This is a genomic window from Pseudomonas sp. P1.31, from assembly GCF_001269815.1.
GTDB lineage: Bacteria > Pseudomonadota > Gammaproteobacteria > Pseudomonadales > Pseudomonadaceae > Aquipseudomonas > Aquipseudomonas rustica.
Map to the genome: position 1 here is coordinate 1 of NZ_LHVN01000019.1, position 54,331 is coordinate 54,331.

Below are 54,331 nucleotides of genomic sequence, written 5' to 3' on the forward strand. Positions count from 1 at the left end.
CTTTTCAGGATTTCATCCAAGACTTCAACCACCACCGACCGCATACCGCGCTGGGCATGAAACCACCGGCATCTGTCTATAGCCCGTCGATACGCGCTTATCCGGGTTACTTGCCTGCGCTTGAATATGGTTCCGATGTTGAAGTGCGCAAGGTTCGGTCAAATGGGGAAATCAAATGGAAAGGACAGCTGATTTTTCTAGGAGAGGCTCTGATTGGAGAGGACATCGCGCTGAAGGAGGTGGCTGATGATGCTTGGGAACTGTATCTTTGCAGCCACTGTTTAGGCAGGCTTGAAAGGGGCGCCAAACGCGTTTCAAGCCTGTAAAGGTGTAAACGATGTCCCCGGTCTAATTTGTAAAGGATGTACCGGTCTCTACAGTGAGGGGCTTTTAAGCTGTGCCTCAATCGACCTGAAAAAACCGAGTCGATGCTGGATTCGCCAAAGCAAGTCCAGGTCGGCGTACCTCTCAAATATCCCCCAATCAGTTCCCTCTCCCTCAGGGAGAGGGCTAGGGTGAGGGGCTCTTAAAACGACACCTCCGCCGGCTGCGACAACCGCAGCACCGACAAATCCCCGGTAATACGCTTATACGCCAACCGAATCGCCTCGATATCGCTGCCACGTTTCGCACTGTTCTCATGCAAAATCACAATGACTTTAGTGCTCAAACGCTCCGGCTCCTTCGCGCCTTTATCGCTCCACTGCCCATAGGCATCAAGTACCGTGAAGCCATCGGGAAACCGCGGCGTCACTTCCTTGTCGAGAAACTCGCGCCAGCGCGCCGGGCTGACCGCGCCTTCCTTGCGATCGATCGATCCCACCGAGAAGTACAACTCAGTGCGCAACCACTGCGCCTGCGCCGGCCGTGAGGCATCGCCTTGCAGGGTTGAACTGGCGGGATCGTGGGTGTGAACGGAAGCAGGAGGAGGGCTGGCGCAACCGGCGACTGCGACGAGCAGTGCCGCCAGTAAAAGACGTTGAGGCATGGAACATCCTTATTGATGATTGAGCGAACCCGGCGAGTATAAGGTCGCCGTTTCACCGTCAATAAAGACCTAAAAAGCAGGCTGCTAGGCGCTTCCGGAATAACCCTTGGGTCGCTGCGCAACGAACGATCCGAAAGCCTGTAGGAGCTGTCGAGTGAAACGAGGCTGCGATCTTTTGATCGTGTTTTTTTTACAAGACAAGATCAAAAGATCGCAGCTTTCCGCAGCTCCTACAGGGGCATCATGGTGGGGGCGATGCCAACGCAATCCCGGCCGCTCCCAGCCGTTTGAGAATCTCGAACAAAAGATCACTCTTGGTCACCCCGACAATCCGCGGGCTGCCGACATAACCGGTCACCGTCAGCGTAATCCCGTCCGGCGACAACTTGCTGAAGCGCACGAACGACGCCGGTTTTTCGAGGATGGTTTCGTTTTCGTGGTAGGTGTTCAGCAGCAGATCCTTCACTGCCTCAGGATCGATATCCAGCGGAAACACCAACTCCAGCGACGCGACACCCTGAGCGCTGCCGCCCAGCGTGACGTTGCGCAGATTCTGCGAGATCAACTGCGAGTTCGGCACGATCACAATCGAGCGATCGCTGAGCTGAATTTCGGTGGCGCGCACGTTGATCCGGCGGATATCACCCTCGACGCCGCTGATGCTGATCAAATCGCCCACCTTCACCGGCCGCTCGGTCAGCAGAATCAGACCGGAAACAAAGTTCTTCACGATCTCCTGCAAACCAAAACCGATGCCCACCGACAACGCACTGACGATCCACGCCAGGTTCGTCCACTGCACGCCCAACGACGACAGCGTCAGCAGAATCACGAACGCGTAACCGATGTTGGAAAACAGCGTGCTCAGTGACGCGCACATCCCCGGATCCATGTCGGTCTTGGGCAGGAATTCATTGTCGAGCCACCGGCTCAGGGCGCGGATCAGCCAGATACCGATCAACAGCGCGAGTACCGCGTTAAGCAAATGCGAAGGGACGATGTTGAACTTGCGCAACCCGGCACCGCCGAGGATCGCCATGATGTTGGTCGCCAACTGCCCGAGCGTGGTGCCGATGCCACCGACAAACAACGCGATCACCGCCAGCAGCAACAGCGCCGCGCGGCTGAAACCGGACAATAGAATGGAGATCTGATCGAGGCGCCGATCGCCTATTCCCAGCAACTGTTTGAGCGCCTTGCCGCTCGCATGCTTGGGCGAGAACGCGTATTCGCAGCCGTCCTTGATCACCTGAATCAGCAAGTAAAAACCCGACAGCACAATGTAGGCCCAGACCACTTCATAGGTGATGAAACGGGCCAGCGATACGTAACCGGTGAGCAGCGCAATCGCCGAGACGAACATCGAAATACTGGCGATGGTGTACATCACCCCGGCGAACGTACTGTTCGCTTGCGTGTCATTGGCGGCGACCAACGCTTTGCGCACCTTGCCGACGCGCAGCAGCAGTGTCACCACAATCACCATGACCACAATCGATGTCACGCCGCGCCCGGTCAGAACGATCTGACTGCTCATGCCGGTGGCGTTGCACACCTGCACCAGCGTCACCAGCACCAGCAATGTGCCGGAAAGGATGCGTGGGAAGCGCTTCAGTGCTTGCGCGACCTGATCATGAATGGCCGGCAAGCGCCACGATGGATGATCGATCGACAACAGCGCACGGCTCAGCCCGGTAATCAGTACGCAGGCGTACACAGCCTTCTCGAATTCCTCGGAAAACGTCGACAGCACCGGCGTCAGCGGCGCGTGACGGGTGAGCGCGTAATACAGCACATGCAAGGCGAGGGCGGTGGTCGCAATCGTCGCCAGCGCCGAAGCAAAAGCCAGCGCACTGCGGCGCAAACGACCTTCCGGCATGCGGTGGATGCAAACCCAGGTCAAGCCGCGCTCGGCCAGACGACGGCCGAACGTCCACACCACTAGTGCCAGCGCGAGCAACACCAGCGTATAAAAATACCGCCCCGGCGCCCACACCGTCGCCCAGGTGTCAGAAACTTGATCAACGAAAAAACTGAAACGCTGCCGATCATCCCGCGAAGGATTGACCAGCGGTGCCCAGAAGTCCGGGTTCAACACACTCAGGGTGCCGAGCGTCAACTCGCTTTCAAGCAATGTGCGGCGGATGCCGGCGATCTGCGTGATCAGATCCGCCGCACTTTGCTTCAGCGCCGCCAGACTTTTCAGTGTGCCGTCGACTTTGTTTTTTTGCTCCGTCAGCGTCGCTCGCTGGGCGACTATATCCGCTTGCTCGGCGGCGATCTCGGTGTCCGGCGCTGCGCCCAAAACGCCCAGTTGCACGGTCAGTTGCGCCTGTTGCGGTAACAACGCCGCCGACAATTTATCGACGTCCAAAATGAACGCCTGCACCCGATCCTGTGGGCCTTCGAGCTGGTTGTAATTGTTCGCGGCGGAGATTTGCTGTTTCAGGCCATCGAGGCGTTGTTGCAGGGCTTGCAGGTCACTTTGCGAAATGACCGGGAGCGGCGCGGCGGCGGTCGCGGCAGGTGCTGGCAGATCGGCGGCCCACAGCGATGGACTGCCGGCGGTGAGCAGCATGAATGCGATGAGAAACAACGACTTCAACGTGTTGCGCATGGGACAGACCGACTCTCGATGAACACACAGTCTAAGAGGTTAGGTGATCAGGCCGGTCGAGGGGAAAAAGTTTCAGGGCGGCCCACTTGCCGACGAGGACGGGTGTGCCGTGTGAGGCCTTGCGGTGCAGCAGGTGATGGCCTGAATCGAGCTGACAGTGGCCGCTTCTGCAGCGACTCACTGTCAGCATGATAAGCGACTGCTAAGACATCTCAGGCCCTTCGAGATGGTAAACCGTGGGTTCTGCGGAAAAGTAATCTTCCAGACCCTGCATGAACAGCCGATGGTCTTCACTCGCTTCGAAGCCTGGCGTGTGATCCTCAAGTGATTGCCATTTCACGATCAGATTGAAAACGTCAGCGGTTTCGATCCCTTGCGCGAGCACGTGGCCCTTGTAGCCCTTGGCACGCATGAGCAACGGCGCGACCTCGGCAAACGCCGTTCTGAACCTTTCAATGTGTTGTTGGTGTATGGGAAGTACAGCGATCTCATAAATCATGCGATGTTCCTCGGGAAGGACTGAAACGATTTGAAGTTCACACTGGCGTGACGATCGAGGGCGTAACGTCGATCACGATCTTTCCTTGAACACCGTTGTTGGGCGTCTCAAGCAATTTGTGAGCGAGGGGCAGGTCGGCGAGTGAAAAGACCGCGCCAACGTGTGGGCGCAGCTGTCCGCGCGCGACCAGTGCGCTCAGCTCATCCAGCTTGCCGCGGTTCTGGCGGGTGAACACGAAGTGGATACTGGCGTTCTTGCCCCAGGCCTGAACGAGGTTTTGCGGTTGGGCGATGTCGACAATCGTCACGATACGACCCAGTTGCGCGAGTGCGTCCGGGCTGCGCGACAGCGTGTTGCCGCCGATGGTGTCGAACACCACATCGACCCCGTGGCCAGCCGTTTCGCGAAGGATGACGTCAACGTAGTCCTCTTTTTCGTAGTCGATGACGGTGTCGGCACCCAGGCTCAGAGCGAACTCGACATTGGTTTCACGCACGGTTGTGAACACTCTGGCGCCCATCGCTTTTGCCATTTGGATGGCCACATGCCCGACGCCGCCAGCGCCGCCGTGCACGAGGATACTTTCGCCGACTCGCAACGCCGCCCGGGTGACCAATGCCTCCCATGCCGTCCCGCCCACCAGCGTCAGACTTGCCGCCTCGAGATGGCTCAACGAAGGCGGTTTCTTGCCGATGATGGTTTCGGCGGCGACGTGGTACTCGGCGTAGCTGCCCGCACCGTCGAATATCTGCGGGGTGTACCAAACCTCGTCCCCTGGAGTGAACGCCGTTACTCCTGGCCCGACCGCTTCGACAACGCCCGACACGTCGTGGCCGGTAATGCTCGGCAGCGATACCAGATCGGGATAATCGCCACGGCGGATCTGGTAATCCAAAGGATTGATGGAAGTCGCGTGGACTCGAACCAGCACTTGGCCCGCCTGCGGCAAGGGTTTGGGCACGTCGTGCAGCTCGAACGCGTCAGGGCCTCCGAAGGCTTTTAGCAACATCGCTTTCATGGTGTTTCCTCATATCTACAAAAAGGGATATCGAGATATCTCGATATATTGCGGTAAAAAAATCTACAGCTCTTTTCCTATGATCTCGGCCAGAACACTGATGGTTGCTTCATTGCGTTTGTAGTACGTCCACTGACCGATGCGCCTGACTTCGACCAGGCCCACACGTTGCAGAGTCGCCAGATAACCCGACACCGTTGACTGAGACAGCCCGATGCCTTCTTGAATGCTGCTGACGCAGACTCCAACCGTGTGAACGTCGCCCTCGTCCTGCGCGGGGAAGTTCTTCACGGGATCCTTGAGCCCCTTCAGGATTTGAAGGCGGGTAGGGTTTGACAGCGCTTTGAATATTTCGAGTAAGTCCATGCGCCGAGGATATCGAGATTTATCGATATGTCAATGCGATGTTCGATGAGTTTTTTTGATGACGCGCCGGAACACAAAATCTTCAGGGCAGAAGGTGGAGGAGTTGTGGATCAAGCGCGTCAGCCCCTATTTCCAGCAGCGCGAGGGTGACCGGTAATTTGAAACGCCGCCGCCCGGCGCTGCCTGGATTCAAATACAGCCGATCGCCGCGCCATTCGATCAAGGGTTTGTGCGAGTGGCCGGTGATGATGATTCGGGTGTGGCCATCGAGAAGGGCGGGAACATCTGCGATGTCGTGGGTGAGCAGAGTTGGCCAGCCGTTGAGGTTGAGGGTGAGGTGGTCGGGGAGGTCGGTGGCCCAAGGCAGGTTCAGGTCGTTGTTGCCGCGCACGGCGTGAACCGGCGCGATTTGCGCCAGTTGGCTGAGGATGTCAGCGCTGCCGATGTCGCCACCGTGGAGGATCAGTTCGACGCCCTCGATCGCGGTTAACGCTTCGGGGCGCAGGAGGCCGTGAGTGTCGGAAATGATGGCGATTTTCATGGAGGAGAGATTAGCAGGGTTGGTCTGGATGGCGGTGTTCAGCCGAAAATGCCAGAGTGCGCCTACGCCCCTTTAATGATCTGCCAAGGAACTTGCAATGCCCGCAGGAAAACGTGAACTGGCGCGCATCGAGCGCCGGCTGATCACCACGCTGACCGAAGCGTGCGAAACAGCAAAAAGTGAAATCAAAGGCTTCACCTGGCTCACCCACACGGCTGACCTGAATGCACTGGCTGAAACACTGAAAGTGATTTGGGTGTTCGAAACCCTTGCCGACAGAAAGCTCGCCGAGGTTGGCGCAAAAGCACGGATCTTTGCACTGACGGCTATTGCGCTGGATGAAGCGGGTATCGAGCTGAAACTGACAGATCGCAATGTTCGCTTTGATTCTGAGCAGGAGTGCGAAAACGCTCAGGGTGGCGATTGGCAAAAGCGTCTGGCCAAAGGGTATTGAAGCTGGCTACAGAAATCGAAAACTCTTGTGGGCCTCGGAGCAGGATGTGATCGAGAGGATGTACCACGGCTTGCTGTTGATGCCGTAAAGAATTAGACATGCGGCAGCGCTTGCATCAACTGTTCAACGACCTTGGCCTCGACAGCACCTTCACTGGTACCCGGCTCAAAAACAGCGCAACACGCTGATGCATCGCCCTCACGAACACGATAGACAGCGATAACACTGCCCGGCCCGCAACCTGTGTGCCCGCAGAGGGAATACCCGCCATCAATCGTCCCCTGCATCACACCAAAGCCATAGCCCGCAGTGATCCATGGGCGTCCGGGTATTGAGCCGCCCAATGTTCGCGTAGTCTGCATTGCCTGGAGCAAATTCGAGGGGAGCAAGTCAGTGCTGAGGAGGCGATCCAGAAATAGCGCTGCTTGCGAAACCGGTCCAGTCAGCAGACCGTGATAAACCCAGGCAGGGTCGTAATTCAAGGTGCTTCCAAGGTGAGTCGTTTGTAAGTCTGCGCGCGTTTTAGCGAAGCGAACATTCGACAGACCCAATGGTGAAATCGCCCGCTGTAGCACCGCCTCTTCAAGCGTCAGATCAGTTAGCCGCTCAATTAGCCTGCCGATAAGCAAATAACCGACATTTGAATAACGCCAACCGGTTCCGGGACTGTATCGAAGTCGAGCAGCGTCAAGCCGTTGCATCATTTCATCTGGCGACCAGGCCGATTCGTCATTCCTGACGGCTGCGTGATATTCCGCAAGTTCGCCGTAATCGGCCAGACCTGCTTCATGCCGCAGAAGCTGACGCAGCGTGAAAGGCTGATCAGTCACTGGCTCGTCTAACGTAGTCAGCCCATCTCGTACCAGCGACAGGGCTGTCGCCGCCAAAACTGTTTTGGTGAAGCTCCACCAAGGCACCGTCAGTTCTAATTGTTCAGGCGTTTGTACCTGACTATTTGATATGAGCGAACTGAGCATTGACTTCCCTGGGCTATTGAGTGAATCAGCTGGCCGACAAGATAGCTCACTCTCATTCTTTGTGACCCGATATCAATCCCTGTTCGAATGGTGTTCGGGCTCCCATTTCGTCAAGCCTCGGGCTTTCGACTAAGCTCGTTCGATCACGCGCTCAGGGGATCGATATGAAAGCCGTACTCCACACGATCAAGCATGAAGTCATGAAGGCCATTCCGCCGACCGTATTTTTCTTCATCATTCTGCACATCGTCGCCCTCATCCGTACGCTGATGATGAAGGGCACAGGCGTTTCGCTGCCGGTCTCCACGTCAATCCTGATCGCGTCGCTGGTGCTCGGCAAATCCGTGCTGGTCGCAGACATGCTGCCGTTCATCAATCGCTTTCCGGAAAAGCCGCTGATCTGGAACGTCACCTGGAAAACGCTTATGTACGCGCTGGTGGCGCTGGTCGTTCATTATCTGGAGCGGCTGTATGAGTTCTGGAAAGAGGCACACAGCTTCATGGACGCGAACGCCACGTTGTGGACTTCGATGAACTGGCCACAATTCTGGGCAGTGCAGATTCTGCTGATTACTTTGATCTTCGTGTATTGCGTCTTTTCAGAACTGACGCGCGCATTGGGTCGTGATCGATTGAAGAGAATGTTCCTCGGCCCGCTGCCACCAGACATCAATAAAGATTTGTAAGAAGGGAAGAGGCTAGGGCGTAGCGCCCTAGCCGATAGCAGAGGTTACTTTTTCTTCTTCGCCGATTTGTCGGCCTTCTCTGATTTCTTGGCCTTTTCAGGCTTGCTATCAGCTTTCTTGGTGGCTTTCTTATCGGCCTTCTTATCGGCTTTTTTCGGTTCGGCGACTTTTTTCTTGTCTTTCTTATCGGAAGATTTCGAAAGCGCCGAGGCTGCCGCTGATTTCTTTTCCGGTGACGACTTCTTGTCTTTCAAGTCCTTGCTGGCCTTGGAAGCTTCACCTTTGCTTTTCTTCTCGTCTTTAGCCACGTTGATCACCTCTCGGAGCATGCCGGTATTGGCACATTGCCTGTGGGAATACTCACAAGCTGATCATTAGGCGAGTGCGTTCTGAAGCGGTTCAAATTTTATTGACGCGTCGCGACAGGCTGCCGGCAGGAGAAGATCAGGTTCTCAGTTTCAATGTTTGTGACCGTGTTTATTCTTGTGCTTGTGGTCATGACCGGAGTGATGGTCGTTATCGTCAGCCAGGTTATTGCCCACTGCACCGCCGGCAGCGCCGCCCAATCCCGCGCCGATCAGACCGCCTGTTGACCCGCCCAGACTGGCGCCAACGACCTGGCCACCAGCGGCGCCAATACCGCCGCCAATCGCCGCTTCAGTTTTCTTGCCGCTTTTTGCACTGATTGCACCCCCGGTCGCGCCGCCAACCCCAGCACCGATTAACGCGCCAGTGCTTCCCCCGACCGATTGACCGACAACACTTCCAAGCGCACCACCGAGACCTCCGCCCAGTGCTGTGTTGGTGGTTTCACCGGCGACGGCGTAATGAGAAACAAACAGGCTTAATGCAACAACCGATAGTGATTTGCGCATCGAACTCACCTCCCGCTATTCAAATAAGCAGGAAAGTCTGTTGGCCCGAGCGAGTCAGGTCAATGCGCATTCGGCCGTGCATTAATCTGGGTCAAGCAATTGCCGGGTAGGGATACCGTTTATCGCCCATTGTCGTTACGTAGTTGCGTACAAGTCGCAAGCCGTCGCTAACATCTGCGATTGACTGGGAACTATTGACGCCCTCCAATAGACTGAGGTGCTATTGCGACCATAATGCAATCGTCGCACGCAAACATATTCCTACAATAAATGGAGCACACAATGGGCCGGGCACGCGATGAGTTTGAATTTTGGTGGGGTACGTCCGGATCGTGGGTCGAACCACCGAATGTGCGCCGGAGCGGCACCAGTGGCGTCCAACTGATCGTTCACGAGAACAGGACGTTCTTCGTGAAGCGTCAGACCGGCCACCTGTTTCGTAGCCTCCGTTACCCCACTGGCCGGCCCACCGCACTGCGTGAAGGTATTGCCCTTTCCAGGCTCGAGAAACTGGGCGTGAACGCACCAAGACCGGTGTTTTACGGTGCGAGAAAAGTCCAAGGCACATGGCAAGGTGTTTTGGTGACCGAAGACCTCGGCGGCTTCATCGATCTGGATACCTGGTACAGCCAAGGCGCTGCAAGCATGTTGACGACAGAGCAGCATCAGCGACTTTTTGAACGTTTAGCGCAAATGCTGGCGCGGATGCACTCAGGCAAATGGCAGCACGGTTGCATGCGTTCCAAGCACATCTTTATCAAGGCATCGATTACCGACGCAGACTTCGACTTCGAACTGGCGTTGCTCGACCTGGAGAAGTCTCGCGGTCGTGTTACGGCAATGGGCGCCGCGCGTCACGATATTCCTCAACTCAGACGGCATTCTTTCTGGGATGAGTCGCAGTGGCAGCATTTCCTTTCCTACTACGAGCAAGCCATTGGCAGAGCCATTTGAGCAGGTGTGCCTAAGACGCTCGGCGGCCCCGACCAATTGTGGCGTCTGCAAGGGGCTGCCCATTCGTGCGGCACCGACTCTAGTATCGAATCTGCTGCAACAGGCGAGAAAAAAAGGCGCCAAATTGGCGCATTATCGTTGTTAAGCAACCTTGATCACAACCTTTCCAAATGCTCCCCTCGCGAGATGCTCGTAAGCTTCTCGTGCTTTCTCGAACGGATAAACCTGGTCGATCACGGGACGGATTTTGTGCTCGTTGAGGAACGTATTCATCCGGTCGAACGATGAGCGCGGCGCTACAGCGATACCGCGAATGGTCGTTTGGCGAAAGATAAGTGGCATCAGATCGAGCTCCACTGTCTGCCCTGTCAGAAAGCCGATCTGCGCAATACGCCCCGATGCCTTGGTCGCCGCGACCGATTGATTGATGCCGCTGCCACCGGCCACATCGAGTAGCAGATCCACACCCTTGCCGTCGGTCAGTTTCAGTACTTCTTCAGACCAGTTCGGCGTCGTTCTGTAGTTGATGCCCGCCACGGCCCCCAAATCCTTCACGGTTTGCAAGTTCTGGTCGCTGCTCGATGTTGCAATTACCTTCGCTCCAAGCGCAGTGGCGATCTGCACGGCGAATATCGATACGCCTCCAGTGCCTTGAACCAATACGGTCTGGCCCGGCTGGATTTGTCCAAAATCCACCAGCGAATACCAAGCCGTCAGCGCAGCAATCGGTAGCGTTGCCGCCTCTTCGTCGCTCATGTTGTCGGGTGCACCGACGGCGCTGTCTTCATGGATGATCATGTATTCGGCCAAACCGCCGGGCAACGGCGAACCGAAGCAGTAATCGGGTTCGTTCGGCCCTGGCTCGCCATCCAGCCAGCGTGAGTAAAGATGGGAGTTGACCCGATCACCGACTTTAAAGCGTGTGACGTTTTCACCAATAGCTATCACCGTGCCGGCGGCATCGCTCACGGGAATCAACGGTTTGGGCACCATGTGCGGTTCATAAATGCCGTCGACGATAGCCTTGTCGCGAAAGTTGAGCGAGACAGCACCGACCTTTACCAGCAACTCGCCAGCATTGGGTTGTGGGGTGGCTACTTCGCCCAATTGCAGGTTGTCGAGTCCGAAATCTTTCAATAACCAAGCTTTCATTGCCAATCTCCAAATACACGCCAATGGCCTCGAACCAGAGTCGGTTCTGCCTTGGGTGCATTTTTCGCTTTTGACTGTGCGCAATAAATGCGTGGAAAAAGACATGATTGTTCTATTCTTGGATAACAATCTTTTTGAATCAGTCGTTTTTGATAGGAATGCGTCATGGAATTGCTTCAATCGATGCGACTTTTCGCCAGGCTTGCCGAACTCGGCAGTTTTACCAAGGCCGCCGAATCGCTGGACATCGGCCGTCCTCAGGTGACTCGGTACATCCAGGAGCTGGAGACGTCATTGGGCGTGCGCCTGTTCCAGCGCACCACGAGAAAGGTGGCCCTAACCGCTGAGGGCGAGAGGTTCTATGAGCGGGTACAGGAGATTTTGGCGGATATTTCTGCGGCGACTTCAATGTTCGATCGATCTGGAGCAACACTCACGGGCCGACTTCGCGTCGATATTCCAACCGCTTTCGCGCAAATGGAATTCATCAAAAGCCTAAAAGAATTCACCACCGCCTACCCAGGTATCAACATGGTTCTGGGCGTGACTGACCGGGCCGTCGACTTGATCGGCGAAGGTATCGACTGTGCGTTGCGTATCGGCGATCTGCCGGATTCAACCTTGATCGCTCGCCCTATCGCGATGGCGACGATGGTGACGTGTGCCGCGCCTGATTATTTGAACGAGCATGGCGAACCCAAGACACTCGACGACCTGGCCAGCCATCGAGGCGTCAACTTCCTGTCCGGTCAGAGCAACAGAACTTTGCCCTGGCATTTTTCGGTGAAAGGTCAGGATCGATCCTTTGTGCCTGATGCCGGCATCACCGTCACCGAGTCGAATGCGTACGTTCAGTGCGGCGTGTCGGGTTTCGGCATAATCCAGGCGCCCGGGATCACCGTGGCCGAGCATTTGGCCAGTCGCAGCTTGGTGGAAATTCTAAAGCCCTATCGGCCAGCCCCTCGGCCGGTGTCGTTGCTATACCCGAGCCGGACTCATCTGGCCCCCCAGGTTCAAGCTTTCATTGAGTGGCTGCAAATGCGTTTTCCGCAGCTTCATTCTGACTTACTGGAAGCATAGCGATCGTTGAGCCGCTTAAACGGTGGCTATTGGATTTCACTACGCCTGCGAGAAAACGGAGAAGTACATTCTGGATCAGAAAAAAGGCCAGGGCACCTTGCGCATCGACCTGCCGGATGGCTGCGTCTATGTGGGCGCCAATGAGTACGGATGACAGAGTTGCATAGCACTAGCTGAATATGACGCCTGCCAAGACTTGTGGTTGAAGTACAAAGTGGTCTGATGAATAGCCTCTGAATCGAAGCAAACCGGCAGGGCGGCGAGTAATTCAGCATACTCACAAGTATCAAGACATCACGGAAGGAGTTGCTTGAATGGAGTGCCTGATTCGAATCGCTATGAATGCGGACGCTGCCGTCATCAGCCAGATCATCATTGGCACCCTTCGCGAGTCCAATGCTCAGGACTATTCAGCCGAAATCATCAACCAAGTGGAGCGAAGCTTTTCTCCACAAGCGATTCTCTGTTTGATGACGCAGCGTCAGGTGTTCGTTGCCCTACTCGGAAATCGTATTGTTGCAACGGCCAGTCTTGATCACGACGTTGTTCGAAGTGTGTATGTCGAGCCGGCTTATCAAGGGAAGGGCATCGGGAGACAGCTGATGAAAAGCATTCAATCAAGCGCCATTGCTGAAGGGCGCAACTTGCTGCGTGTGCCTTCTTCGATTACGGCTGAGGGCTTTTATGCTTCGCTTGGCTTTATAAAAATCCGAGACGCATTTCACGAGTCCGAGCGCACGATCATCATGTCGAAGACGTTGGATGTGTAGGTTGACTGTATGAACTCAAATGACGATCGGTATCACGGCTTAAAAGGCTTGAAGTGGCGACGGCAAGTCGCCACTGAACGGGTTACTCAGTCCGTAACTTCAACCCTGTCCAACGCCCGGTTAACCGCCAATTCTCCAAGCATCACCACCTGCGCAATGCCCAACAACGTCCTGCGAATCGGGCCATCTACCAACCCCGCGACATCGCCCAGCATGATGGAAGCCGAGGCCAGTGATTCGGATGCGTTAACCAGTAATGACTCGGTGTCCGTTTCCGGATTCACCAAAAACATCGTACTCGCCTGATACGGCGCAGCCATGATCGCCGCAGTCGGGTTGAGGTAATGATCGAGCGCGCGCTCAGCTGCGTCGTGCATTTTTCTGGAATCGAGCGATTCGTACGGAGAGGTCGGATCAGTGTCTGGAGGGTTCGGCGTTATCTTGAACATGTTCTTCATTTTCCATTTGTGTGGCCGCCACTCCGAGCTACTAAACAGGGGGTGGCAGCTGTGCGCAGGTTAGTAGACCGGGGAAAAGAAGAAAGCCGGCGCGCCCGAAGGCGCCCTACACACAGCCGCCATCAAGTGCAGGTACGCGAATACCTTTCTGACGACGTTTGTGCACTTTCATTTACCACGGGCTACTAAACCCGATCACTGCGAATCAGTGACGCGAATCAAGTTAACGGTGGCCCGCCAAGCGCACAAGCCGGCGGATTCTGGCGTAGTCGTAGGCAAAGGCGCAAGGTGTTGTAGCCTTTCGGGCGTAACGCCAAGTGTCCTTAAACACAACACGAAAAACGTTAAACACTCACGCACCTCACGCCGTTTTTCTACGCCATCGACCGCACGATTTAGCCGATCTAAACCATCCCGCTTTAGAAATCATCCATTGATAGGCGAACCGACAACCCGTGAGACAGGCACGGCAGAAATCACGCTGCCGTCCGCCGACAGCAAAAGCTGGCTCACCGCGCCGATGGTCACGTGCCACTCAAGCGCTGCCGCTGCCAGACTGCCTGGCCGAGCAACGCTCTCGAACACTTTGAAATTGTGTAAGGGGACAGACTTCATTTAGCCCCCCTTGAATTGATCACTGATCAGCTCCGCCAATATCCGCACCGGCTCGGTAAAGCTGCTGCGAGAACGATGTACCAGCCCGATATCGCGGTGGAAAGTATGTGGGCCGAGGTCTATTGCGCGAACGCCGGCGGGCCATTGTGGATCGGGTGTTGTTTGCGGCACTAGCGCAACCCCAACGCCGTTCTCCACAAGTTTGATGATCGCCTCCTGCTCATCCAGTTCGCAAACTTCGTGCAGGTTGAAATGCAGCTGTCGCAGAAAGCGGTCGACCTGTCTGCCGCCGAAGGATGATCGGTCGTAGCGAATGAAGGGCTGGCTGCAAAGCAGTTCCGACCAGTCTTCTCCCGGCACGTCGCGCGGCACGATCAGACGATAGGGTTCCAGCGCCAGCGTCGTCCAGCGCAGATCGCTTTGGAGAGAGAAGGGCGGGCGAATGATGGCGGCCATGTCGATCTCGCCGGCATCGACGAGGTTCACCAATTCCATCGACAACCCCGGAATGACACGCGTGCGGCACTGCGGGCATTGTTGATGAAATTTCGCCAGCGCATCGGGCAAACAGGAGCGCTGGACTGACGCGATCGCGCCAATGTTGACCAGTACGCTTGGCGGTTGTCCGACCGTCGTCGATCCCAGATTTTCGTAGAGCCTGAGCAGCTCTTGCGCCTGCAGAAGAATCTGCTGGCCCATTTTGTTGAGGTGGGCCGAGCGTCCTTTTCGGTCGAATATTTCGAAACCGAGCTCAGCCTCCAGGCGTTGGATTTGCGCGCTGACGGCCGCCTGGGTGAGGCCGATCTTGTTGCCAGCGGCAGCGAAGGTGCCTTCGCGCGCCACAGCGATGAGAGTCTTGAGTTCTTTGATCATTCACAAATATTAATTGTGTTTCTAAGAAATATATATTGATTTTTCTGTTAGGTATTCCGCCCTACGATGTTTCCCATCCCGGGCAACGGCTGAACCCAAAGCGCCAATGTCGTTGGGACTGTTCGCCAACCAACAACAAATATTTGGAGTTCTGATGAGCCTCTCGCCTTTTCACCTTGCAATCCCTGTTTACGACCTGGCTTCAGCGCGAACCTTTTACGGTGAGGTCTTTGGTCTTGAAGAAGGACGCTCCAGCACTCAGTGGGTCGACTTCAACTTTTACGGTCACCAACTGGTGATTCATGAACACCCGAAAACCGCCTCGCAAGAAAGCGTTCACAGCAACCCGGTCGATGGCCACGACGTTCCTGTTCCGCACTTCGGCATCATCCTGGAGTGGGAGCAGTGGGAAGCGTTGGCCGAGCGTCTGAAGTCGTTTGGTACTGAGTTTGTGATAGAGCCGTACATTCGCTTCAAAGGTCAGGTGGGCGAACAAGCCACGATGTTCCTGTTTGATCCTTGCGGCAATGCCCTTGAGTTCAAGGCTTTCAAGGATATGGGCCAGCTCTTCGCGAAATAAGAACACGCATGGCACAACCACGTTGTGCCATTTGATCTCAAGTGAGCTGGAAGCTCATGACTCTAGCAACTGCGATTAGACGCAGACCTTTCATTCCAACAAGAAGGCTAGACATGAAACGTATTCCCTTGGTGTGGCAAATCGTTGCCGGGCTGTTGCTTGGCGTGCTTGTCGGTTGGTACTTCAATACCCATCCGCATTATCAAACATGGGTCAGTGCGGAGATTCTCAAACCGCTCGGCGACATCTTCATCAAGATGATGAAAATGGTGGTTGTGCCGATTGTGTTCTGCTGCATGATTTTGGGCATCGCAGGCGGGGGAGACAGCAAGTCATTTGGTCGTATGGGGATCAAGTCGCTGGGCTACTTCTTCGCAATCACCGCACTGGCTATTGTCATAGGATTGTGTTTCGCCAACCTCTTCGAGCCTGGAACGGGCACCGATATTTCAGGTGCTTCTCATAGTTCGGCAGCGATAACCCTGGAGCCTTCCAAAGGCGCACTGGTGATATTGCAGAACATCGTTCCAGACAACGTCATCGTTGCGATGTCGGAGGCGAAGTTGCTGTCGGTGCTGTTCTTTGCAGTGCTGCTGGGCTTGGCATTGAACGCTTTACCCAAGGAGAAAAGCGCACCTTTCATCGCCGTTGTGCAGAGCATTTCCGATGCGATGTTCAAAGTGGTCTCGATTGTTATGGCTTACGCGCCAATCGGGGTGTTTGGCATGATCGGCGCGACCGTGGCGACGTTTGGTTTCGCCTCACTGTTGCCGTTACTCAAGTTGATTGGTGTGGTGTATCTGGCGCTGATTGTTTTCGCTTTGGTGGTACTCGGTGGGATTTGCTACTTGATTGGCGAGAACATTTTCAAGTTGATCCGTTACTTCCGTAACGAGCTGATTCTGGCATTTTCCAGTGCCGCCTCAGCCGCCGTCATGCCGCAGTTGATGACCAAACTTGAGAGCTACGGTGTACCGCGTCGGATCGTCAGTTTCGTGGTGCCGGTGGGGTATGCGTTCAATCTCGATGGCGCATCGATTTTTCTCGGGGTGGCGACGATTTTTGTGGCGCAGCTTTATGGCATCGACCTGTCGTTGTCTCAGCAGATTTTGTTGGTGGTGACGATGGTATTGACCTCAAAAGGAGCAGCGGGGGTGCCTGGCTTTGCCATCATCATCCTGTCGGCCACATTGGCGTCCGCCGGGTTACCACTAGAGGGTGTCGCATTGATCGCCGGCATTTTCAGGATTATCGACAGCGGCACCACCACGTTGAACGTCTTGGGCAACGCGATTGCACCGCTGGTGATCGCCAAATGGGAGCGGGTGGAACTCGAGCCTTCGCAGGCTCACTCCAGAGCAAGGGCGTAGTCGTTCGTCAGATGATGAGATTTGTTACTAGACGACCGGTCTAGTTTTGATTAGGCTTTTCCCACTATGAAAAAACCTAATCAAGACATGCGACAACACATCATCGATGTGGCGAAGTCACTGATGACCCACAAGGGCTACACCGCTGTCGGTCTTCTCGAAGTGCTGAAGACGGCGGGTGTTCCAAAAGGGTCGTTCTATCACTACTTCCGCTCCAAAGAGGAATTCGGCCAAGCGCTACTGGAAGAATATTTTCAGGAGTACATCGGCCGCGTAGACATCGTAATGGCAGCGCAAGGCAATGGCGCAGAGCGGCTCCTGGGCTATCTACGTTATTGGGCGAAGACGCAGGCTTTCGATCATCCCGAGGAGAAATGCCTGGTGGTGAAGCTCGGCGCCGAAGTGTGCGACCTGTCGCAAGACATGCGCAGCGTGTTGGAGGAGGGCACTGCGCTGATCATCCAGAGGATCACGCGGTGTGTTGAGCAAGGCAAGGCCGATGGCTCCATCACGACGACCCAGGATGCCGAAGCACTGGCTGAGTCGCTTTATCAGTTGTGGCTGGGGGCATCGTTGTTGGTGAAAGTCCGCAACACGACCGCTGCTTTTGAAACAGCACTGATCACGAGTGCACGCCTGCTGGCATAGGGGCGTTTTTTTTTACTCATTAACTAGACGACCGGTCTAATTGTTTGGAGATTTATGACTGATTACGCTTTTGATACCGACCTCTTTTCGCCTGTACACATGGGCGCGTTGCAACTGGCTAACCGAATTGTCATGGCGCCGGTGACACGCAGCCGTATGGCCGAGGACGGTGTACCGAATCAAATGCATGCGACGTATTACGCCCAGCGCGCCAGTGCCGGCCTGATCATCGCCGAGGCAACAAATATCTCTGCGCAAGGGCGTGGCTATGCGATGACGCCAGGGATCTGGTCGGAAGACCAGGTTGCTGGCTGGAAAAAAGTCACCGACGCCGTGCATGCGGCCGGCGGCAAAATCGTCAACCAGCTGTGGCATGTCGGGCGTTTTTCCAGTGTCGAGTTACAGCCCAATGGCGAGGCGCCCGTAGCACCTTCCGCCATCAAGGCTGAAGGCAGCACTTACACCGAAAAAGGTTTTGTCGAAGTATCGATGCCTCGCGCCCTCGAGACTTCGGAAATTCCCGGCATCATCGAACAGTACAAACTGGCCGCTGAGAATGCCAAGCGCGCAGGTTTCGATGGTGTGGAAGTGCATTCCGCCAACAGCTATCTGCTCGATCAGTTCCTGCGCGATTCCACCAATCAGCGCACTGACCAATACGGTGGTTCCATTGAGAACCGGGCTCGACTGACGCTGGAAGTGACCGAGGCCGTGGTGTCGATCTGGGGCAGCGAGCGGGTCGGGATTCGCCTTTCGCCGGTGACACCGGATGCCGGCAACACACCGCCCGACCGCAATGTCATGGCGACCTACGGGTATCTGATCCAGCAACTCAATCGTTTCAATCTGGCTTACCTGCATTTTGTCGAAGGCGCCACAGCCACGTCGCGCACGGTGCCTGAAGGTGTGGACCTGGACGCATTGAGTGCGCAGTTCACAGGGGCATTCATCGGCAATAACAACTACGACCTGGCGATGGCACTTGAGCGTCGGGCGCAGGGCCGGATTGACGCGGTGGCGTTTGGTCGCCTGTTCATTTCCAACCCTGACCTCGTGGAGCGTCTGCGTCGCGGTATCGAGCTGACTATCGCGCCACGAGAGAGTTACTACGGTGGCGGCGCCAAAGGCTACATCGATTGGCCGACTGCCAGCGCTTGATCAGCCACTTCCTGCGCCGAGCAAAGCGCAGGGATCGCACCGTATTCATAGCACAGAGGCACTGAACATGAATTATCTGCAAAACAAAGTCGCCATCGTCACGGGCGCATCCTCCGGTATCGGCGCAGCCACCACCCGCGCACTGGCCGCAGAGGGGGTACGTGTAGTGGCCGCCGCACTGGATCAAAAGGGCCTTGAATCCTTCGTTGCTGAACTGCGGGAAGCGGGCAATGAGGTGGTCGCGTTCACCACTGACGTGACCCAAGCGGAGCAAACCCAGGCACTCGCCGACTTTGCCCGGGATACCTACGGCAGCGTCGACATTCTGGTGAACAACGCCGGGCTGATGCTTTTCTCCAATTGGGTCGATCTGGCCGTACAGGATTGGGAAAAGATGATCGACGTCAATATCAAAGGCTATCTCAACGCCATTGCGGCGGTGCTGCCGTTGATGCTGGAGCAGAAGTCCGGGCAGATCCTCAACATGGACTCCGTCGCCGGTCACCAGGTCGGGCCGGCGGCAGGCGTTTACAGCGCCACCAAATTCTTCGTCCAGGCCATGACCGAGTCGATGCGCAAGGAACTCGGCGTGCAGCACGGTATTCGCGTCAACACGGTCAGTCCCGGCGTGATCAACACAGGCTGGGCGGACAAAGTCAGTGACCCCGAAGGGCGCAAGGCAGCACAGGCACTGAACCGTATCGCCATTGCTCCTGACGATATCGCCCGAGCAGTCATCTACGCGCTCAATCAACCAGAAAACGTCACCGTCAACGACTTGATTATCTCGCCGACCCGCCAGGATTGGTGACAACCGCGAGCCCGTCCTTTACCACCCAATCAATCGCTTTATCCCGAGAGCGCTGCTTGTCGCTCGCCATCATCGAGAGGAAACAACCATGTCCAAGAACATCAAAGCCGTACCGACCGCCGAGTACAACGCTGTCATCGCCACCGCCAATCAGTACGTTGAAGGTCTGCGGATCGGCAGTGCAGAAGGCGTTGCCCAAGCATTTCATAAAGACGCCGTGATGTACGGTTTCACGAATGGCGAACTACTCGGTGGCCCGATCAACAACCTGTTTGATTTCGTCGAGAAGAACGGTGGCGCTCCAGAAATCACCACGCGGCTCGACGTGCTGGCCATCACTCCGACCACCGCCGTGGTGCGTGTTGATATGGAAAACGATGCGATTGGCGCCGACTACAACGACTACCTGACCCTGATCAAAATGGACGGCGTCTGGAAGGTTATCGCCAAGGTTTATCACCAATTCGACGTGTAAACCTCGATCGATCCCGGCATGCGTAATGCCGGGATCAACGTCATTGATTTAAAGGATTTGTACGATGCCAATGGTTGAATATTCCGCTGTTCTGGAGGCTCAGGCAGAACAGGTGTGGGACGTTTTAAAGCAGTTTGGGGAGATCCAGAAATGGCATCCGTCTATCGCGATAAGTGTTATCGAAGACGAGATGCCGGATGGCCTGACGGGATGCGTTCGCCAACTGATCCTCGCCGATGGCGCAGTGGTAAGAGAGCGGTTGTTATCGGTCGATGATCGTCGGTTGACGCTGTCCTATCGTTTCGAAGAAGCCCCCTTGCCGCTGGATAACTACGTGGCAACGGTACGTTTGGTGGCTGTGTCTGATACGAATCAAACGCTCGTTACCTGGACTGCGAGTTTCGAGCTGCGAGAGCCGAGTACTGCCGAGCATTATCAGGCACTGATTCGAAGCCTGATTGTTGATGGACATAAGGGCTTGCAGGGTTTGCTTGCCCTTTCTAACAGGCTCGTCAAAGCGTCGTAATCTGCCCATTCCGATCCAGCTCATACACCTTGTTCCCCTGCAATTTCTCCTTCAGCCAACGCTCCGCTTTGCCCAGCGGACGTTGCCGCGCCCAGAGCAAATCCACGCCAATCTGCCAGTCCGTATGCGGATACGCCGTGAGCTGCAATTCGACCAACTCGCCCTTTGCCAACTCACGTTGAATCAGCTGGCGGGGCAGGGTGGCCCAGCCGAGCCCGGCGCGCACCATTTCCAGGAGTGCCAGATAACTTTCCGCTTGCCACAACTGCGTCGAGCGCAGGTATTCGCTGCTCGGCAGTTTGCTTGCGTGGGCGCTGAAGGCGAGGCGGCGGTGGACGTGCAGGTCGTCGAAGGTGACGTTGTCGAGTTGCGCCAGCGGGTGATCCGGGTGGCAGACGTGCAGCATGATCAGTTTGCCCAGTTGCTGGAACGCCAGTTCCTCGGGGTAGCCCGGTTGGGAAAAGGCGACGCCGAGCACGGCTTGGCCGCTGCTGACCAGTTCGCTGACGTCGCCGTGCACCGGGTGGCGGATGATCAGGTCGACGAAGGGGAAGGCCTGCTCGAAGGCTTTGAGTACCGGCATGATCGGGCCGTACGGCGTTTCGATTGCGAGTGTCAGGCTGGGTTCGACGTTGTCCGAGAGGCAGTCGGCGTGGGCTTCGAAGGTCATGCAACGTTCGAGCACGGCTTCAGCCTGGATCAGCAGTTTGTGGCCGCTGGCGGTGAGGGTGGGGCTGCGGTTGCTGCGGTCGAACAGGTCGACGCCAAGATCAATTTCGAGGTTGGCAATCGCTGCGCTGATGGTCGATTGCGTCTTGCCGAGTTTGCGCCCGGCAGCGGAGAACGAACCGCTTTTGACCACTTGGACGAACATCAACAGTTGATCGAGTGAGAAGCGCAAGCGATGAACTCCCGGGTCGAAGAAGAGGGGTGAAACTGCGTCATCAATAACCGATTTTGCCGCGTTCGCGCCATCGAAAAAAGCGATGGTTGCTAATTTGTTTCATCGCTATAAACGTTCAACTATGGCTCCGCGTCAAACGATCTCCGGGGCGGTTCTACCCTTCAAACGCCCCTGAGAATGCCCGCGATCTCAACAGATGCCGCACCTTCAGGAGCGTGTGAAATGACCACACAACGCATTCATCCGGTGGACGAGGTTTTGCCGCTGCGACAGTTGTTCACGTTTGGCTTGCAGCATGTTTTGGTGATGTACGCGGGGGCGGTGGCGGTGCCGCTGATTCTCGGCAGCGCAATGGGGCTGACCTCGGCGCAGGTGGTGTTGCTGATCAACGCCAACCTGCTGACCTCCGGTGTGGCAACGTTGATTCAGACTTTGGGCTTCTGGAAATTCGGCGCGCGTTTGCCGCTGATTCAGGGCTGCTCTTTTATTGCGCTGGCGCCGATGATCATGATCGGCAAGGAGTTCGGGCTCAGCCAGATATTCGGTGCGGTGATCGCGGCGGGGTTTATTACCATCGCGCTGGCGCCGGTGTTCAGCCGATTGCTGCGCTTCTTTCCGCCGGTGGTGATTGGCAGTTTGATCACCATTATCGGTATCTCGCTGATGCCAGCGGCGGCGATCTGGTTGGGCGGTGGCAATCCTGATTCAGCGGATTTCGGTAACCCCGCCAATCTGTTGCTGGGCCTGGCGACGGTCAGCGTGACGCTGGTGATCTACGCCAAATTCAAGGGATTCCTCGGCAACCTCAGCGTGCTGATCGGCTTGTTCGTCGGCAGCCTGATCGCGGCGGCGTGCGGCATGACCCACTTCAATAAGGTGAGCGAAGCGGCGTGGTTTGAGCTGAGTGCGCCGATGGCATTTGGTGCGCCGGAATTTTCGCCGGTGCCGATTCTGATCATGACTCTGGCGATGCTGGTGATCATGGCCGAGACCACCGGCAACTGCCTGGCGATCGGCAAATTGACCGGCAAACCAACCACACAGCAGACCCTCGGCAACGCGTTCCGCGCCGATGGTTTGTCGACCATGCTCGGCGGCTTGTTCAACAGTTTTCCGTACAACGCCTTCACGCAAAACACCGGTTTGATTGCGCTTTCCAACGTGAAGAGCCGCTTCGTCGTCGCGGCGGCCGGGGCAATCATGGTGCTGATGGGCTTGTTCCCGAAGCTCGGCGCGCTGATTGCGGCGGTGCCGACACCGGTGCTCGGTGGCTGCGCGATCGTGATGTTCGGCATGACCACGGTGGCCGGTATTCAGGAGCTGTCGCGGGTGCAATTCGAGGGCACTCGCAACGGCATCATCGTCGCCGTGTCGGTGAGTGTCGGCGTGCTGCCGATGTCTTTTCCGGCGCTGTTCGAACACGTCGGCCCGACGCTGAAACTGGTGCTCGACAGCGGCATCTTCCTCGGTGCGATCACCGCCATCGTGCTCAATATTCTGCTCAACAATGAAAAAAAATCGACCGAAACCATCGGCGCTGCATCGGCTGAACTGGCCGACTGATCTTTAGTTTTTCCACTGCCCAGGAGTTACCCATGAATCAATTCACTCAGCTCATCCCGGCCGGCGTCAGCGATCTCGATCTGGCGTTGCTGCGCCAGACCATCGCCTTGTCCGAGGCGTCGAAACAGCGTGGTCGCCACCCGTTCGCCGCGTTGGTCGCCGACCGCAACGGCAAAGTGATCGTCGAAGCGGGGAACAACTCGATGCCGCCGGAAGGCGATCCGACTCAGCATGCGGAACTGGTTGCGGCGGCTGCGGCGGCCAAATTGCTGACGCCGCAAGAGCTGGAGCTGTGCACGCTGTATACCAGCGCCGAACCTTGCTGCATGTGCGCTGGCGCGGTGTATTGGACGGGCATCGGGCGGGTGGTTTATGCATTGTCGGAGCACGCGTTATTGGGACTGACGGGTGACCATCCGGAGAACCCGACGTTCTCGCTGCCGTGCCGTGAGGTGTTTGCCAAGGGGCAGCGCAAGGTCAGTGTGTTCGGGCCGATGCTGGAGGGGGAGGCGGCCGAGTCACATAAAGGGTTCTGGTCTTAACGTTTGAGCACTGCATTCCCGATGGGAATGCAGTGCATAAAATCATTGAATTTCTCTTGTCACCCTGGCCGGCGTAATTTGCTGAAAAAGGACATGGAGACCTTCCATTGAAATCATCCTCAGCTGAAAAATTCGACAACTCCCGCGCCAATGAATACGCCCAACAAAGCCGCATCGCACTGGCCGGTTATGACGCCTGCCATGATCTGGCGGCGTGCATGCTGGCCGCCAGTCTTGGCCAATCACGCCCGGCGAAAATTCTAGTGGTCGGCGCTGGTGGTACCGCACAGGAAATCATTGCGATGGCGGCACTGGAGCCGGACTGGTATTTCACTGCAGTCGATCCTTCCGAGCCGATGCTGGACGCCGCCGTGCAACAGCTACAGGCCAATGATTTTCTGCACAGAACGGAGGTGCATCTCGGTGAGATCAATGACTTGCCGGCGGATCAAACCTTCGATGCCGCGACTCTGATCGGCGTGCTTCATCACCTCAATGGCGACGAACCCAAACGCGAGATTCTGCAATCCATTCAAGCGCGCCTGAAACCCGGCGCGCCGCTGATTCTGGCGGGTAATCATTACGCCTATGCGAGCCAACCGTTGTTGCTGCAAGCGTGGGGGCAGCGTTGGCGGCAGCAGGGCGCGAGTGCCGTTGAGGTGCAAGCAAAACTCGGAAAAATTCTGCAGGGGGCCGACCCGCCGCATTCCGAGGTAGCGGTTCAGACATTGCTGCATGAGGCGGGTTTTGGTCAAGCAACGCGGTTTTTCAGCAGTCTTTTCTGGGGTGCCTGGCTGACGTGTAAGGCGGTTTGAGTACAGTTTTTGCGTGGTGCGGCGGCTGATCTATAGTCACTGAACCGGCCACCGGACTCGGCCAGGACGACCCGCAGGAGCGCGAGAATTGATCACTCGACTGCAAGCACTCAAGTTGATGCAACTGGTCATCGCCTTGCCGGCCTATACCGTGCCCACCTGCACGACGATCGCCGCCACACTGTTTTTCGTCTTCGCCGTGCCGTTCAGCTTTGTCACTTCGCTGCCGCCGAGCGCTTTTCTACAGACACTGCCGTGGGTGACGCTGTTGCTGTTTATGCAGTGGGCCTGCTGGAGCATTTTTGCTGACGTGCTGGAAGACATTCCGAGCGTGCGGCATTTGACGTTATTGGTGTTTGGGCTGTTGCTGACGCTGTTCTTCGGCGCGTTCGCCTGGTGGCTGTTTGACGATCACATTCTTGGACTGATGTGCGGCTCGCAGGGGATGACGGCGGGTGTGCTGTTGGTGATCAATCTGCTGCGTAAACGGTTTCAGGCGGATGAGTCATGAGAACGCTGCACGCAGCGCCATGATCGATTCTTCGATCGTCATGCCCTGAGTCTCTGGCGGGAATGGGTTCTCCCCGAACTCCCGCCAGATAAACAACGTCAACTCGGCACCATCAGTCGCCGAAAGAGCGTTTTCAGCGTAGGCAAAATTTTCCAGCAACCGGTAACGCTCATCCTTCCAGAACAGCTCCTCAACCCAGTGATAAACCGGAATGAAATGGAAGTGAATGGGTAGGCCCGGTTGATGACCAAAGCGTCCGATATAGAGGTGCTTGGGCTTCAACCGTTGCTCCATGACCTGCTGAGTCTTGGCGAGCAGACCGCCCATTTCGGCCAAGGCATCCGGCGATAAATCTGCCAGCGAAGTGGTTGCGACCTTGGTGCCCAACATCAGATAACCGGGGAGGGCGCTCGCCAGATGATGGTTGATGATCCAGTGCTCGGTTTCATGAACGATAAAGCCCGGGGCAATTTCCATCTGCCGTGTACTCAACTTATGCCTCTCCCGACATCACGATATTCGCTTCAATCTTCTTGCCCATGCTGATGCGCGGTTCGATCGAATAACCCAACGCTTCATAAAAAGCCGCCACGCTCGCATTGGCGCTGATGATCTGCAGATTGATCTTCATGCAGCCACGCGCAATCAGCGCATCCTCGGCGTTGTTTGAATAGTTGGCAATGACGTCCATGGCGGGGCTCTTGAGTTGAATGAGCTGACGCTAGCGCTCTGTGGTTTGTGTGTCCAGGGGGCTTCAGATTGGATGGATGACAAAATTATCTGCAAAAAGCCGCATACATCATTGATGTCCACCTACGCTAAGACCGTTCAGGCCATTGCGATCGTCGTGCAGCAGCGATCAAAGGCTTGCGATTGCAACCCATTGGTGCAGGCGGAACCTGACCTGAGTGGTTTATTTCCTGGAAACCCCGGAAATCAATGATCAAGTCACGTAGGGCCGCTTGAAATCCGGCGCAGTGAGATGACCCCAGACCAGATTTACTCGCATATCCGTATCGTCCTCAGCATCATCCTGGGGCTGGGTATAACGACGTTACTCAAGGGGATCGCTTCGATCATCGAACACCCGCGCCAATTTGGATGGTCGTGGATACACATGAGCTGGGTGGTCTGGGCGCTCATTTCAATCATGACGTTCTGGTGGTGGGAGTTTCGTCTTACGCAGGTGCCGGTGTGGACGTTCGAGTCCTACTTTTTCATTGTTTGCTATTGCGCCCTTTATTTCATGGTGTCGACGATGCTGTTTCCGTCAGACGTGAGAGAGTTCGGCAGCTACGAAAACTACCTGCTCGAGCGACGTGCCTGGTTCTTCGGGCTCATCGCGCTTATCACGGCCATGGATCTCATCGACACCTCCCTCAAAGGCAACGCCCGCTGGCATACGCTCGGAGCGGCGTATACCGCCCACACCGTCATCATGCTCGGCATCGTGTTGATTGGCATCACACAGAAACGGCGTCGAGTACAACTGACACTTGCGCTGTTTACCCTGATCTATCAGGTCGGCTACTTTGTCGTGGAGTACTTCACTCTTTTAGCGGATTGAGTGTTAAGAACAGCCGTAGTTGCGCAATGGGATTCTTCCCTGACCGAGCCGATTGGAGTGACGTTTCTGGCCGAATTGCTAGCGGCGACAATGCCCCAAAACATCCGCCACCATTTCATCCGCACCACGCACCCCATCAACCCGTAAAACCGGAATCGTTTGCCCGCTCAACCACGCCTCATGCCACGCTCGATTACGCCCTGAAAAATTCGGATCGTCATACTGCGAAGCCCATTCTCGGAAAGCCACATGTATCTCATGCATGTCGCCCCCTGGGGCGATCCGGTCGCCAAATCGCTCCCTTTCACGCGCGGCCAGACGCTCAAGGCGAACAGGCGTTGGTGTCACAACGAAGACGATCAAATCAGCGTGGGTGATCAGCGCATCGCCCCAGCCCATACAAGAGCCGGTCAGCACCCAGTTGTCGGCGCCCAACTCCTGCTGCATCAACGAAACGCGTTCTTCAGGCGGCCGCTTTGTTGTGAATGGCGGGTTGGTGGGCGCCCAGTAAAAATCATCGACATCGACATGTTTTAAATCGAGCGAGGGCGCGAGGTTGGCACCCAAGGTCGACACGCCCGCGCACGAAGCACCTGTAATGTAGATCCGCAATTTTTCCTCCGTGAATACTGTTCGATAGTCCGTCTTATCCAGCCATGCGGCGGCTGACGGCGAGCAGGATATCAGGGTAGCGCGGCTTGAATCCTCGATGAATTTGGAAAATAGCTAAGCAAGTTAGCTATAGGTTAACGTGCCCGACTCGTCACGATCAGCCCTGAATTCCGGACAGGATTACGCATGAGCGCACCCTCAACGCCAGTCGGAGATCCACGCAGCCTGCAAATTGCCAGCGATGTCGTCGGCCAGCAGCTACAACAAATCGCCATTCTGACGCGCAACGATGTGCGCGGCGCCGGTCGTACGGTGGTTCAGTGCATGGGCATTGAGGCGCTGATCCGGGCGAACTGAGTCGTCACGACGATCATGCCCAAGCGTTCGCGGCCTACGAAAAACTGATGCGCCCCTACGTCAATCAGGGTGCCCAAGTTCGCGCCCCGACTGGCCTCGCCACATTCGCGGCTTGGCATCGCCCTCGGTCACGCGGTATTAAGGTTGGCCACCGCACCGGGTTTCAAGACGGTATTTGGCAAAATTCTTTCACCGAAAGCAGACGCGATCGAGCTGCCGCGTTATGAAGGTCAACAAGGCGCGTAGCGTCTACTTCGATATAGATTCAATGGATGGTATACGAGCATATGGACATGAAATCAGTCTTCATCGCTGCGCTTGGCGTTTTATCGCTGGCTCAAACATCGCCGTCTCTGGCGGAAGACAGCAACGGAAAAAACCTCTTCGTGCAGCGCTGCGCGATGTGTCACGGCGCCGATATCAAAGGCACAGGGCCGCTCGCGCATAAAAGCAATCCGCCGACGCCGGATCTGACAACAGCTGCTTTCAAGCAACGGCTGAGCGATTACCCGGGCGTCATTGTGTCGTCGATCATCCTTCGGCCAAACGGTGATTTGATCCCGAGAACCTTGCGCGAGAACGGTGTGAAGGTGCCGCCGCATGCCTGGAGTGTTAAGGATTTTCGCGATTTGAATCAGTACATGAAAAGTGTCATTTCAAAACGTTGAGGGCTGCGGATCAGGGCCTGCTGCGCGCAGCCCAAACATTCAGTGACCACCTCGGCAGACTTGCGTTATCTTCCCTGCGACTCACCTGCAAAGGGTGATTCCCACAAGTAAGGATGCTTTATGACTCAACTGCCGCAACGCCTCAATCTGTTCGCGCTGAGCTTGATGGGTGCGCTGGCCACCACCTGTGTTCTGGCCCCGCAAAGTTTCGCGAGCGAAGGCTCCGTCAGCGGCCCGGTCGCCAACACCAAGGTCACCGAGCCATACGTGCGCATGATGGCCCGTGAGGCGTATTTCTGGGGTTGGCCGATGGCCAATATTTTCAACCGTCGCCAAGCGTTCAAGGATCTCCCTGAACCTGGCTTGATGGGCGGAATTGTTCCGGTCGCGCCAATCAATCGACTGTCGATGCTCAGCGATTACATCGATCCGGCCGAGCGCCTGGTGGCGTGTCCGAATCAGGACGTGGTCTACGGCGCGGGCAGCATCGCGCTGGATCTGGAACCGGTGGTGTTGCAGGTGCCGGATTTCGGCAGCCGTTTCTGGGTGTACCAAGTGGTGGATTTGCGTTCTGACAGCTTTGCCGAGCTCGGCAAAATGTATGACACCAAACCCGGTTTCTACCTGCTGGTGGGCCCTGACTGGAAGGGCGAAGTCCCGGCCGGGATCACCAAGGTCTTCCGCTCGCGCACCAACACCGGATTCGTGATTCCCCGGGTGTTCCAGGACGATAGCGCTGTCGATCGCGCGGCCATTCAGCCATCGTTGTCGGGCGTCGACATGTACCCGCTGTCGCAATTCGACGGTAAGGTCAAACACCGCGATTGGGCAAAACTGCCGAAATTCCCGGCGCAGGCCGCCGGCAGTGGCGAAACCAAATGGGTGATGCCAGAGAAGTTCTTCGACGAGTTGCCCGCGCTGCTCAAGGACGCCAAGCCGTTGCCGGGCGAAGAAGCTCGCTACGCACAAATGGCCGCACTGGCCGCCATTGCCAAGGCCGATCCTCAGCTCAAAGCCGCGATGATCGATGAAGCGAAAAAAGCCGACAGCGAAGTGATCGACCCGCTGTTGCAGTTCCGTAATTACGGCCTGCAACTGACGGATCACTGGAGCACCATCAGCAACGGCGCCGCGTTCGGCACCGACTATTTCAGCCGTACCGCCGTCGCGCGCTCGAATATCTTCGTCAACCAGCAGAAAGAAACCAAGTACTTCTATCAGGATCTGGACAAGACCGGCACGCGCCTCAACGGGCAAAACGGCTACACCGTGACCTTCGCCAAAGGGCAGCTGCCACCGGTCAAAGGCTTCTGGTCGCTGACCCTGTACAACGAACAGCACTTCTTCTCGCCGAACGACCTCAAGCGCTATTCCATCGGCACCAAAAACAAATCCCTGCAAGCCAATGCTGACGGCTCGCTAACGATTTACGTGCAGAGCGACTCGCCGGGCAAGGACAAGGAAACCAATTGGCTGCCGACGCCTGAAGGTGCGGATTTCTCGCTCTACATTCGCGCGTACTGGCCTGAGCCGGCTGCGCTGAACGGCCAATGGGTGCCGCCCGCTGTTGTCAAAGCCAATTGATCGCAAGGACGTTTACGATGAACACGTTCGCAAAATCACTGACAGCGCTGAGTCTGGCCGTTTCGATCAGCGCCAGCGCCCAGGCCGCCAGCCATTACCAGCAATTGGCCGACCTGCCGTTCGCTGGCGGTTACCCGACGCTCGAAGGCGTGGCGCAGCTGCAAAACGAATTGCTCTTCCAGCGCGCCGTGCAGTCGTACATCTGGGCTCTGCCGGTGTTGAACATGTACGCCATGAAAGAGGGCTCGGAGAAAGCTTTCGGCGCCGGTTACAACGTGCTGCCGATCTGGAAGGATCGCCTCAACGCCAAGACCCGCGTGACCACGCCCAACTCCGACGTGATCTACGCCATGGGCTATCTGGATCTCAAGCAGGACGGCCCGATGGTGATCGAAGTGCCGCCGGGTTTGCAGGGCATTCTGGATGACTTCTTCCAGCGGCCGATTTGCTCCGAGGGCCAGATTGAGGGTCGCCAGTGGTGTGGCGATGTCGGTCTGCCGGGGCCGGACAAAGGGCAGGGCGCCAAATATCTGGTGCTGCCGCCGGATTTCAAGGGCGAGGTACCGCCGGGCTATCTGACGTATCGCTCGCGAACGTACGGCGTGTTCGTGTTCTGGCGTGGCTTCTTCAAAGATCCGAAACAGCTCGATGCGCCGGTCGCGGTCATGGAGAAAACCCGCATCTATCCGTTGGGTAAACAGGCCACGGCCAAAGCGATGGTGTTCCCCAACGCCTCGAACACCCCGGTCAACATGCTGTACCCCACCGATGGCAGCGCTTTCGACATGCTGTCGCGGTTTATCGAACACGAATACGTCGACCCGCAGGACATGGAAATGCGTGGCGTGCTCGCCGCACTGGGCATCATCAAGGGCAAGCCGTTCCAGCCCGACAAGGCCAGCCGTGACCTGCTCGACAAAGCGGCGAAAACCGCCAGCAAGATCGGCCATGCGATCTCTTACACGCCGCAGACGATTGTCGCCAACGGCACGTGGTACCCGGATCGCAAGTGGCTGAATGTATTCCCCGGCAACGCGACGTTTACCGCCGACACGTTCAACTACATCGACCCGCGCACCGGCTTCTTCACCAACGCCTATTCCGCCAGCCCGGGCATGGCCGTGAACATGGAAAACGTCGGCGCCAAGTACCCGGCCACGTTCGTCGATGCCAAGGGTGAATTCCTTTCCGGCAGCAACAGCTACACTTTGAACCTGCCCAAAGGTATCCCCGCAGCCTTGTTCTGGTCGGTCACCGCGTACGACTCGATCACCGCGTCCGGCCTGGACAACGGCCAGCCGTTTCCATCGATCAATACTATGGACAAACCGGTCGCCAATGCCGATGGTTCGATCGATGTGCATTTCGGCCCGGACTCGCCCGGCGCCGGTAAAAACTGGATCAAAACCCTGCCGGGCGAAGGCTACTTCGTGATTCTGCGCCTGTACGGCCCGACCAAAGCGTTCTTCGACAAAGTGTGGAAGCCGGGGGATTTGCACAAGCAATGATTTGAGAGGTTCTTGAGCGGCATGGGAGCCTCAGCGTCCTCAGGCCCTCAATACGCTTGCCGACGGCGCCCGTCGCAATGGAAACTTGATCCCCGCAACGTCGCAAGAAATCGTTGAACAGGACACCCCGGTGATCAGAAACATTACGGACATGGATTTACGCCTGCTGCGGATTTTCGCCATCGTGGTGAAGTGCGGTGGTTTCACCGCTGCGCAAGCTGAGCTGAACATGAGTCAGTCGAACATCAGCACGCATATTTCCAGTCTGGAAAAACGTTTGGGCTACCGGATTTGCGAGCGCGGCAAGGGCGGCTTTCGCTTGACCGAAAAAGGTCAGCGGATTCTCAAGGCGTCAGCGGCGCTGTTTGGTGCGGTGGATGCCTTCCGTGATGAGGCGCAGGATTTATCCGGGCGTCTGGTCGGGGATCTGTATCTGGGGCTGGCGGACAATATCGCGACCCTGCCGACCGCGCGCATCGACGCGGCCATTGCACGGTTTTATCAGCGCGAACACGACATGCACCTGCATATCTTCGTGAACTCGCCGATAGAGCTCGAACGCGCGGTGATCGACGGGCAACTGGACGTCGCCATTTCCTATTTCAGCCGTCCTTTACCGACCTTGAATTACCAGCCGCTGTACAGCGAGGAGATCGGTATCTTCTGCGGGCAGGCGCATCCGCTGTTCGCCGTCGAGGCGCCGACGCTGGAACAGCTCAAGGCCAGTGACTGGATTTGCCATGGTTTCTTGCCGGCCGATCAGGTGCTGCCCATTGCGCCGGATCGCGCTTCAGCCACCGCGCACCATATGGAGGCGGTGGCCCATGGCGTGCTCGCCGGGACGCATCTGGGCTATTTGCCTGCGCACTACGCGCGGCCATGGTTACAGAGCGGCAAGATGCGCGCGCTGCACCCGCAGACGCTGCGTTATGACGTGCAGCACAGCATGATCACCCACGTCGGGCACCCGCAAAGCGAGGCCGTGCGTGCCTTTATCGCAGATCTGCTGGCTGAGCACGGTTTGTGAGTTTTATCTCGGCAGCACGCCTTGCACGGCGTTGCGGAAGATTTGCGTGTAGTCGGCGGCACTGAGGACACAGGCGTTGGTGTCGGATGAAGAAACATCGGCCAGCGCCTGTTCGCCAACCCAATCCGCCGCGTCGGTGTCCAGACCCATCTCGCCCAGGCTGTGGGCGATCCCTAACTGCTCGCGCAGCTGCAAGACCCAATCGAGAAAACCGTCGAAATCAGGCTGCGGCAACTCCAGATAGCGGGCCAGTCGCGCGATGTCCTGGCTGATTGCCTGACGGTTGGCGACCAACACGTAGGGCAGCAGGATCGCATTCAGCAACCCGTGGTGTTTGTGATAACGCGCGCCCAGCGGATGGGCGAGGGCATGCACGCCGCCCAAACCTTTCTGAAATGCCACCGCGGCCATGGCCGAAGCGATCAACATGCCTTCGCGGGCAACCATGTTCTGGCCATCGCGATGTGCGTTGCACAAGTGCAGCTGAATCAAACGAATACCTTCCACCGCGACACCGGAAGACATCGGGTGATACAGCGGCGAACAGAAAGCTTCGATGTGATGGGTTAACGCGTCCATGCCGGTGGCGGCGGTCAGTGCGGCGGGCAGGCCACGGGTCAGCACCGGGTCGAGGATCACGCAGGCCGGCAGTAATTCCGGGTGGCTGACCACACGCTTGATGTTTTCTTCGCTGAGGGTCAACACCGCTTCGCGACCAAGCTCCGAACCCGTGCCCGCCGTGGTGGGCAGCGCGATCAGACGTGGCAGATCGAGGTGCGGAAAGTCAGCCAATGTCGGGTAACTGGCTATGACATTCGACCATTGATATTGCTCGAGGCCTTGAGCATCGACGGATGCCAGGCTGATGCCCTTGGCGGCGTCCATCGCGCTGCCGCCGCCCAGAGCAATCAGCGAATCATGCCGGCCAGCCTTGAAAGTGGCCACGCCTCGGGCGACGTCATTCAGGCTCGGGTTGCTGTCGATGTCGCTGAACACCGCGAAGGCAATATCGGCGTGCTGCAAATGCGCTTTGATCAGCGCCATAGGTTCCAGCGCCAGCATCCCCGGATCGGTGACCAGCAGCGGATTGCGCATTCCCAACAGTTTGCAGCGTTCGGCCAACACATCCAGCGCGCCGGGCCCGCAGAAAATTTCGGTGGGGTAATTCCAGTAATGAAGAGAAGACATCTGAACTCCAGATTCGCGGGGCGCAAGGGCCCCGCATGACAAAGCGGGGGTTTATTCGGTGCGCAGTTGCAGGCTGCTGCGCAGATAAGGCTTGGCGCGGAACAGGTAGATCAGGCCCAGCAGCGCGAGGATCGAGAACACCAGAATCACCGCCCACACCTGAAACCATGGCGCACCCGGAGGCGCCAGCGACTCCCGTGGCCAAGCGACGTTGATGCTTTCAAACACCAGCCAGAAGAACGCCGCAAGATTGACCGGCAGACCCCAGCGACCAAGGCTGAAAGTCCCGGGCTCGGGTTTCCATTGGCCGCGCAGACGAGCGAGCAGGGCGCAGCTGACGACAATCAGGAACACCATGAAAAAGCCGCCGCTGCCGAAGGCGATCAACGTGCCAACCGCCGTTGCGTTGAGGCCTAGCGCCAGACCGAGACTGGCGAAACAGGTGCTGAAAACCATCGCCGCGAAAGGCACTTTGCGCTTGTCGACTTTGCGCAACAGGGCCGACGCCGGGAGCATTGAGTCGCGGGCCATGCCGAACACGGCGCGACCGATGTAGGTCTGCACCGAGACGATGCAGGCGATGAACGCCACCAACACGATGCTCACGAAAGGTCGTTCCGACCAGCTACCGAAGGCATCAACGACAGCAGGTGTCACCGGGTCGACGATTTGCCCGGAGACCATGCCTGCGGTGTCGGTAAACGACAGCGTCACGGCGAATGCGGTGAGCATCACGGTGAGGCCGACCAGAATCATCGAGCGCAAAATCGCCCGTGGCGTCGACGTCCGCGCATCGGCAGTTTCTTCGGACACCTGCGAGCAGGCGTCGAACCCGAGGAAGGCCCAGCCACCGACCGCCATCGCCGTCAGAAATCCTGGCAGGTACGAGCCGTCGCCACCCTGACTGGAGGTCAGTCCTTCAAACACCAGCGACAGCGAATGGTTACGGAAGAACAACAGCAACAACACGCCGATGCCGATGGAGGCGATCGCCTCGGCAATGATCCCGGCGTTGACGAAGTACTTCAGCGGGTTGATGCCGAACAGGTTCACCCCCAAACCGAGCAGCAACAGCACGGCGCCGCTGAACACTTGGGCATTCGCCGATGGCGGCGCGCCGGTAAAAAACAGCCACAACCAGAAACCGCCCAGGTAGGCGACAGTGGTCAAGGAAGCCAATGCCGAGGCCAGATACATGAACCCGGTGAACCACGCCCAGCGATCGCCCGCCAGTCGCCGAACCCATTGATAGCAACCGCCGGCGAGCGGGTATTGCGAGGCCAGTTCGGCATAGACCAGCGCCACCAGAAACTGCAGCGCCAGGCACAGCGGAACGATCCAGACCCAGGACGGCCCGGCGTTCATCGCGCCCAATGACATCACCGAATAAATGCCCACCACCGGCGAAACGGTAGCGAACCCGACAGAAAATGAAGACCACAATGACAGACCGCGATGCAGTTCCTGGGCATAGCCCTGGCTGTGCAGCAACGATTCGTCGGCGTTTGGGCGGGAAAGAGGCGAGGTCATTGTCGGCCTCCCATTGAAGCGCTGGCGCTGGAGAGCGCGCAATGACAGGCACGGCAGCGTGCGAGCAGGGCGGACATAAGAAATTCCTTGGTCGGCAGACACATTATTTTTAGGATCGCCTTGTCTCAGGCGTACCGACGAAACGGCCTCCTTCATGAGGAGTGAAGGGAGCTTAAGCCAGGCAAACATCGATAAAAATTCATATGTTTGTAGGCTGGGTTCTGGAATTTCATATGTTTGGAGAAGGGAGCAGAGAAGAACGACTGACCGTGATCAGCCGTCGTTGATTGGCAAAGCGCAGGCTAGCCCCATTGCGTGCTGGAAAGCCCATAACATTTGCACATCGCAGGCACTCCAGACAGATCCAGTTCGGCGTCATACAAATGCGTTGCGCCCAGCTTGAGCATGGCGTTTTGCGAACGAAGATTATCAGGCGCGACGTGGAAGTAGACGATGTCGTACGCCTTGAACGCATGCTCCAGCATCAATCGCTTTAGCTCGCGATTGGCCAGCCCGCCCCATTTCGCCCGCGTCAGAAAGGTGTAACCGATGGCGATTGCGTCAGGCTGGTCGGGCGGCGAGTAGTAGCTCGACATGCCGACGATCTGCCCGGAGGCAATCTCGATCACGGCGAGGGCTTTGCCACTGGCCAGACGCGCGGCGAAGTAGGGCGCGAAGACCTGTCGGTGATAGCGATCCGTGGCCGGGTGGCCGGCCCAGATCAGCGGGTCACTCGCCGCCAGCAGCATGCCTTCAAAATCACTGTCGGCGAGTGGTCGCAGTTGCAGCGTGTTGCCGCTTAAATCGGGTTGGTTATCAAAGTTGCGCACTGGACGGGTTTCCTTGTCAGGTGAGTCCTGAGAAAGAAACCAGTCTAGGGCGACCGTCGTTCAAGGAAAGATCCAATGCACGGATTTTTCATGGAGCCATCGCTACCGGCTTAACGCTGGTAACGATTGCCCGGCCGTTGCAATCCCAGATGATCCCGCAGCGTGCTGCCGCTGTACTCAGTGCGGAACAGCCCGCGCTGTTGCAGCAACGGCACCACGCCGTCAACGAAGTCATCCAGACCTTCCGGCAGGAACGGCGGCATGATGTTGAAGCCGTCGGCAGCCTGGCCGACGAACCATTCTTCAAGGGTGTCGGCGATGGTTTTCGGCGTGCCGATCACGGTGTGATGGCCGCGCGCGCCGGCGACTTTCAGGTACAACTGGCGAATTGTCAGGTTTTCCCGGCGCGCCAGATCGATGAACAAGGCCTGGCGGCTCTGCATCGAATTGCTTTGCGGCAGCTCCGGCAACGGGCCGTCCAGATCATATTCCGACAGGTCGAAACCGCCGGCCATGCCCGCGAGCATCGCCAGTCCAACCCGTGGCTCGACCAGATCCTGCAACTGTTGGTATTTGTCTTCCGCTTCACTTTGCGTGCGGCCAATCACCGGCGAGATCCCCGGCATGACTTTCAACTGCTCAGGACGGCGGCCGTAGCCGGCGAGGCGACCTTTGACGTCGGCGTAAAAGGCTTGGGCGTTGCTCAGGGTCTGTTGTGCGGTGAACACCACTTCAGCGGTGCGCGCGGCCAAGGCCTTGCCCGGTTCCGAGGAGCCGGCCTGAATCAGCACCGGGTAACCCTGTGGCGTGCGCGGAATGTTCAGCGGCCCGCGTACCCGGTAATTTTCGCCGTGGTGATTGAGTACATGCAGTTTGTCCGGCTGGAAAAACACGCCGCTGGATTTATCGCGGATGAAAGCGTCGTCTTCAAAGCTGTCCCACAGGCCGGTGACAACATCGATGAACTCTTCAGCGCGCTGATAACGGTCGCCGTGCTCGAAATGCTTGTCGCGGCCAAAATTCAGCGCCTCCAGATCGGTCGCCGAGGTCACCAGATTCCAGCCACTGCGCCCGCCGCTCAAGTGATCGAGGGAGGCGAACTTGCGCGCCAGTAAATAAGGTTCGTTGTAGCTGGTCGAGACCGTCGACACCAGGCCGATGCGCTCGGTCACTGCTGCCAGACCCGAGAGCAGCACCAGTGGATCGAAGACATCGCCAGCGGTGGTGAACTGGCCAAGTTCCGGCGAGCCCATCAAGGCCAGGTTGTCGGCGAAAAATATCGCATCGAACTTGCCGCGCTCGGCGGTGGTGGCGAGGTTTTTGAAGTGCTGGAAATCCAGTCCGCCGCCGGCCCAGGCACGCGGATGGCGCCAGGCGGCGAGGTGGTGGCCGCTGCTCATGAGAAACGCGCCCAGGCTCATTTTTGCTGTTGTCATAGTGTCCTCAGAAGTCATAGCGCAAGGTCAGGCCGGCAGTGCGCGGCTGGCCTGGCGAGGCGGTGTAAAGACCGTTGGAACCACTGCCAACAGCCAGGTAATACTCACGATCGAAGGCGTTTTTCACCCACAGCGAGGCGTCCAGCAAACCGTCGCCGTAGTCCATGCGCGCGCCGACCGAGAAGTTGGCGAGGCCGTAGCCGTCGATCTTCGCCAGGTCGGAGTTGTCGAGGGTGCCTTCGCTCTCGGAGCGATAGGCATAGCTGCCGGTGGCGTAAGGTTCGATGCGGTCAATGCGCGGCCACTTGTATTCGCCGTTGATGTTGCCGATCCAGCGTGAGGCGCCGGCCACACGCTGACCGCTGAGGTCGCAGTTGGTCTGGCCGGGGTTTTCCGAGGGGCAGGGCGCGTCTTTGAACGACAGATAGGTGACGTCGTTGAACGAGCCGTTGACGTTCAGCGTCAGCCCGCGAACCGGCACGGTGGTGGCCTCAAATTCGAGTCCGCGTGAGCGCACGGTGCCGGCGTTGGTCAGCAATTGGTAACCGGTCAACGAGCCCGGCGGCTGGTAGTAAGTGGTGGCTTGATAGCCGTTCACGCCCGTCCAGAATACGTTCGCGTTGAGTTGCAAACGCTGGTCGAACAGCTGACTTTTGATCCCCAGTTCCGCATCGTTCGCCCGCTCCGGGCCGACCAGCAATGACTCAGCGCCAGCGCTCGGAGCCGAGCCGACCGCAAGGTTTACACCGCCGGATTTTTCGCCGTGGGACAACGAGGTGTAGCCCAACACATCGTCGCTGAAGTGGTAGCTCAAGCTGGCCAGAAACGACGGTGCGGCGTTGTACAGGTGCAGGTCGCCGGTGTCGTAGGCGCCGACCTGGCCGGCGCGGATCGCGTTGCCATCGACCACGCCCGGGATCACCACCGGCGTGCCGCCACCCACAGGGGCGAAGCGCTTGACGTTGGCCTCTTTCTCTTCATAGGTGCCGCGGATGCCGGCGCTGAAATCGAGGCGCTGGGTCAGGTGCCAAGTGCCTTGGGCAAACAGCGCGTAGCTCTCGGTGTCGATCTTGCCGTTGACCTTACTGCTGACGTTGTTCAGCGCATTGAGATTGGCGCCGATCAGGTTGAGATCCGCCAGCGGCCCGAGGTCGGTGAAGATGCGGTTGCCGAGGTCTTGCTTGAACGCGTAGGCGCCAACCACGTAATCAAAGAACTCGCCTTTAGGCGAAGCCAGGCGCACTTCCTGCGAGAACTGGCGGTCGTGGACTTCGTAGCCGAAGTCGTTGATCACCGGGACTTCCAATTGGTCGGCGTCGTTGGCCGGGTTGAAGTGCCAGCTGCGATAAGCACTGATCGAGGTCAGCGTGTAGCCGCCGGCAAGGTTCCAGTTGGCTTCGACGGAACTGGCGTTCTGGTGCACGCTGACGTTCTGGCGGCCATCGATGTTGCTCTCGCCCACCTGCGGATTCGCGCTAACGAGTGCCGCGCGGCGCCAAAACACGGGCCCCGCGCCGTAAATCACGCTACTGCCGCTGCTGGAGTTTTCGCTGTTGTATTCGTTGATCCAGCGCAGGCTGAAATCGTCGTTGGGTTTGAACAGCAATTGCCCACGCAAGCCTTCGCGCTCACCGCCGAGCAGTGTGCGATCGTCGTGGCGATTGTTCAGGTAGCCGTCATCGCGGGTGCGATAGAACGACAGGCGACCGGCGAGGGTGTCGGTCAACGGCCCGGACACTGTGCCTTTGCCTTGAAAGTAGCCGTCCTGCCCACCCGACACTTCGAGGCTGCGCTCGGGGGTGAATGTCGGGCCACGGGTGGTGATGTTGAGCACGCCCGCCGTGGTGTTTTTGCCGAACAACGTGCCTTGCGGCCCGCGCAGCAATTCCAGTTGCTCAACGTCGAGCATGTCGAACGCGGCCATGCCGGGACGGCCGAGATAGACGTTATCCAGATAAATCCCGGCGCTGCCTTCGAGGCCATCGCTGGCCGGGTTGTTGCCGATCCCGCGCACGGCAAAACTGGAAACCCGCGCATGGACATAAGCGACGTTGACGCTCGGCAAGGCCTGTTGCAGATCCTGAATCTTGTAGATGCGCTGGGTTTCCAGGTTGGCGCCGCTGAGCGTGGTGATCGGCGTCGGTACGTCTTGCGACTGTTCTTCGCGACGGCGCGCGGTCACGGTGACCTGTTCAAGCCTTGGTGCTGAGTTGTCGGCCTGAGTTGCCGTCGGTGTGGACGCTTCGGGTTCATCTGCGGCGAAGCTCTGGGTCGAGCAGAGGACACCGGGCAGCGCCAGCCATAAGGAAAAGCTCAGGGGCTTGAGGCGATGGGCCGTGGTGGCCGAGTAACGTAAAAGCATGGACGCATAGCTCCTTTTTTTGCCGCGCGACGCAATCGGTCGGGCTCGGTAGGAGTGCCATGCTAGAGCGTGTGAAGGTGGGAAAAGGGGCCTGCGCGGACAACCTATGGTCCGGCGCAGACAAGTGACTCAAACCGCGATCGACAGTGCTCGCTCAGCCGCGAAAACAGTGGGCCGTGGCACGTAACGTTGAGGTTGCAACGGCACATCATCACGCCGCCATTTGCCCGGACTTTCGCCCGTCCAGCGACGGAACGCGCGATTGAAACTGCTCGGCTCATTGAAGCCCAGTCGATAGCAGATTTCGTTGATTGAGCAGTCGGTCTGGCGCAGGTAACTGAACGCCAGTTGTCGCCGGCAATCGTCGAGCAACGCCTTGAAACTGCTGTCGTGTTTGAGCAAGTGCCGATGCAGATTGCGCACGCTCATGCCGAGCTCGTCGGCGACGCGACTTTGCTGAACTTCACCCAGAGGCAAGTAACGAATAATCGCCGCGCGAACCCGCTCCGGCAGATTCAGGCGTCGTTGCCGTTCGAGGTAGTCGTTGAGCACGCCGTCGAGTCCTTGGGCCACGGCGTGATTGGCCGTGGTCAGCGGCGCATCCAGCCAGCGGTTGCTGTATTCGATGGCATTTTCGCCGGCGTCGAAGCGGATCGGGCAACCGAGCAAACGTGTCCAGCGCAGCGGATCTTGTGGGGCCGGGCGGGCCAGGCGCACGCCGTGCACGATCGGCAAATCCACCCAGGTTTGCCGGGTGAAGCGCACCGCGCAGGCAATCGACGCTTCGGTGGCGATCTGCTCCACCTCCGCGCCGTCGGCCACGCCGTAAACCATGCGCGTGGTGTGCGGCCCGCGCACCAGACTCATTGCCGCCGACGTGGTGATCACCGGGGCGTAACGCACGCCCCGTTGCAACGCTTCAATCACCGTCGAACTGCTTTGCGCGGCGAAAAACAACCCGTGAAAGTCGGTCGGATAACTGTACTGCGCCACTTGCAGGCCGAAGCATTCGTCAGCACTGATGCGCCGCGCCGCCCGCCAGAATGCGCTCATGGCGGGGAGGGCAATGCGCTGATCAGGGTCATGCAGATGACAACGGCTGATACCGGCCTCGCTCAGCAGCGGGGCGGCGTCGATGCCCTGTGCTTCCAGCGTGCGGGCGATGACTTGGGCCCAGGTGGCAATGGTATCGGTGCTTGGCATGGTGGTTCTCCGGCGTATTCGGTTATCCGTCCTCGGGGTGATTCAGGCGAGGCCTTCGGCGGCCAAGGTCTGCACCACTGATTCCCGCGCGCGGAAGCGACCGAGTGCGGCCTGCAGCGCAGGGAAATCGTTGAGCACACCGACGCGAGCGCTCCAGCCAAGGAAGACGCCGAGGTAGGCGTCCGCCACGGTGAAACGATCACCGACCAGATACTCGGTTTGCGCCAGTCGCGCTTCGATCGGTTTCAGTGCGTTGCTCAGTTGTTCCAGCGCGCGTTGGCGAATGCCGGGGAATGCGCTTTCGTCAGCGCTGTAACGCTCTGGGCGATTGATCGGGCGAAACGCGCCAACGTGTACTTCCGTCGCCACGTAACCGAGCCAGCCTTGAATCTGCGCGCGCTCGACTGAACCTGCCAGTGCGAACAATTCTGTGCCGGGTTTGAGGTCGGCGAGGTACGGCAGGATCGCGGTGTTTTCGGTGAGCAGCGTCTGGTTATCCAGCAACAGCGCTGGTACACGGCCGGTCGGGTTGATCTGGCGATACGGCGAGTTCGGGTCGCCGAGGGTCACGCGCTCGACGCTGATGGGCAGTTGCAATTCGTGGATCACGACATGGGCAGCGAACGAGCAGGCACCGGGGAAAATGAACAACGTGGTCATGGAGAGTCCTTGTTTTAGCGGCTGGCTTGTGGGGTTTGCGAAGCGGTGTCGGTGTGTTGCAGGGCAGCCTCGATGAAGCGCGGCTCGGCCCAGGTTTTCACTTCAAAACCTTTGCGGATCAGTTTCGCCTGGAGCGCCAGATCGACGCTGCGCTGCAAGTTGTCGAGGAACGGCGCGTCGAGCTGCGGGGCGAAAATCTTTACCAGCGATTGGTCTTTGGCATCGGTGGTGAGGATGTCTGCGGGGAAGCTGGCGAGTTTTGAAACCAGGTTGATGTAGTCCTGTTTGTGGTCGTCGTTGCGCAGCCAGGTGATGGCGGGTTGTTGCGCCTTGATCAGGCGCGCGACCAGTTCTGGATGTGCGTCGACAAAGGCGCCACGGCCTAACAGCACGGCTTGCATGCTGCCGGCGCCATCGAGGTCGACGGTGGTCAGCGGCAATTCAGCGAGGCCGCGTGCCTTCAGCGCAATCACGCCGGCACCCGACCAGGTCGCGTCGATTTGCTTGGCGGCAAGTGCTGCGTTGGCGGCGTTGTAGTCGAGGTTGACGACTTTGTAGTCGCTCTCTTTCAAGCCTTGGTGCGCCAGTGCAGAGGCAAACGAAAGTTGCGTGGCGGTGCCTCGGAAGATAGCGACGCGTTTGCCTTTCAGCGCTTCGAGGGTGGTGATGCCCGAGCCCGGCTGTACGGCGAGATAGAGTTTGACGTCACGGGCCGTCGCACTGAGCAAACGCGTGTCGAGACCACCGGCCTTGCCGATGATCGCTGGCAAGTCGCCGAGGTAAGCGAAGTCTTCCTGGTTGTTGGCCAAGGCCTCATTGATCGCCGGCCCCGCGCCTTTGAAGAAGTCCCAACGGATCTTGATGCCGTCCTTTTCGAACTCCTTTTCCAGGGTTTGCCGATCGCGTAATACGTCGACAATCCCGGCGCCGCTGGGTGTCGGCCCGGCGCTGATGTCAGGCACGGCGATACGGATTTCCTTGACCGTATCGGCCAGCACCAGACTGGAAACGAGTAAAGCGGCGAGGGTGAGCGCGGCTTTCGGAAGGGAAGTTCTGCTAAACGACGTCGTTCGACTCACACGGATGCTCCTGCAAATTCCAGCGAGGTGCCGGATCGAAGGCGCAGGTATAGCGGCGTACACACGCAGAAATAAAATAATTAAAAATGTGCTGGTTAGTCGCTTTGGGCATATGTGCGACAACGCATAGCTTGGGACAGCAATGCCTTTCAGGCATAAAAACTATGCCGAGCCAAATCCCCCTCAGACACCCGTTGTTCACTGTAGGAGCCGAGCTTGCTCGCGAAGGCGTCAGCCCAGTCAGTGCAGTGTTAAATGACCCACCGCTTTCGCGAGCAAGCTCTGCTCCTACAAGTTTTCTGCCGTACACAAAACCCCCGGCACGCCCCAAATCCCTGTAGGAGTGAGCCTGCTCGCGAAGGCGTCAGCCCAGTCAATGCATTGTTGAATGACCCACCGCTTTCGCGAGCAAGCTCTGCTCCTACAAGTTTTTCTGCCATACACAAAACCCCCGGCACACCCCAAATCCCTGTAGGAGTGAGCCTGCTCGCGAAGGCGTCAGCCCAGTCAATGCATTGTTGAATGACCCACCGCTTTCGCGAGCAGGCTCGCTCCCACAGGTTTCTTTGTCGCTCACATAACCTTGGGCACGCCCCAAACCCCTGTAGGAGCTGAGCTTGCTCGCGAAGGCGTCAGCTCAGGCAATGCATAGTTGAATGACCCACCGCTTTCGCGAGCAAGCTCTGCTCCTACAAGTTTTCTGCCTTACAAAAAGTCCCGAGCACACCCCAAATCCTTGTGGGAGCGAGCCTGCTCGCGAAGGCGTCAGCCCAGTCAATGCATTGTTGAATAACCCACCGCTTTCGCGAGCAAGCTCGCTCCCACAGGTTTCTTTGTCGCTCACAAAATTCCGGAGCACACCCCAAATCCTTGTGGGAGCGAGCTTGCTCGCGAAAGCGTCAGTTCAGGCAATGCATAGTTGAATGACCCACCGCTTTCGCGAGCAAGCTCTGCTCCTACAAGTTTTCTGCCGTACACAAAACCCCGGCACGCGCCACCCCCCCTGTAGGAGCGGGCTTGCTCGCGAAGGCGTCAGCTCAGGCAATGCATAGTTGAATGACCCACCGCTTTCGCGAGCAAGCTCGCTCCCACAGGTTTCTTTGTCGCTCACAAAACCCCGGGCACGCCCCAAACCCCTGTAGGAGCTGAGCTTGCTCGCGAAGGCGTCAGCTCAGGCAATGCATTGTTGAATGACCCACCGCCTTCGCGAGCAAGCTCTGCTCCTACAAGTTTTCTGCCGTACACAAAACCCCGGGCACGCCCCAACCCCTGTGGGAGCGAGCCTGCTCGCGAAGGCGTCAGCCCAGTCAATGCATTGTTAAATGACTCACCGCCTTCGCGAGCATGCCCGCTCCCACAGTTCGTAATGTCATGCACACATTCCGGGGCGCGCTTCAAAACCGCTGCGTCAGCGTTGGGTCTCACCCGGCTCCACTTCGGCGGCGGCAGCTTGTACTGGCACGCCATCAACAAACGCTTCATGCGCTTCAGGATCGAGATTGACCTGGTGACGCTCACCCAGCGAGCTATAGCGATCGCGCAGTTTGCGCAGATCCCGTGAACCCATTTTATCCAGCCCCAACGTCGCATTCTGCGCCGCCGTGGTCGCGCGAATCAGTTCATCAATCTTCAGATGCAAAATGTCGTTGTCGCGGTTTTGTGTGTTCTGGATCAGAAACACCATCAGGAAGGTGATGATGGTGGTCGACGTATTGATGATCAGTTGCCAGGTATCGTTGTAGTGAAAGTAAGGCCCGGTCAGTCCCCAAACCCCAATCAAGATGATCGCGAGGAGAAAAGTTTTCGAGCTGCCGGCCCAGTTTGAAAGGCCTTGGCAGAAACGTGCAAAAGTCATGAGTGCGAGCTCTCGTTGAATGTAACGAGTCTGACCGCAGCCAGTTCTTGAAATTCTTTTTTACATTTAGACCGCTCGTCGCCATGTTTGCGCGCGACCGTCGCTGCTGGAAAACCTTCTTGCAGGTCGCCCATCATCCTCTTTGAACTCTGCGTCAAACTCCCCCGTCCTCTGCAGTGAGGGGCTCAGGGCAATCCTTGCTGCGCAGTCCCGTTAAACGTTTTCATTCAGAAGGCGAGGGACGACATGAATACTTCAGACAGCAGAGCAGGATCTCAGACCGGCGATCCGGCAGGCAGCATGCCTGAGCACGACTTTGAGCATTTAAAGGAAGAGGTCACCGAGGCGTTGGGCGGCGCGAGGCATCAAGCCGATGCGCAGTTTGGCCAATATCGCGACACCGCCGCCGATCAGATCGAGGCATTGGCGCAAGGTGCGAAAAGCTTTGTGTCGGAACTGGAGGACAAGGACTCACTGGGCATGTCCGACTACCTCAGCGACATGGCGGAGTCGATGACGGGGCTGGCCGGCAATCTTCGCGGCAAGAGTGCCGAACAGCTCTTGCACGATGCGGCGGATCTGGCGCGCAGCAATCCCGCGCTGTTCATTGCCGGGAGCATTGCCGTGGGGTTCGGATTATCGCGATTCCTCAAGGCCGGCACGGGCGCGGCGGTCACCGTCAGCGGCCATCACGATCCGGCAGCAGGCAGTTCTTCCATGCCGCCATCAGACGGTTATGGCGCCCATCGGCCTTATGAAACGTCGCCCGCACCGACCCCCGTTGCGCCAGTCGCGAAAGGAGAACTGTGATGAACAGAGACGATCCGGATCTGCCGGGCACAAGACCTCTTGCGCAACCAGACGACGCTTCGGTCGTCGGTCTGCTTCGACAGCTGTCCCGCGAAGTGCCCGCGTTATTCACCAAGGAACTGGCCTTGGCCAAGGCCGAGCTGCAAACCAGCCTCACCACGCTGAAGGCCGGCATTGCAGCAGTGGCGGGCGGTGCAATCGTTTTTCTGGCGGGTTTCATCATCCTGCTGATGTCGGCGGTCTACGCTTTGAGCCTGTTCATGGCGCCGTGGCTGGCAGCGTTGATCGTCGGTGTTGTGGTGATGATCATCGGCTTCGCCATGTTGCAAACCGGCAAAAAACAATTCGAGGCGTCCCATTTCAAACCTGACCGGACGCTGGACGCTCTGAACAAAGATCAGGAAGCGCTGCGGAGGAAAGTCTCATGAACACTGAACTGGATATCGAATCGCAAAAAAGTCCCGAGCAGATCGAACGGGAAATCGACGCGCAGCGCGCCAGCATCGGCAATATCGTCGACCAGCTGGAAAGCAAGTTCACCCCCGGTCAGATGTTCGACCAGGCCTGGGGCCTGATGCAAAACAATGGCTCGACGTTTATCACTAACCTCGGCACCAGCGTGCGCAACAACCCCGTGCCTGCGGTGCTGACCTCGGTGGGTCTGCTGTGGCTGATGATGAGCCAGAACCGGCCGCCGGTGCTGCAACCGGTCTATCGGGCCGGGCCCGATCAGGACAGGACCGGGGAATGGGCGGACGGTATCGACAGTGCGCGCGACCATTTGCACCAGACGGCCGATTCGCTGAAAGAAGGTTACCAATCGCTGAAAGGCAAAGCCGCGCACTTGGGCGACAACGTCGGTGCCGCCAGTGAAAACCTCAGCCATGCGATGCACGATGCCGGTGATCGGTTAGCGCGCAACTCACAGGTATTGGGTCAGCAGTTCAATCAATTGCTCAAGGAACAACCCTTGGTAGTCGCCGCCGCCGGCATCGCACTGGGCGCCTTGCTCGGTGCCGCGTTGCCAACCACCAGCACCGAGCAGCGCATGATGGGGCGCACCAGCGCCGGGCTGGTCGATAAAGTCAAAAAGCAGGCGCAGGAAGGCTACGAAGCAGTTCGCGATACCGTGACGAAAACCACTGAACAAGAGGCTGTCGCCGCCCGTTCAGACTCCTCGACTGCAACATCGGCAGCCCCGTCCGCCGATCTTTCCCAAGGCTTGGGCACCTCCTGATCGCGGAGAACCGGAGGCCCGCAATGGGCCTCCTTGCCGGGGGCAATGATCGTCGATTGATCAGTGAAAACACATTGAATGGTGGGAATGATGTCCGAACCTGCAACGCCTTCCGAAACGTCTTCACGAAACTGGTTTAGCCATCTCACAAACGCTGGCTGGGGAGGTCGCGCCTTCTGGCTAGCGCTGGCGTGCGTGGCTGTTTTGTTGATGGTCAGCGGCTATGGCGCATTTGTCGGCGCCAACAAGGCGAATCTTTATTTTGCTTTTCTGGGCGGGCTGTCCGGATTTGGCGCCACCGCATTAGGGGCGGTGGTGGCGATAGCGTTGCGCGACATTGCTGCGCGTACGCAAGACATCATGCTTGGGTTCGCGGCCGGCATGATGCTTGCCGCCAGTTCTTTTTCGCTGATTCTGCCGGGCATCGAAGCGGCACAGGCCTTGTGCGGCAATCAGTTGCTGGCGGCTTGTGTGGTGGTGGCCGGGTTGGCGCTGGGCGTGGCGCTGATGGTCGGACTGGATCGCTTCGTGCCGCACGAACACGAAAAAAGCGGTCGGCGCGGGCCTGAAGCGAAGCGCATCAATCGAGTCTGGCTGTTTGTATTGGCAATCACTCTGCACAACCTGCCGGAAGGCATGGCGATTGGTGTGAGTTTCGCCAACGGCGACATGCAGGTGGGGTTGCCGCTGACAACCGCCATCGCCATTCAGGATATTCCCGAGGGGCTGGCGGTTGCGCTGGCACTGCGTGTAACGGGGCTTTCGGCATTGCGAGCGGCGCTGATTGCCGTCGCTTCAGGTCTGATGGAACCCATCGGCGCCATCGTCGGTCTGGGCGTTTCCAGCAGCTTCGCGTTGGGGTATCCGATCGCTCTTGGTCTGGCGGCTGGCGCGATGATTTTTGTGGTGTCCCATGAGGTCATTCCGGAGACCCATCGCAATGGTCACGAGACGCCCGCGACCCTTGGATTGATGCTCGGTTTTGGGGTGATGATGTTTCTCGATACGGCGTTGGGTTAGCGCGCGTCATTTGCCCTCAAGAATCTTGAAAGCATCATCCAGCGGCGCATAGCCGACGACTTTTCGCGTTTCATCGATCGAAAGACGCTTGTATCGATTGTCCGAAACGCCATGGACAACGTGGAATCCGTTCAGCTCGCTTTCCACGCAATCGCGCAGCAACGCGACGACATCCCGCACACTGATAAACGCCGCAACGTCCCTGTGGCTGTGCGCTTCACCCGGGTGAAACTCGTTTACGTTGGCAATGCGCACGGCGACGGTGGTCATCGCACCGTCGTTGGCATGCAGCGATGCCAGTGCTTCGCCGAACGCTTTGCCGACCCCGTAAAGATTGCCGGGCCGGGGCGCCATGTTTTCGTGGACTTGTACATCCTTGGGGTAGCCTTCGATGGCCTGAGCGCTGCTGGCGAAGATGAAGCGCTTGCAGCCTTGCGTCTTCGCGGCGAGCAGCATGTTGTAGGTGCCAACGATATTCACCGGCAGGACGGAGGTTATGAAATCCGCGTCCGGATTCGGATCGGCCGCCAGGTGAATGACGGTGTCGATGCCTTCGCAGGCTTCATGGCAACGGGATAAATCGGTGATGTCGAGGGCGAAACGTTCGCTGGAATCGGCAAGTTTTGATACGTCTATATCGGCTAAGCGCAGAACCAGTTCATCGCCATACGCTTTGTAGAAGGCGCTGCCGATCTTGCCGGCAGCACCCGTGACTAATATTTTTCGTGTGCTCATGTCCGTATGTCCTCAGGGTGAGATTCCATTCTGGTTCTCGACCGACCGATGAGTAGCATCCTCCTTTGCTTCCAATCAAGGTGTTTGCCAAACCCCACCCTCAGCAACAGGCACATCGTCCAGTTCGTAAGGGTTTACCCCTTCGAGGCAGCCGACATTGATGCCGAACTCTTGCGGGTTGGTGCTGCGTCGATGGTGCGTGTAGATCCCGCAGTTGCCACAGAAAAAATGCTCGGCTACGTGCTTGCCGAACTGGTAGGTCCGGAGCGCCGATTCGCCCCGGATCACCTTTAAGTCCACCGCCGGAACCGCCGCCACGACCGCGCCTTTGCGTTTGCAAAACGAACAATCGCAACGGTGCGGGGCCGGGAGACCGTCAGGCAGATGCAGCTCAAGAATCACCGCGCCACAGTGGCAGCTGGCGCGGTGATCGACGCGGATGTGTGTGTTGCCGATTTGTTTAAGCATCGCAGTCCACCTCTCTGGTCTGCCGCATAAAGCTCAAGCCTCTGTCCAGTCCACGGTCGCCGTTTCACGCCACTTCACCTCCGTGACGCCGAATCGCTCGGCCTGAGGCTTGGATACGACTTTCAATGGCGGCTTGCCCGCTTTCGGAATCGGCGCGATGCCGGCATCACAACTCGCCCAATGCCAGGCATCGGCATTGCGCATGGTTTTCGCGCGTATGACGAAAGACTTCGGCTGCCCGTGAAGTTTGTATTCAATGACGAAAATGTCTGTCTGGCTCATGAGTTACTCCTTACGCTCATACGCCAATGAGTGGTGTCGAGAGAAAAAAATTCCAAGAATTTTTACGATGCGAACGACGCGGATACCAGCGCCGCGAAATCAACGCAAACTGCTTAAAAAAAGGAACCAGAGGACTCGCAAAAACTCTGAATCCTCTGCTCCTTTTTTAGCCGCTGAATGAAGCTTACGTAGCCAGAACCGCAACGCCGTCATCAAGCTCGGGCAAGGCAATGTGGCTGTCGCCTGGCGTCAGAATGACCTTGCGGCAATCCTCCTCACGTTTATCGAAAATCCTGTAGCCCTCGGCAGCCTGTTCGAGCGACATGCGATGGCTGATGATCACATCGGGGGAGAGCCGGCCGGTTTCGATGTGCCCGAGCAGTTCCGGGAGGAAGCGATGAACGTGGGTCTGGCCCATTTTGAAGGTCAGGCCTTTATCGAACGCGTCGCCGAACAGAAAGCCATGAATGAACCCTGAGTAAACGCCCGGGACACTGACAATGCCACCACGTCGAACGGCGGCGATGCACTGGCGCAAGGCTTTGCCGCTGCTGCCTTCGAGTTTGAGGGTGGCGAGGACGGTTTCGGTGGTGCTGCCTTTCGCTTCAAAACCCACCGCATCCACAGCACCGTCAACGCCACGCATGCCCTTGGTCTGGCGGATGATGGTGTCGGCGGGGTCATCGTCCTCATCGAAATTGATCGGGATCACGCCATAGGTTTTCTGCGCATAGGCGAGGCGATAGGGGTGGTGGTCGACCATGAAAATCTGCTCGGCGCCGAGCATCCGCGCACACGCGGCGCTCAACAGACCCACCGGGCCGGCGCCATAGATCGCCAGGCTCGAACCCGGTCCGATGTCTGCATTGGTGACCGCCTGCCAAGCGGTGGGCAAGATGTCGGAAAGGAACAAAACCTTCTCGTCCGACAGGGTGCCCGGCACCTTGAACGGCCCGGTGTTGGCTTTGGGGACGCGTACGTATTCTGCCTGGCCGCCGGGCACGCCACCGTACATATGGCTGTATCCAAACAGCGCCGCTCCGGAAGGAATGGCTTTTTTATTGAGGATCGCGCCACGGCCGGTGTTGGTGGTTTCGCAAGCGGCAAACAAATCCATCTGACAGAAAAAGCAGCTGCCACAGGCAATCACAAAAGGGATCACCACGCGGTCGCCCGGCTGCACGGCAGTCACCGCTGACCCCGTCTCTTCGACGATGCCCATGAACTCATGGCCGAAAATGTCGCCGTGCTCGACGGTCGGGATTTTCCCCCGATACAGATGCAGGTCGGAGCCGCAGATCGCCGTCGCGGTCACGCGCAGGATGATGTCGTCGCTTTGCTCGATAACCGGATCAGGAACCGTGTCGACTTTGACGCTGTGCGCGCCGTGATAAGTGAGTGCTCTCATGACGTCTTACCCGCTTCAGCTGGATGGTAAGTGGGAGAGGAGGAACGGCGAACGTAAGTTCATAGATTCAGGGACACAAATGACTGGCGGTCGCCGACGCGGACACTTGTGCGATTTTTTAAACCTAATGGCTTAGCCACCGGTCGACTGCAGGAGCCTGTAACTCTGATAGCCGGAGGTAGCGTTAATGATCGGTGTCGTGATCCCTGCACATAATGAAGAGCGCCATATCAGGGCCTGTCTTGAGTCGGTTCTGTTCGCGGCGGAACATCCTGCATTGGCGGGCCAGTCGGTCTCGGTAGTGGTCGTCCTCGACGATTGCACTGACCACACCGGGCGGATCGTTTCAGCGCTGGGCGTGAGCACGATCGTGGCCTCTTTTCAGAACGTGGGAAAGGCGCGAGCCACCGGCGCAGAGCACTTGCTGGCCGCTGGCGCGAAATGGCTTGCCTTCACCGATGCCGACACCGCCGTGCCCGCCGATTGGCTGGCACGGCAGATTGAATTCAAGGCCGATGCCGTCTGTGGCACCGTCGAGGTGGACAGCTGGAACGAGCACGGTGAGTCGGTTCGCTCAAAGTACCTGGAGCATTATCAGTTCATCGAAAACCATCGGCACATCCACGGTGCCAATCTCGGTCTGAGTGCCGAGGCCTACCGAAACGCGGGCGGGTTCCAGCATCTCACTGCCCACGAAGACGTCCATCTGGTGGGTGATCTCACGCGGATTGGTGCTCATATCGTCTGGACAGCGACGAACCCGGTGGTCACCAGCGCTCGCAAGGATTACAAGTGTCGCGGCGGATTTGGTGAGTACCTGGCTAATTTGAGTACGTCACTGGCCGTGCCTGTGCTTGATCAACAAGTCAGTACCGGTGTTTCTCTTTGACGCGAATGTAGGCGGGAGCGGAAATTGCAGTACATCGATTGGATGCAGTGGCCGGCCATGGTCATTACGGTAGCCTCTGCCTGGTTTATCGGATCGCAACGAGCCTATCGGCGAATGATCGCTTTCTGGGGATTCATCCTCAGCAATGCGCTCTGGGTGATTTGGGGGCTGCACGCCGACGCCTACGCGCTGATCCTCCTTGAGTGCATCCTTTTGGGGATGAATGCCCGAGGCTTCAAGAAGAATTTCGACGGCCACCGTCAGTCTTGAGCTTGTTGGTTTTCCTTGCCCTTCGCGTTTTTCCTCAGCCCGCGCAGGTTCATCAGAAACAGACAAATCTGCAAGACGATCAACGCGTACGCCCCGGCATAGGCGCCCCAAATCACCCACAACACATTGCTCAGGCTAAAGCAGATAAAGCCGAACATTCGCTTTGCCGGTCGCTGCGACCCGATCAGCCATGCGGCGAGAACGGTCACGACCATCGCTGGCCATTGCACCCAATCCAGATCAGCCAAAATATCCTCCTGGCACAGTACGGTTTATGCATTTGGGCTTGACCACCTTCCTGTAGTTAAACCTTAGGTGTCCTGCACGAATAAGGGTTCCTTCACCGATTCTCGCCACTGGATCGTTCGCAGTCGTGTCGGGTCTAGATGCTGACTGAGAGATATCGCAAAGGGCCAGACAGGTGAACAAAGCAATCAGCGCACACGAGTTGAACATCGACCTGCAGGGTGGTGAAGAAACGGCCCTGTTCAAATGGCTGCTCGCCAGTTTCTTGATGGGTAAGAGAATTCAGGGCGCTATCGCTGCCAAGGCCTATCAGGTGATCGTTGAGCAGCACCAGCGCGATACGCCGCAGAAACTGGCGCACTGCAGCCATCGACAGTTGGTCGTGATGCTCGGCCAGGCTCACTACGTGCGTTACGACGAATCAACGGCATCGCGGTTGCTCGCATTGGCGCACAAGCTCAACGCCGAATACGACGGCAAGATCGGCAATATCGTTGAGGCGAGCGCCGATCGTCAGGCCTTCGAAAAACGTCTGGGTGAATTCGAAGGGATCGGGCCCAAAACCGTCGAGATTTTCATGCGCGAAGCTGCCGCAGTGCTTTTTTGAACCGGGCAGCGAGCGCGGAAATAGAAAGCACCATCCTCAAATAATTCATTGTTTTCGACGTTCAGTATCGTCGCTGACCGTCCGTCGTCTTGCCGCTCACTCGATTGAACATACGTTCTTGCTCCCCTGACAGATAAGTCTGCGCCGACGAATTTTTCCGTCGTCTGGCTAACGTACAAGCACTTCGATGCGCGTGATAACGGCTGGACAAAAGTGGTACTCAAACCAGCGGCTTGACGCTCCACGCGTTGCCTTCGCCGGCTGTATTACGGCCGGCGTTTTTCGCTATTCGATCGAGCGGAGAGACCTTCCATGAATGACCTTCCAGTAGTGAGCATTGCCGCCAGGCCGTTGCCATTCGAGCCTGCTTTCGAGCAGATCCCCGACGACGAGGCACAGACCATCGAGGAACTGAACAAAGCGCTGCATTCCATTATGGAAACCACGTTCAAGGACAATGGACACGCCACGCGCAGCGTTCACGCCAAAGCCCATGGCGTGCTGCGGGGGCGGATCACGGTGCTCGACAATCTGCCGGTCGAACTTGCTCAAGGCGCCTTTGCGACGCCGGGAACGTTGCCGGTGGTTTTGCGTTTCTCGACCAATCCGGGCGACATTCTTGATGACAAGGTGTCGACCCCGCGCGGTTTGGCACTGAAAGTCATTGGCGTTGACGGCCCGCGGCTGCCGGGCAGCGATGGAACGGTGACGCAGGATTTTGTGATGATCAACGCCAAAGCCTTTACGTCGGCCACACCTAAAGCATTTCTCAAATCGCTGAAGTTGCTGGCGAAGACGACCGATAAAGCGCCCGGTCTGAAGAAAGCGTTTTCTGCATTACTGCGCGGTGTTGAGGCGGCGATTGAGTCAGCCGGCGGCGAAAGTGGCACGCTGAAGAGTCTCGGCGGCCACCCGCAAACGCACATTCTCGGCGAGAGTTTCAGCACGGTCGCCCCGATCCTGTATGGCGCTTACTACGCGAAAATTGCAGTCGTGCCGATTTCTCCCTCACTGACGGCGTTGACTCATCAGCACGTCGACTTTGCCGACAACCCCGATGGCCTGCGCGCAGCGGTCAAAGCGTATTTCGCGCAGAACTCGGGGGTGTGGGAGGTGCGCGTACAACTGGCCACAGACCTTGAGAAAATGCCGATCGAAGACGCCTCGGTCGAGTGGCCGGAGAAACTCAGCCCTTACCTCACCGTCGCGCGAATCGAAGTCGATGCGCAGGACGCCTGGGCCAGCGACAACGTCGAAGCAATTGACGACGGTATGTCGTTCAGCCCGTGGCATGGTTTGGCTGCGCATCGGCCGTTGGGCGGAGTCATGCGGGTACGTAAACCGGCCTATGAAATGTCGGCCGGGTTTCGCGCGGAGCACAATGGTTGTCCGATGCAGGAACCTCGTTGAGCTCGATCATCGGGTCTGGCGCGAGCGGTTGCTTGGATCACCTTCTGCCAACATGCGCTTCAGGCATTCCCGCTCCGGCGCGCCGGGCAACACACCGGTGGTTGTCGCCAGCAGTACAGTGACGCCTTCGCCATTGACGACGCTGACCTCGGCTCTCGCGTGCCCGCGCTCAGCAATGTCGGTGATCAACCACTGGCAGGTGATCTGTTCTTCGGCGTACACCGGGCGCTTGAATTCGAAACTCATGCCACTGGCCAGCCAGCCAATCTGCCCGCCAATCTCGGTCATCAGGCTGGCCGTCAGCAGGCCGTGGGCGACGGGCGCCTTGAACCGGCGTAATTGCGCGTATTCAGCGTCGCAGTGCACCGGGTTGTAATCCCGCGAGATCTGCGCAAATTGCTGGATATCGTCGTAGGAGAAACAGCGGACAACGCTGAAACTGTCTCCGACCTTCAGGCCCTCGGCGGCACGTTCTCTCGGCGTTTTCATAGGCTTCCTTGAATAGGCATTGGCTCGAAGGATAGGTCAGGCACGCAGTTGTTCAATCAGCAGCACCAGCGCGATCACGATCATGATCGCCCCGGCCGATCGACTGACCACGCGTGCGGCGGCCGGACGGGCCTGAAGCACGACTTGCGAGCCGAAACCCACCAGCAG

Annotated in this window: 64 protein-coding genes and 1 pseudogene (1 of these 65 cut by a window edge); 32 read left to right on the forward strand and 33 right to left on the reverse strand. The window is 57.8% G+C overall.

The window, feature by feature from the left end; all coding sequences use genetic code 11:
* Positions 1-326: pseudogene (locus AD669_RS28585) on the forward strand (IS481 family transposase); the annotation flags it as partial.
* Between the two features lie 200 nt (positions 327-526).
* On the opposite strand, the gene AD669_RS10945 reads toward AD669_RS28585, so the two are convergent.
* The 6 genes from AD669_RS10945 to AD669_RS10970 all read right to left on the reverse strand — a co-directional run bounded on the left by AD669_RS10945 (position 527) and on the right by AD669_RS10970 (position 6,029).
* Entirely contained in the window at positions 527-988 is a 462-nt protein-coding gene (locus AD669_RS10945) for a DUF3574 domain-containing protein (protein WP_053119582.1), read from the reverse strand.
* Between the two features lie 241 nt (positions 989-1,229).
* Positions 1,230-3,605, reverse strand: coding sequence for a DUF3772 domain-containing protein (locus AD669_RS10950; RefSeq protein ID WP_053119584.1), 2,376 nt, complete (start codon positions 3,603-3,605; stop codon positions 1,230-1,232).
* Between the two features lie 202 nt (positions 3,606-3,807).
* Positions 3,808-4,104: an antibiotic biosynthesis monooxygenase gene (locus AD669_RS10955; protein WP_053119586.1), complete on the reverse strand. Its 297-nt coding sequence runs from the start codon at positions 4,102-4,104 to the stop codon at positions 3,808-3,810.
* A 37-nt stretch (positions 4,105-4,141) separates the two neighbouring features.
* Positions 4,142-5,122 carry a zinc-dependent alcohol dehydrogenase family protein gene (locus AD669_RS10960; RefSeq protein ID WP_053119588.1) on the reverse strand — a complete coding sequence of 327 codons (981 nt, stop codon included), beginning with the start codon at positions 5,120-5,122 and terminating at the stop codon, positions 4,142-4,144.
* 63 nt (positions 5,123-5,185) lie between these two features.
* Positions 5,186-5,488, reverse strand: a complete 303-nt coding sequence (locus AD669_RS10965; RefSeq protein ID WP_053119590.1) for a helix-turn-helix transcriptional regulator — start codon at positions 5,486-5,488, stop codon at positions 5,186-5,188.
* A gap of 82 nt (positions 5,489-5,570) precedes the next feature.
* Positions 5,571-6,029, reverse strand: a complete 459-nt coding sequence (locus AD669_RS10970) for a metallophosphoesterase family protein (protein ID WP_053119592.1) — start codon at positions 6,027-6,029, stop codon at positions 5,571-5,573.
* Positions 6,030-6,126: 97 nt separating this feature from the next.
* On the opposite strand from AD669_RS10970, the gene AD669_RS10975 reads away from it, so the two are divergent.
* Positions 6,127-6,483, forward strand: coding sequence for a hypothetical protein (locus tag AD669_RS10975; protein WP_053119594.1), 357 nt, complete (start codon positions 6,127-6,129; stop codon positions 6,481-6,483).
* Between the two features lie 92 nt (positions 6,484-6,575).
* Here the strand turns inward: AD669_RS10975 and AD669_RS10980 are convergent, their stop codons facing one another.
* Entirely contained in the window at positions 6,576-7,460 is an 885-nt protein-coding gene (locus tag AD669_RS10980) for a serine hydrolase (protein WP_053119596.1), read from the reverse strand.
* Between the two features lie 164 nt (positions 7,461-7,624).
* On the opposite strand from AD669_RS10980, the gene AD669_RS10985 reads away from it, so the two are divergent.
* The gene (locus AD669_RS10985) at positions 7,625-8,146 is read left to right on the forward strand and encodes a hypothetical protein (RefSeq protein ID WP_053119598.1); all 522 of its coding nucleotides are present in this window, start codon (positions 7,625-7,627) and stop codon (positions 8,144-8,146) included.
* Positions 8,147-8,190: 44 nt separating this feature from the next.
* On the opposite strand, the gene AD669_RS10990 is transcribed toward AD669_RS10985, so the two are convergent.
* Together AD669_RS10990 and AD669_RS10995 are read right to left on the reverse strand one after the other, a co-directional pair.
* Complete coding sequence (locus AD669_RS10990; protein WP_053120434.1) at positions 8,191-8,463, reverse strand: hypothetical protein; 273 nt, start codon at positions 8,461-8,463, stop codon at positions 8,191-8,193.
* Between the two features lie 141 nt (positions 8,464-8,604).
* Complete coding sequence (locus AD669_RS10995) at positions 8,605-9,021, reverse strand: glycine zipper domain-containing protein (protein ID WP_053119600.1); 417 nt, start codon at positions 9,019-9,021, stop codon at positions 8,605-8,607.
* Between the two features lie 282 nt (positions 9,022-9,303).
* Between AD669_RS10995 and AD669_RS11000 the strand changes: the two genes are divergently transcribed.
* Positions 9,304-9,975 carry a lipopolysaccharide kinase InaA family protein gene (locus AD669_RS11000; protein ID WP_053119602.1) on the forward strand — a complete coding sequence of 224 codons (672 nt, stop codon included), beginning with the start codon at positions 9,304-9,306 and terminating at the stop codon, positions 9,973-9,975.
* 141 nt (positions 9,976-10,116) lie between these two features.
* Here the strand turns inward: AD669_RS11000 and AD669_RS11005 are convergent, their stop codons facing one another.
* A complete protein-coding gene (locus AD669_RS11005) occupies positions 10,117-11,127 on the reverse strand; it encodes an NAD(P)-dependent alcohol dehydrogenase (RefSeq protein WP_053119604.1) in 1,011 nt (336 codons plus the stop codon).
* A gap of 165 nt (positions 11,128-11,292) precedes the next feature.
* Between AD669_RS11005 and AD669_RS11010 the strand changes: the two genes are divergently transcribed.
* From AD669_RS11010 to AD669_RS11015, 3 genes are all read left to right on the forward strand, one after another.
* Positions 11,293-12,207 (forward strand): LysR family transcriptional regulator, encoded by a 915-nt coding sequence (locus AD669_RS11010; RefSeq protein ID WP_053119606.1) that lies wholly within the window; start codon positions 11,293-11,295, stop codon positions 12,205-12,207.
* Positions 12,208-12,229: 22 nt separating this feature from the next.
* The gene (locus AD669_RS28750) at positions 12,230-12,361 is read left to right on the forward strand and encodes a hypothetical protein (protein WP_256218842.1); all 132 of its coding nucleotides are present in this window, start codon (positions 12,230-12,232) and stop codon (positions 12,359-12,361) included.
* A gap of 160 nt (positions 12,362-12,521) precedes the next feature.
* Positions 12,522-12,977 carry a GNAT family N-acetyltransferase gene (locus tag AD669_RS11015; protein ID WP_053119608.1) on the forward strand — a complete coding sequence of 152 codons (456 nt, stop codon included), beginning with the start codon at positions 12,522-12,524 and terminating at the stop codon, positions 12,975-12,977.
* An 86-nt stretch (positions 12,978-13,063) separates the two neighbouring features.
* Here AD669_RS11015 and AD669_RS11020 read toward each other — a convergent pair whose 3' ends face one another.
* The 3 genes from AD669_RS11020 to AD669_RS11025 all read right to left on the reverse strand — a co-directional run bounded on the left by AD669_RS11020 (position 13,064) and on the right by AD669_RS11025 (position 14,923).
* On the reverse strand, positions 13,064-13,426 hold the full coding sequence (locus tag AD669_RS11020) for a DUF6124 family protein (RefSeq protein ID WP_053119610.1): 363 nt from the start codon (positions 13,424-13,426) through the stop codon (positions 13,064-13,066).
* Positions 13,427-13,861: 435 nt separating this feature from the next.
* Positions 13,862-14,050 carry a hypothetical protein gene (locus AD669_RS28445; RefSeq protein ID WP_156316137.1) on the reverse strand — a complete coding sequence of 63 codons (189 nt, stop codon included), beginning with the start codon at positions 14,048-14,050 and terminating at the stop codon, positions 13,862-13,864.
* A complete protein-coding gene (locus tag AD669_RS11025) occupies positions 14,051-14,923 on the reverse strand; it encodes a LysR substrate-binding domain-containing protein (protein WP_053119612.1) in 873 nt (290 codons plus the stop codon). It abuts the gene before it with no gap.
* Between the two features lie 154 nt (positions 14,924-15,077).
* Between AD669_RS11025 and AD669_RS11030 the strand changes: the two genes are divergently transcribed.
* The 7 genes from AD669_RS11030 to AD669_RS11060 all read left to right on the forward strand — a co-directional run bounded on the left by AD669_RS11030 (position 15,078) and on the right by AD669_RS11060 (position 20,491).
* Positions 15,078-15,503, forward strand: coding sequence for a VOC family protein (locus tag AD669_RS11030; RefSeq protein WP_053119614.1), 426 nt, complete (start codon positions 15,078-15,080; stop codon positions 15,501-15,503).
* Between the two features lie 113 nt (positions 15,504-15,616).
* Complete coding sequence (locus AD669_RS11035) at positions 15,617-16,873, forward strand: cation:dicarboxylate symporter family transporter (protein ID WP_053119616.1); 1,257 nt, start codon at positions 15,617-15,619, stop codon at positions 16,871-16,873.
* 66 nt (positions 16,874-16,939) lie between these two features.
* Complete coding sequence (locus AD669_RS11040; RefSeq protein WP_053119618.1) at positions 16,940-17,521, forward strand: TetR/AcrR family transcriptional regulator; 582 nt, start codon at positions 16,940-16,942, stop codon at positions 17,519-17,521.
* 54 nt (positions 17,522-17,575) lie between these two features.
* Positions 17,576-18,679, forward strand: a complete 1,104-nt coding sequence (locus AD669_RS11045) for an alkene reductase (protein WP_053119620.1) — start codon at positions 17,576-17,578, stop codon at positions 18,677-18,679.
* 67 nt (positions 18,680-18,746) lie between these two features.
* Positions 18,747-19,490 carry an SDR family oxidoreductase gene (locus tag AD669_RS11050; RefSeq protein ID WP_053119623.1) on the forward strand — a complete coding sequence of 248 codons (744 nt, stop codon included), beginning with the start codon at positions 18,747-18,749 and terminating at the stop codon, positions 19,488-19,490.
* 88 nt (positions 19,491-19,578) lie between these two features.
* A complete protein-coding gene (locus AD669_RS11055) occupies positions 19,579-19,965 on the forward strand; it encodes a nuclear transport factor 2 family protein (protein WP_053119625.1) in 387 nt (128 codons plus the stop codon).
* Positions 19,966-20,029: 64 nt separating this feature from the next.
* Positions 20,030-20,491, forward strand: coding sequence for an SRPBCC family protein (locus tag AD669_RS11060; RefSeq protein ID WP_053119626.1), 462 nt, complete (start codon positions 20,030-20,032; stop codon positions 20,489-20,491).
* On the opposite strand, the gene AD669_RS11065 is transcribed toward AD669_RS11060, so the two are convergent.
* Positions 20,478-21,392 carry a LysR family transcriptional regulator gene (locus AD669_RS11065; protein ID WP_053119628.1) on the reverse strand — a complete coding sequence of 305 codons (915 nt, stop codon included), beginning with the start codon at positions 21,390-21,392 and terminating at the stop codon, positions 20,478-20,480. The two genes, AD669_RS11060 and AD669_RS11065, sit on opposite strands and share 14 nt — an antisense overlap.
* A 225-nt stretch (positions 21,393-21,617) precedes the next feature.
* Here AD669_RS11065 and AD669_RS11070 point away from each other — a divergent pair, with 225 nt between their 5' ends.
* From AD669_RS11070 to AD669_RS11085, 4 genes are all read left to right on the forward strand, one after another.
* Positions 21,618-22,958: a nucleobase:cation symporter-2 family protein gene (locus AD669_RS11070; RefSeq protein WP_053119630.1), complete on the forward strand. Its 1,341-nt coding sequence runs from the start codon at positions 21,618-21,620 to the stop codon at positions 22,956-22,958.
* A gap of 32 nt (positions 22,959-22,990) precedes the next feature.
* Positions 22,991-23,500: a nucleoside deaminase gene (locus AD669_RS11075; protein WP_053119632.1), complete on the forward strand. Its 510-nt coding sequence runs from the start codon at positions 22,991-22,993 to the stop codon at positions 23,498-23,500.
* Between the two features lie 107 nt (positions 23,501-23,607).
* On the forward strand, positions 23,608-24,315 hold the full coding sequence (locus tag AD669_RS11080; RefSeq protein ID WP_053119634.1) for a class I SAM-dependent methyltransferase: 708 nt from the start codon (positions 23,608-23,610) through the stop codon (positions 24,313-24,315).
* A gap of 88 nt (positions 24,316-24,403) precedes the next feature.
* Positions 24,404-24,826, forward strand: coding sequence for a hypothetical protein (locus AD669_RS11085; protein WP_256218843.1), 423 nt, complete (start codon positions 24,404-24,406; stop codon positions 24,824-24,826).
* Here AD669_RS11085 and AD669_RS11090 read toward each other — a convergent pair.
* Positions 24,821-25,303, reverse strand: coding sequence for an HIT family protein (locus tag AD669_RS11090; RefSeq protein WP_053119636.1), 483 nt, complete (start codon positions 25,301-25,303; stop codon positions 24,821-24,823). The genes AD669_RS11085 and AD669_RS11090 overlap by 6 nt on opposite strands.
* Positions 25,304-25,319: 16 nt before the next feature.
* The gene (locus AD669_RS11095) at positions 25,320-25,517 is read right to left on the reverse strand and encodes a hypothetical protein (RefSeq protein WP_371262371.1); all 198 of its coding nucleotides are present in this window, start codon (positions 25,515-25,517) and stop codon (positions 25,320-25,322) included.
* Positions 25,518-25,808: 291 nt separating this feature from the next.
* Here AD669_RS11095 and AD669_RS11100 point away from each other — a divergent pair, with 291 nt between their 5' ends.
* On the forward strand, positions 25,809-26,393 hold the full coding sequence (locus AD669_RS11100) for a hypothetical protein (protein ID WP_053119638.1): 585 nt from the start codon (positions 25,809-25,811) through the stop codon (positions 26,391-26,393).
* 78 nt (positions 26,394-26,471) lie between these two features.
* Here the strand turns inward: AD669_RS11100 and AD669_RS11105 are convergent, their stop codons facing one another.
* On the reverse strand, positions 26,472-27,005 hold the full coding sequence (locus tag AD669_RS11105; RefSeq protein ID WP_053119641.1) for an adenylate kinase: 534 nt from the start codon (positions 27,003-27,005) through the stop codon (positions 26,472-26,474).
* A gap of 186 nt (positions 27,006-27,191) precedes the next feature.
* Here AD669_RS11105 and AD669_RS28755 point away from each other — a divergent pair, with 186 nt between their 5' ends.
* The 5 genes from AD669_RS28755 (at position 27,192) to AD669_RS11125 (ending at position 32,149) form a co-directional block, all read left to right on the forward strand.
* Positions 27,192-27,362, forward strand: a complete 171-nt coding sequence (locus tag AD669_RS28755) for a hypothetical protein (RefSeq protein WP_256218844.1) — start codon at positions 27,192-27,194, stop codon at positions 27,360-27,362.
* A gap of 293 nt (positions 27,363-27,655) precedes the next feature.
* Positions 27,656-28,030, forward strand: a complete 375-nt coding sequence (locus AD669_RS11110) for a cytochrome c (protein ID WP_053120437.1) — start codon at positions 27,656-27,658, stop codon at positions 28,028-28,030.
* A gap of 165 nt (positions 28,031-28,195) precedes the next feature.
* A complete protein-coding gene (locus tag AD669_RS11115; protein ID WP_371262372.1) occupies positions 28,196-29,614 on the forward strand; it encodes a DUF1254 domain-containing protein in 1,419 nt (472 codons plus the stop codon).
* Between the two features lie 17 nt (positions 29,615-29,631).
* Entirely contained in the window at positions 29,632-31,122 is a 1,491-nt protein-coding gene (locus tag AD669_RS11120; protein ID WP_053119645.1) for a DUF1254 domain-containing protein, read from the forward strand.
* 130 nt (positions 31,123-31,252) lie between these two features.
* A complete protein-coding gene (locus tag AD669_RS11125) occupies positions 31,253-32,149 on the forward strand; it encodes a LysR family transcriptional regulator (protein WP_053120439.1) in 897 nt (298 codons plus the stop codon).
* A gap of 3 nt (positions 32,150-32,152) precedes the next feature.
* On the opposite strand, the gene AD669_RS11130 is transcribed toward AD669_RS11125, so the two are convergent.
* From AD669_RS11130 to AD669_RS11170, 9 genes are all read right to left on the reverse strand, one after another.
* The gene (locus tag AD669_RS11130; RefSeq protein ID WP_053119647.1) at positions 32,153-33,337 is read right to left on the reverse strand and encodes an iron-containing alcohol dehydrogenase; all 1,185 of its coding nucleotides are present in this window, start codon (positions 33,335-33,337) and stop codon (positions 32,153-32,155) included.
* Positions 33,338-33,388: 51 nt separating this feature from the next.
* The gene (locus tag AD669_RS11135; protein WP_053119649.1) at positions 33,389-34,867 is read right to left on the reverse strand and encodes an APC family permease; all 1,479 of its coding nucleotides are present in this window, start codon (positions 34,865-34,867) and stop codon (positions 33,389-33,391) included.
* Positions 34,868-35,169: 302 nt separating this feature from the next.
* Positions 35,170-35,697, reverse strand: a complete 528-nt coding sequence (locus AD669_RS11140; protein WP_082341424.1) for a GNAT family N-acetyltransferase — start codon at positions 35,695-35,697, stop codon at positions 35,170-35,172.
* Between the two features lie 110 nt (positions 35,698-35,807).
* A complete protein-coding gene (locus tag AD669_RS11145) occupies positions 35,808-37,133 on the reverse strand; it encodes an LLM class flavin-dependent oxidoreductase (RefSeq protein ID WP_053119651.1) in 1,326 nt (441 codons plus the stop codon).
* A gap of 7 nt (positions 37,134-37,140) precedes the next feature.
* Entirely contained in the window at positions 37,141-39,495 is a 2,355-nt protein-coding gene (locus AD669_RS11150) for a TonB-dependent receptor (RefSeq protein ID WP_053119653.1), read from the reverse strand.
* A gap of 129 nt (positions 39,496-39,624) precedes the next feature.
* On the reverse strand, positions 39,625-40,698 hold the full coding sequence (locus AD669_RS11155) for an AraC family transcriptional regulator (RefSeq protein ID WP_053119655.1): 1,074 nt from the start codon (positions 40,696-40,698) through the stop codon (positions 39,625-39,627).
* A gap of 42 nt (positions 40,699-40,740) precedes the next feature.
* Positions 40,741-41,358: a glutathione S-transferase C-terminal domain-containing protein gene (locus AD669_RS11160; RefSeq protein ID WP_053119657.1), complete on the reverse strand. Its 618-nt coding sequence runs from the start codon at positions 41,356-41,358 to the stop codon at positions 40,741-40,743.
* Positions 41,359-41,372: 14 nt separating this feature from the next.
* On the reverse strand, positions 41,373-42,437 hold the full coding sequence (locus tag AD669_RS11165; RefSeq protein WP_053119658.1) for an ABC transporter substrate-binding protein: 1,065 nt from the start codon (positions 42,435-42,437) through the stop codon (positions 41,373-41,375).
* A 1,408-nt stretch (positions 42,438-43,845) separates the two neighbouring features.
* Complete coding sequence (locus AD669_RS11170; RefSeq protein ID WP_256218845.1) at positions 43,846-44,292, reverse strand: low affinity iron permease family protein; 447 nt, start codon at positions 44,290-44,292, stop codon at positions 43,846-43,848.
* Between the two features lie 246 nt (positions 44,293-44,538).
* Between AD669_RS11170 and AD669_RS11175 the strand changes: the two genes are divergently transcribed.
* From AD669_RS11175 to AD669_RS11190, 4 genes are all read left to right on the forward strand, one after another.
* Entirely contained in the window at positions 44,539-45,102 is a 564-nt protein-coding gene (locus AD669_RS11175) for a hypothetical protein (RefSeq protein ID WP_256218846.1), read from the forward strand.
* Positions 45,102-45,530, forward strand: coding sequence for a phage holin family protein (locus tag AD669_RS11180; RefSeq protein WP_053119660.1), 429 nt, complete (start codon positions 45,102-45,104; stop codon positions 45,528-45,530). The genes AD669_RS11175 and AD669_RS11180 overlap by 1 nt, the downstream gene beginning before the upstream one ends.
* Entirely contained in the window at positions 45,527-46,339 is an 813-nt protein-coding gene (locus tag AD669_RS11185; RefSeq protein WP_053119662.1) for a DUF3618 domain-containing protein, read from the forward strand. Before AD669_RS11180 ends, AD669_RS11185 begins: the two co-directional genes overlap by 4 nt.
* Before the next feature lie 90 nt (positions 46,340-46,429).
* A complete protein-coding gene (locus AD669_RS11190) occupies positions 46,430-47,359 on the forward strand; it encodes a ZIP family metal transporter (protein WP_053120443.1) in 930 nt (309 codons plus the stop codon).
* 6 nt (positions 47,360-47,365) lie between these two features.
* On the opposite strand, the gene AD669_RS11195 is transcribed toward AD669_RS11190, so the two are convergent.
* From AD669_RS11195 to AD669_RS11210, 4 genes are all read right to left on the reverse strand, one after another.
* Positions 47,366-48,094, reverse strand: a complete 729-nt coding sequence (locus AD669_RS11195; protein ID WP_053119664.1) for an NAD(P)-dependent oxidoreductase — start codon at positions 48,092-48,094, stop codon at positions 47,366-47,368.
* 75 nt (positions 48,095-48,169) lie between these two features.
* Complete coding sequence (locus tag AD669_RS11200; RefSeq protein WP_053119666.1) at positions 48,170-48,562, reverse strand: GFA family protein; 393 nt, start codon at positions 48,560-48,562, stop codon at positions 48,170-48,172.
* Positions 48,563-48,595: 33 nt separating this feature from the next.
* Positions 48,596-48,844 carry a DUF6555 family protein gene (locus tag AD669_RS11205; RefSeq protein ID WP_053119668.1) on the reverse strand — a complete coding sequence of 83 codons (249 nt, stop codon included), beginning with the start codon at positions 48,842-48,844 and terminating at the stop codon, positions 48,596-48,598.
* A 184-nt stretch (positions 48,845-49,028) separates the two neighbouring features.
* A complete protein-coding gene (locus AD669_RS11210; protein ID WP_053119670.1) occupies positions 49,029-50,252 on the reverse strand; it encodes a zinc-dependent alcohol dehydrogenase in 1,224 nt (407 codons plus the stop codon).
* A gap of 187 nt (positions 50,253-50,439) precedes the next feature.
* Here AD669_RS11210 and AD669_RS11215 point away from each other — a divergent pair, with 187 nt between their 5' ends.
* Positions 50,440-51,141: a glycosyltransferase family 2 protein gene (locus tag AD669_RS11215; RefSeq protein ID WP_053119672.1), complete on the forward strand. Its 702-nt coding sequence runs from the start codon at positions 50,440-50,442 to the stop codon at positions 51,139-51,141.
* A 24-nt stretch (positions 51,142-51,165) separates the two neighbouring features.
* A complete protein-coding gene (locus AD669_RS11220; RefSeq protein WP_053119674.1) occupies positions 51,166-51,411 on the forward strand; it encodes a hypothetical protein in 246 nt (81 codons plus the stop codon).
* On the opposite strand, the gene AD669_RS11225 is transcribed toward AD669_RS11220, so the two are convergent.
* On the reverse strand, positions 51,402-51,626 hold the full coding sequence (locus AD669_RS11225) for a hypothetical protein (RefSeq protein WP_371262373.1): 225 nt from the start codon (positions 51,624-51,626) through the stop codon (positions 51,402-51,404). The genes AD669_RS11220 and AD669_RS11225 overlap by 10 nt on opposite strands.
* A gap of 206 nt (positions 51,627-51,832) precedes the next feature.
* Here AD669_RS11225 and AD669_RS11230 point away from each other — a divergent pair, with 206 nt between their 5' ends.
* Together AD669_RS11230 and AD669_RS11235 are read left to right on the forward strand one after the other, a co-directional pair.
* Positions 51,833-52,264 (forward strand): DNA methylase, encoded by a 432-nt coding sequence (locus tag AD669_RS11230; RefSeq protein ID WP_053119676.1) that lies wholly within the window; start codon positions 51,833-51,835, stop codon positions 52,262-52,264.
* A gap of 312 nt (positions 52,265-52,576) precedes the next feature.
* The gene (locus AD669_RS11235) at positions 52,577-53,674 is read left to right on the forward strand and encodes a catalase family protein (protein WP_053119678.1); all 1,098 of its coding nucleotides are present in this window, start codon (positions 52,577-52,579) and stop codon (positions 53,672-53,674) included.
* A 6-nt stretch (positions 53,675-53,680) separates the two neighbouring features.
* Here the strand turns inward: AD669_RS11235 and AD669_RS11240 are convergent, their stop codons facing one another.
* The gene (locus AD669_RS11240; RefSeq protein WP_053119680.1) at positions 53,681-54,163 is read right to left on the reverse strand and encodes a MaoC family dehydratase; all 483 of its coding nucleotides are present in this window, start codon (positions 54,161-54,163) and stop codon (positions 53,681-53,683) included.
* A gap of 36 nt (positions 54,164-54,199) precedes the next feature.
* On the reverse strand, positions 54,200-54,331 hold the 3' portion of the coding sequence (locus AD669_RS11245) for a LysE family translocator (RefSeq protein ID WP_053119682.1). Its footprint extends 486 nt past the window's final position; only the last 132 of its 618 coding nucleotides appear in the window; its start codon lies off the right edge, out of view — the gene reads right to left on this strand; its stop codon occupies positions 54,200-54,202.

Excerpts from the sequence above, each read along its gene's own strand:
- AD669_RS10945 (WP_053119582.1), bottom strand. The coding sequence starts at position 988 with ATGCCTCAACGTCTTTTACTGGCGGCACTGCTCGTCGCAGTCGCCGGT.
- AD669_RS10950 (WP_053119584.1), bottom strand. The coding sequence starts at position 3,605 with ATGCGCAACACGTTGAAGTCGTTGTTTCTCATCGCATTCATGCTGCTC.
- AD669_RS10955 (WP_053119586.1), bottom strand. The coding sequence starts at position 4,104 with ATGATTTATGAGATCGCTGTACTTCCCATACACCAACAACACATTGAA.
- AD669_RS10960 (WP_053119588.1), bottom strand. The coding sequence starts at position 5,122 with ATGAAAGCGATGTTGCTAAAAGCCTTCGGAGGCCCTGACGCGTTCGAG.
- AD669_RS10965 (WP_053119590.1), bottom strand. The coding sequence starts at position 5,488 with ATGGACTTACTCGAAATATTCAAAGCGCTGTCAAACCCTACCCGCCTT.
- AD669_RS10970 (WP_053119592.1), bottom strand. The coding sequence starts at position 6,029 with ATGAAAATCGCCATCATTTCCGACACTCACGGCCTCCTGCGCCCCGAA.
- AD669_RS10975 (WP_053119594.1), top strand. The coding sequence starts at position 6,127 with ATGCCCGCAGGAAAACGTGAACTGGCGCGCATCGAGCGCCGGCTGATC.
- AD669_RS10980 (WP_053119596.1), bottom strand. The coding sequence starts at position 7,460 with ATGCTCAGTTCGCTCATATCAAATAGTCAGGTACAAACGCCTGAACAA.
- AD669_RS10985 (WP_053119598.1), top strand. The coding sequence starts at position 7,625 with ATGAAAGCCGTACTCCACACGATCAAGCATGAAGTCATGAAGGCCATT.
- AD669_RS10995 (WP_053119600.1), bottom strand. The coding sequence starts at position 9,021 with ATGCGCAAATCACTATCGGTTGTTGCATTAAGCCTGTTTGTTTCTCAT.
- AD669_RS11000 (WP_053119602.1), top strand. The coding sequence starts at position 9,304 with ATGGGCCGGGCACGCGATGAGTTTGAATTTTGGTGGGGTACGTCCGGA.
- AD669_RS11005 (WP_053119604.1), bottom strand. The coding sequence starts at position 11,127 with ATGAAAGCTTGGTTATTGAAAGATTTCGGACTCGACAACCTGCAATTG.
- AD669_RS11010 (WP_053119606.1), top strand. The coding sequence starts at position 11,293 with ATGGAATTGCTTCAATCGATGCGACTTTTCGCCAGGCTTGCCGAACTC.
- AD669_RS11015 (WP_053119608.1), top strand. The coding sequence starts at position 12,522 with ATGGAGTGCCTGATTCGAATCGCTATGAATGCGGACGCTGCCGTCATC.
- AD669_RS11020 (WP_053119610.1), bottom strand. The coding sequence starts at position 13,426 with ATGTTCAAGATAACGCCGAACCCTCCAGACACTGATCCGACCTCTCCG.
- AD669_RS28445 (WP_156316137.1), bottom strand. The coding sequence starts at position 14,050 with ATGAAGTCTGTCCCCTTACACAATTTCAAAGTGTTCGAGAGCGTTGCT.
- AD669_RS11025 (WP_053119612.1), bottom strand. The coding sequence starts at position 14,923 with ATGATCAAAGAACTCAAGACTCTCATCGCTGTGGCGCGCGAAGGCACC.
- AD669_RS11030 (WP_053119614.1), top strand. The coding sequence starts at position 15,078 with ATGAGCCTCTCGCCTTTTCACCTTGCAATCCCTGTTTACGACCTGGCT.
- AD669_RS11035 (WP_053119616.1), top strand. The coding sequence starts at position 15,617 with ATGAAACGTATTCCCTTGGTGTGGCAAATCGTTGCCGGGCTGTTGCTT.
- AD669_RS11040 (WP_053119618.1), top strand. The coding sequence starts at position 16,940 with ATGAAAAAACCTAATCAAGACATGCGACAACACATCATCGATGTGGCG.
- AD669_RS11045 (WP_053119620.1), top strand. The coding sequence starts at position 17,576 with ATGACTGATTACGCTTTTGATACCGACCTCTTTTCGCCTGTACACATG.
- AD669_RS11050 (WP_053119623.1), top strand. The coding sequence starts at position 18,747 with ATGAATTATCTGCAAAACAAAGTCGCCATCGTCACGGGCGCATCCTCC.
- AD669_RS11055 (WP_053119625.1), top strand. The coding sequence starts at position 19,579 with ATGTCCAAGAACATCAAAGCCGTACCGACCGCCGAGTACAACGCTGTC.
- AD669_RS11060 (WP_053119626.1), top strand. The coding sequence starts at position 20,030 with ATGCCAATGGTTGAATATTCCGCTGTTCTGGAGGCTCAGGCAGAACAG.
- AD669_RS11070 (WP_053119630.1), top strand. The coding sequence starts at position 21,618 with ATGACCACACAACGCATTCATCCGGTGGACGAGGTTTTGCCGCTGCGA.
- AD669_RS11075 (WP_053119632.1), top strand. The coding sequence starts at position 22,991 with ATGAATCAATTCACTCAGCTCATCCCGGCCGGCGTCAGCGATCTCGAT.
- AD669_RS11090 (WP_053119636.1), bottom strand. The coding sequence starts at position 25,303 with ATGGAAATTGCCCCGGGCTTTATCGTTCATGAAACCGAGCACTGGATC.
- AD669_RS11095 (WP_371262371.1), bottom strand. The coding sequence starts at position 25,517 with ATGGACGTCATTGCCAACTATTCAAACAACGCCGAGGATGCGCTGATT.
- AD669_RS11100 (WP_053119638.1), top strand. The coding sequence starts at position 25,809 with ATGACCCCAGACCAGATTTACTCGCATATCCGTATCGTCCTCAGCATC.
- AD669_RS28755 (WP_256218844.1), top strand. The coding sequence starts at position 27,192 with ATGAGCGCACCCTCAACGCCAGTCGGAGATCCACGCAGCCTGCAAATT.
- AD669_RS11110 (WP_053120437.1), top strand. The coding sequence starts at position 27,656 with ATGAAATCAGTCTTCATCGCTGCGCTTGGCGTTTTATCGCTGGCTCAA.
- AD669_RS11115 (WP_371262372.1), top strand. The coding sequence starts at position 28,196 with ATGGGTGCGCTGGCCACCACCTGTGTTCTGGCCCCGCAAAGTTTCGCG.
- AD669_RS11120 (WP_053119645.1), top strand. The coding sequence starts at position 29,632 with ATGAACACGTTCGCAAAATCACTGACAGCGCTGAGTCTGGCCGTTTCG.
- AD669_RS11130 (WP_053119647.1), bottom strand. The coding sequence starts at position 33,337 with ATGTCTTCTCTTCATTACTGGAATTACCCCACCGAAATTTTCTGCGGG.
- AD669_RS11135 (WP_053119649.1), bottom strand. The coding sequence starts at position 34,867 with ATGACCTCGCCTCTTTCCCGCCCAAACGCCGACGAATCGTTGCTGCAC.
- AD669_RS11145 (WP_053119651.1), bottom strand. The coding sequence starts at position 37,133 with ATGACAACAGCAAAAATGAGCCTGGGCGCGTTTCTCATGAGCAGCGGC.
- AD669_RS11150 (WP_053119653.1), bottom strand. The coding sequence starts at position 39,495 with ATGCTTTTACGTTACTCGGCCACCACGGCCCATCGCCTCAAGCCCCTG.
- AD669_RS11155 (WP_053119655.1), bottom strand. The coding sequence starts at position 40,698 with ATGCCAAGCACCGATACCATTGCCACCTGGGCCCAAGTCATCGCCCGC.
- AD669_RS11160 (WP_053119657.1), bottom strand. The coding sequence starts at position 41,358 with ATGACCACGTTGTTCATTTTCCCCGGTGCCTGCTCGTTCGCTGCCCAT.
- AD669_RS11170 (WP_256218845.1), bottom strand. The coding sequence starts at position 44,292 with ATGACTTTTGCACGTTTCTGCCAAGGCCTTTCAAACTGGGCCGGCAGC.
- AD669_RS11175 (WP_256218846.1), top strand. The coding sequence starts at position 44,539 with ATGAATACTTCAGACAGCAGAGCAGGATCTCAGACCGGCGATCCGGCA.
- AD669_RS11180 (WP_053119660.1), top strand. The coding sequence starts at position 45,102 with ATGAACAGAGACGATCCGGATCTGCCGGGCACAAGACCTCTTGCGCAA.
- AD669_RS11185 (WP_053119662.1), top strand. The coding sequence starts at position 45,527 with ATGAACACTGAACTGGATATCGAATCGCAAAAAAGTCCCGAGCAGATC.
- AD669_RS11190 (WP_053120443.1), top strand. The coding sequence starts at position 46,430 with ATGTCCGAACCTGCAACGCCTTCCGAAACGTCTTCACGAAACTGGTTT.
- AD669_RS11195 (WP_053119664.1), bottom strand. The coding sequence starts at position 48,094 with ATGAGCACACGAAAAATATTAGTCACGGGTGCTGCCGGCAAGATCGGC.
- AD669_RS11200 (WP_053119666.1), bottom strand. The coding sequence starts at position 48,562 with ATGCTTAAACAAATCGGCAACACACACATCCGCGTCGATCACCGCGCC.
- AD669_RS11205 (WP_053119668.1), bottom strand. The coding sequence starts at position 48,844 with ATGAGCCAGACAGACATTTTCGTCATTGAATACAAACTTCACGGGCAG.
- AD669_RS11210 (WP_053119670.1), bottom strand. The coding sequence starts at position 50,252 with ATGAGAGCACTCACTTATCACGGCGCGCACAGCGTCAAAGTCGACACG.
- AD669_RS11215 (WP_053119672.1), top strand. The coding sequence starts at position 50,440 with ATGATCGGTGTCGTGATCCCTGCACATAATGAAGAGCGCCATATCAGG.
- AD669_RS11225 (WP_371262373.1), bottom strand. The coding sequence starts at position 51,626 with ATGGTCGTGACCGTTCTCGCCGCATGGCTGATCGGGTCGCAGCGACCG.
- AD669_RS11235 (WP_053119678.1), top strand. The coding sequence starts at position 52,577 with ATGAATGACCTTCCAGTAGTGAGCATTGCCGCCAGGCCGTTGCCATTC.
- AD669_RS11240 (WP_053119680.1), bottom strand. The coding sequence starts at position 54,163 with ATGAAAACGCCGAGAGAACGTGCCGCCGAGGGCCTGAAGGTCGGAGAC.